Annotated in this window: 57 protein-coding genes (2 of these 57 cut by a window edge); 27 read left to right on the top strand and 30 right to left on the bottom strand. The window is 70.4% G+C overall.

Annotation, left to right across the window (positions count from 1 at the left end):
- Both AB0C27_RS23685 and AB0C27_RS23680 read left to right on the top strand, forming a co-directional pair.
- Window positions 1–325, top strand: the 3' portion of a protein-coding gene (locus AB0C27_RS23685; RefSeq protein ID WP_357847432.1) for a hypothetical protein. It extends 305 nt beyond the left edge of the window; the window shows 325 of its 630 coding nt (coding positions 306–630); its start codon lies beyond the left edge, outside the window; the stop codon is at window positions 323–325.
- Window positions 322–1,260, top strand: a complete 939-nt coding sequence (locus AB0C27_RS23680; protein WP_357847429.1) for a hypothetical protein — start codon at window positions 322–324, stop codon at window positions 1,258–1,260. The genes AB0C27_RS23685 and AB0C27_RS23680 overlap by 4 nt, the downstream gene beginning before the upstream one ends.
- Here AB0C27_RS23680 and AB0C27_RS23675 read toward each other — a convergent pair.
- The 8 genes from AB0C27_RS23675 to AB0C27_RS23640 form a co-directional block, all read right to left on the bottom strand.
- Window positions 1,257–1,688, bottom strand: coding sequence for a MarR family transcriptional regulator (locus AB0C27_RS23675; protein ID WP_357847426.1), 432 nt, complete (start codon window positions 1,686–1,688; stop codon window positions 1,257–1,259). The genes AB0C27_RS23680 and AB0C27_RS23675 overlap by 4 nt on opposite strands.
- Before the next feature lie 211 nt (window positions 1,689–1,899).
- On the bottom strand, window positions 1,900–2,154 hold the full coding sequence (locus AB0C27_RS23670; protein WP_357847423.1) for a hypothetical protein: 255 nt from the start codon (window positions 2,152–2,154) through the stop codon (window positions 1,900–1,902).
- A gap of 23 nt (window positions 2,155–2,177) precedes the next feature.
- Window positions 2,178–2,612 (bottom strand): hypothetical protein, encoded by a 435-nt coding sequence (locus AB0C27_RS23665; protein WP_357847420.1) that lies wholly within the window; start codon window positions 2,610–2,612, stop codon window positions 2,178–2,180.
- 56 nt (window positions 2,613–2,668) lie between these two features.
- A complete protein-coding gene (locus AB0C27_RS23660; RefSeq protein WP_357847417.1) occupies window positions 2,669–3,181 on the bottom strand; it encodes a methylated-DNA--[protein]-cysteine S-methyltransferase in 513 nt (170 codons plus the stop codon).
- The gene (locus AB0C27_RS23655; protein ID WP_357847414.1) at window positions 3,178–4,800 is read right to left on the bottom strand and encodes an AlkA N-terminal domain-containing protein; all 1,623 of its coding nucleotides are present in this window, start codon (window positions 4,798–4,800) and stop codon (window positions 3,178–3,180) included. The genes AB0C27_RS23660 and AB0C27_RS23655 overlap by 4 nt, the downstream gene beginning before the upstream one ends.
- A 242-nt stretch (window positions 4,801–5,042) precedes the next feature.
- Window positions 5,043–5,984 (bottom strand): NYN domain-containing protein, encoded by a 942-nt coding sequence (locus AB0C27_RS23650; RefSeq protein ID WP_125632505.1) that lies wholly within the window; start codon window positions 5,982–5,984, stop codon window positions 5,043–5,045.
- Window positions 5,985–6,091: 107 nt separating this feature from the next.
- Window positions 6,092–6,292, bottom strand: coding sequence for an acyl-CoA carboxylase subunit epsilon (locus tag AB0C27_RS23645; RefSeq protein ID WP_357847411.1), 201 nt, complete (start codon window positions 6,290–6,292; stop codon window positions 6,092–6,094).
- Entirely contained in the window at window positions 6,289–7,875 is a 1,587-nt protein-coding gene (locus AB0C27_RS23640; RefSeq protein WP_357847408.1) for an acyl-CoA carboxylase subunit beta, read from the bottom strand. The genes AB0C27_RS23645 and AB0C27_RS23640 overlap by 4 nt, the downstream gene beginning before the upstream one ends.
- A 36-nt stretch (window positions 7,876–7,911) precedes the next feature.
- Between AB0C27_RS23640 and AB0C27_RS23635 the strand changes: the two genes are divergently transcribed.
- The 3 genes from AB0C27_RS23635 (at window position 7,912) to AB0C27_RS23625 (ending at window position 12,954) form a co-directional block, all read left to right on the top strand.
- The gene (locus tag AB0C27_RS23635) at window positions 7,912–8,682 is read left to right on the top strand and encodes an ABC transporter ATP-binding protein (protein ID WP_346112329.1); all 771 of its coding nucleotides are present in this window, start codon (window positions 7,912–7,914) and stop codon (window positions 8,680–8,682) included.
- Between the two features lie 25 nt (window positions 8,683–8,707).
- Complete coding sequence (locus tag AB0C27_RS23630; protein WP_357847404.1) at window positions 8,708–10,264, top strand: hypothetical protein; 1,557 nt, start codon at window positions 8,708–8,710, stop codon at window positions 10,262–10,264.
- A 68-nt stretch (window positions 10,265–10,332) separates the two neighbouring features.
- Complete coding sequence (locus AB0C27_RS23625; RefSeq protein WP_357847401.1) at window positions 10,333–12,954, top strand: phosphoenolpyruvate carboxylase; 2,622 nt, start codon at window positions 10,333–10,335, stop codon at window positions 12,952–12,954.
- Window positions 12,955–13,000: 46 nt separating this feature from the next.
- Here the strand turns inward: AB0C27_RS23625 and AB0C27_RS23620 are convergent, their stop codons facing one another.
- Entirely contained in the window at window positions 13,001–14,083 is a 1,083-nt protein-coding gene (locus tag AB0C27_RS23620; protein ID WP_357847398.1) for an epoxide hydrolase family protein, read from the bottom strand.
- A gap of 162 nt (window positions 14,084–14,245) precedes the next feature.
- Here AB0C27_RS23620 and AB0C27_RS23615 point away from each other — a divergent pair, with 162 nt between their 5' ends.
- The 7 genes from AB0C27_RS23615 (at window position 14,246) to bfr (ending at window position 19,220) form a co-directional block, all read left to right on the top strand.
- Window positions 14,246–15,070 (top strand): biotin--[acetyl-CoA-carboxylase] ligase, encoded by an 825-nt coding sequence (locus AB0C27_RS23615; RefSeq protein WP_357847394.1) that lies wholly within the window; start codon window positions 14,246–14,248, stop codon window positions 15,068–15,070.
- Between the two features lie 103 nt (window positions 15,071–15,173).
- A complete protein-coding gene (locus AB0C27_RS23610) occupies window positions 15,174–15,686 on the top strand; it encodes a PH domain-containing protein (protein WP_357847390.1) in 513 nt (170 codons plus the stop codon).
- A 15-nt stretch (window positions 15,687–15,701) separates the two neighbouring features.
- Complete coding sequence (locus tag AB0C27_RS23605) at window positions 15,702–16,694, top strand: adenylate/guanylate cyclase domain-containing protein (RefSeq protein ID WP_357847387.1); 993 nt, start codon at window positions 15,702–15,704, stop codon at window positions 16,692–16,694.
- 15 nt (window positions 16,695–16,709) lie between these two features.
- Complete coding sequence (locus AB0C27_RS23600; protein WP_357847384.1) at window positions 16,710–17,795, top strand: S-(hydroxymethyl)mycothiol dehydrogenase; 1,086 nt, start codon at window positions 16,710–16,712, stop codon at window positions 17,793–17,795.
- Window positions 17,795–18,415, top strand: coding sequence for an MBL fold metallo-hydrolase (locus tag AB0C27_RS23595; protein ID WP_357847380.1), 621 nt, complete (start codon window positions 17,795–17,797; stop codon window positions 18,413–18,415). The genes AB0C27_RS23600 and AB0C27_RS23595 overlap by 1 nt, the downstream gene beginning before the upstream one ends.
- A 115-nt stretch (window positions 18,416–18,530) precedes the next feature.
- The gene (locus tag AB0C27_RS23590) at window positions 18,531–18,707 is read left to right on the top strand and encodes a (2Fe-2S)-binding protein (protein ID WP_132618226.1); all 177 of its coding nucleotides are present in this window, start codon (window positions 18,531–18,533) and stop codon (window positions 18,705–18,707) included.
- A gap of 27 nt (window positions 18,708–18,734) precedes the next feature.
- On the top strand, window positions 18,735–19,220 hold the full coding sequence (gene bfr / locus AB0C27_RS23585) for a bacterioferritin (protein ID WP_106236544.1): 486 nt from the start codon (window positions 18,735–18,737) through the stop codon (window positions 19,218–19,220).
- Between the two features lie 37 nt (window positions 19,221–19,257).
- Here bfr and AB0C27_RS23580 read toward each other — a convergent pair whose 3' ends face one another.
- Window positions 19,258–19,968, bottom strand: coding sequence for a GNAT family N-acetyltransferase (locus AB0C27_RS23580; protein WP_357847375.1), 711 nt, complete (start codon window positions 19,966–19,968; stop codon window positions 19,258–19,260).
- Window positions 19,969–20,196: 228 nt separating this feature from the next.
- On the opposite strand from AB0C27_RS23580, the gene AB0C27_RS23575 reads away from it, so the two are divergent.
- Window positions 20,197–20,865 (top strand): response regulator transcription factor, encoded by a 669-nt coding sequence (locus tag AB0C27_RS23575; protein WP_043620820.1) that lies wholly within the window; start codon window positions 20,197–20,199, stop codon window positions 20,863–20,865.
- A complete protein-coding gene (locus tag AB0C27_RS23570; protein ID WP_357847372.1) occupies window positions 20,866–22,143 on the top strand; it encodes an ATP-binding protein in 1,278 nt (425 codons plus the stop codon). It begins immediately after the preceding gene.
- 10 nt (window positions 22,144–22,153) lie between these two features.
- On the opposite strand, the gene AB0C27_RS23565 is transcribed toward AB0C27_RS23570, so the two are convergent.
- Window positions 22,154–22,636: a GtrA family protein gene (locus AB0C27_RS23565; protein WP_357847369.1), complete on the bottom strand. Its 483-nt coding sequence runs from the start codon at window positions 22,634–22,636 to the stop codon at window positions 22,154–22,156.
- A 425-nt stretch (window positions 22,637–23,061) separates the two neighbouring features.
- Here AB0C27_RS23565 and AB0C27_RS23560 point away from each other — a divergent pair, with 425 nt between their 5' ends.
- The 3 genes from AB0C27_RS23560 to AB0C27_RS23550 all read left to right on the top strand — a co-directional run bounded on the left by AB0C27_RS23560 (window position 23,062) and on the right by AB0C27_RS23550 (window position 25,823).
- Window positions 23,062–24,210 carry a 5-(carboxyamino)imidazole ribonucleotide synthase gene (locus AB0C27_RS23560; RefSeq protein ID WP_357847366.1) on the top strand — a complete coding sequence of 383 codons (1,149 nt, stop codon included), beginning with the start codon at window positions 23,062–23,064 and terminating at the stop codon, window positions 24,208–24,210.
- A gap of 85 nt (window positions 24,211–24,295) precedes the next feature.
- Window positions 24,296–24,772: a 5-(carboxyamino)imidazole ribonucleotide mutase gene (purE, locus tag AB0C27_RS23555; protein ID WP_357847878.1), complete on the top strand. Its 477-nt coding sequence runs from the start codon at window positions 24,296–24,298 to the stop codon at window positions 24,770–24,772.
- Window positions 24,773–24,935: 163 nt separating this feature from the next.
- Window positions 24,936–25,823, top strand: coding sequence for a GNAT family N-acetyltransferase (locus tag AB0C27_RS23550; RefSeq protein ID WP_357847362.1), 888 nt, complete (start codon window positions 24,936–24,938; stop codon window positions 25,821–25,823).
- A gap of 20 nt (window positions 25,824–25,843) precedes the next feature.
- Here the strand turns inward: AB0C27_RS23550 and AB0C27_RS23545 are convergent, their stop codons facing one another.
- Window positions 25,844–27,157, bottom strand: a complete 1,314-nt coding sequence (locus tag AB0C27_RS23545) for a UDP-glucose/GDP-mannose dehydrogenase family protein (RefSeq protein ID WP_357847359.1) — start codon at window positions 27,155–27,157, stop codon at window positions 25,844–25,846.
- A gap of 132 nt (window positions 27,158–27,289) precedes the next feature.
- On the opposite strand from AB0C27_RS23545, the gene AB0C27_RS23540 reads away from it, so the two are divergent.
- The gene (locus AB0C27_RS23540; protein ID WP_357847356.1) at window positions 27,290–28,453 is read left to right on the top strand and encodes an acyl-CoA dehydrogenase family protein; all 1,164 of its coding nucleotides are present in this window, start codon (window positions 27,290–27,292) and stop codon (window positions 28,451–28,453) included.
- Between the two features lie 434 nt (window positions 28,454–28,887).
- On the opposite strand, the gene AB0C27_RS23535 is transcribed toward AB0C27_RS23540, so the two are convergent.
- The 3 genes from AB0C27_RS23535 to AB0C27_RS23525 form a co-directional block, all read right to left on the bottom strand.
- Window positions 28,888–29,094 (bottom strand): hypothetical protein, encoded by a 207-nt coding sequence (locus AB0C27_RS23535; RefSeq protein WP_357847353.1) that lies wholly within the window; start codon window positions 29,092–29,094, stop codon window positions 28,888–28,890.
- A gap of 14 nt (window positions 29,095–29,108) precedes the next feature.
- A complete protein-coding gene (locus tag AB0C27_RS23530; protein ID WP_357847351.1) occupies window positions 29,109–29,546 on the bottom strand; it encodes a hypothetical protein in 438 nt (145 codons plus the stop codon).
- Window positions 29,547–29,661: 115 nt separating this feature from the next.
- Window positions 29,662–31,833 carry a tetratricopeptide repeat protein gene (locus AB0C27_RS23525; RefSeq protein WP_357847348.1) on the bottom strand — a complete coding sequence of 724 codons (2,172 nt, stop codon included), beginning with the start codon at window positions 31,831–31,833 and terminating at the stop codon, window positions 29,662–29,664.
- 149 nt (window positions 31,834–31,982) lie between these two features.
- Between AB0C27_RS23525 and AB0C27_RS23520 the strand changes: the two genes are divergently transcribed.
- Window positions 31,983–32,564 carry a DUF4240 domain-containing protein gene (locus AB0C27_RS23520; RefSeq protein WP_357847345.1) on the top strand — a complete coding sequence of 194 codons (582 nt, stop codon included), beginning with the start codon at window positions 31,983–31,985 and terminating at the stop codon, window positions 32,562–32,564.
- A 28-nt stretch (window positions 32,565–32,592) separates the two neighbouring features.
- On the opposite strand, the gene AB0C27_RS23515 is transcribed toward AB0C27_RS23520, so the two are convergent.
- A complete protein-coding gene (locus tag AB0C27_RS23515; protein WP_357847342.1) occupies window positions 32,593–33,069 on the bottom strand; it encodes a hypothetical protein in 477 nt (158 codons plus the stop codon).
- Here AB0C27_RS23515 and AB0C27_RS23510 point away from each other — a divergent pair.
- Complete coding sequence (locus AB0C27_RS23510) at window positions 33,068–33,202, top strand: hypothetical protein (protein WP_357847339.1); 135 nt, start codon at window positions 33,068–33,070, stop codon at window positions 33,200–33,202. The two genes, AB0C27_RS23515 and AB0C27_RS23510, sit on opposite strands and share 2 nt — an antisense overlap.
- 7 nt (window positions 33,203–33,209) lie before the next feature.
- Here AB0C27_RS23510 and AB0C27_RS23505 read toward each other — a convergent pair whose 3' ends face one another.
- The 5 genes from AB0C27_RS23505 to AB0C27_RS23485 form a co-directional block, all read right to left on the bottom strand.
- A complete protein-coding gene (locus AB0C27_RS23505) occupies window positions 33,210–33,557 on the bottom strand; it encodes a hypothetical protein (protein WP_357847336.1) in 348 nt (115 codons plus the stop codon).
- 57 nt (window positions 33,558–33,614) lie between these two features.
- Window positions 33,615–34,409: a DUF4240 domain-containing protein gene (locus tag AB0C27_RS23500; RefSeq protein ID WP_357847333.1), complete on the bottom strand. Its 795-nt coding sequence runs from the start codon at window positions 34,407–34,409 to the stop codon at window positions 33,615–33,617.
- A gap of 82 nt (window positions 34,410–34,491) precedes the next feature.
- Window positions 34,492–35,148: a hypothetical protein gene (locus tag AB0C27_RS23495; RefSeq protein ID WP_357847330.1), complete on the bottom strand. Its 657-nt coding sequence runs from the start codon at window positions 35,146–35,148 to the stop codon at window positions 34,492–34,494.
- A 126-nt stretch (window positions 35,149–35,274) separates the two neighbouring features.
- A complete protein-coding gene (locus tag AB0C27_RS23490; protein ID WP_357847325.1) occupies window positions 35,275–35,997 on the bottom strand; it encodes a MerR family transcriptional regulator in 723 nt (240 codons plus the stop codon).
- A gap of 90 nt (window positions 35,998–36,087) precedes the next feature.
- Window positions 36,088–37,512, bottom strand: coding sequence for a serine hydrolase domain-containing protein (locus AB0C27_RS23485; protein ID WP_357847322.1), 1,425 nt, complete (start codon window positions 37,510–37,512; stop codon window positions 36,088–36,090).
- A gap of 124 nt (window positions 37,513–37,636) precedes the next feature.
- On the opposite strand from AB0C27_RS23485, the gene AB0C27_RS23480 reads away from it, so the two are divergent.
- Together AB0C27_RS23480 and AB0C27_RS23475 are read left to right on the top strand one after the other, a co-directional pair.
- Window positions 37,637–38,005, top strand: a complete 369-nt coding sequence (locus tag AB0C27_RS23480; RefSeq protein WP_357847319.1) for a hypothetical protein — start codon at window positions 37,637–37,639, stop codon at window positions 38,003–38,005.
- 142 nt (window positions 38,006–38,147) lie between these two features.
- On the top strand, window positions 38,148–38,306 hold the full coding sequence (locus tag AB0C27_RS23475) for a hypothetical protein (RefSeq protein WP_357847316.1): 159 nt from the start codon (window positions 38,148–38,150) through the stop codon (window positions 38,304–38,306).
- An 18-nt stretch (window positions 38,307–38,324) separates the two neighbouring features.
- Here the strand turns inward: AB0C27_RS23475 and AB0C27_RS23470 are convergent, their stop codons facing one another.
- Complete coding sequence (locus AB0C27_RS23470) at window positions 38,325–39,131, bottom strand: NAD(P)H-binding protein (RefSeq protein ID WP_357847313.1); 807 nt, start codon at window positions 39,129–39,131, stop codon at window positions 38,325–38,327.
- A gap of 78 nt (window positions 39,132–39,209) precedes the next feature.
- Here AB0C27_RS23470 and AB0C27_RS23465 point away from each other — a divergent pair, with 78 nt between their 5' ends.
- Window positions 39,210–39,629, top strand: coding sequence for a VOC family protein (locus tag AB0C27_RS23465; RefSeq protein WP_357847310.1), 420 nt, complete (start codon window positions 39,210–39,212; stop codon window positions 39,627–39,629).
- Window positions 39,630–39,721: 92 nt separating this feature from the next.
- On the top strand, window positions 39,722–43,030 hold the full coding sequence (locus AB0C27_RS23460) for a hypothetical protein (RefSeq protein ID WP_357847307.1): 3,309 nt from the start codon (window positions 39,722–39,724) through the stop codon (window positions 43,028–43,030).
- A gap of 105 nt (window positions 43,031–43,135) precedes the next feature.
- Here the strand turns inward: AB0C27_RS23460 and AB0C27_RS23455 are convergent, their stop codons facing one another.
- On the bottom strand, window positions 43,136–43,324 hold the full coding sequence (locus tag AB0C27_RS23455; RefSeq protein WP_357847304.1) for a hypothetical protein: 189 nt from the start codon (window positions 43,322–43,324) through the stop codon (window positions 43,136–43,138).
- Between the two features lie 190 nt (window positions 43,325–43,514).
- On the opposite strand from AB0C27_RS23455, the gene AB0C27_RS23450 reads away from it, so the two are divergent.
- Window positions 43,515–44,336, top strand: coding sequence for a hypothetical protein (locus AB0C27_RS23450; protein ID WP_357847301.1), 822 nt, complete (start codon window positions 43,515–43,517; stop codon window positions 44,334–44,336).
- A gap of 208 nt (window positions 44,337–44,544) precedes the next feature.
- Here the strand turns inward: AB0C27_RS23450 and AB0C27_RS23445 are convergent, their stop codons facing one another.
- From AB0C27_RS23445 to AB0C27_RS23425, 5 genes are all read right to left on the bottom strand, one after another.
- Window positions 44,545–45,273 (bottom strand): DUF4097 family beta strand repeat-containing protein, encoded by a 729-nt coding sequence (locus AB0C27_RS23445; protein ID WP_357847298.1) that lies wholly within the window; start codon window positions 45,271–45,273, stop codon window positions 44,545–44,547.
- Between the two features lie 136 nt (window positions 45,274–45,409).
- Window positions 45,410–46,249, bottom strand: a complete 840-nt coding sequence (locus AB0C27_RS23440) for an LLM class flavin-dependent oxidoreductase (RefSeq protein WP_357847295.1) — start codon at window positions 46,247–46,249, stop codon at window positions 45,410–45,412.
- Complete coding sequence (locus AB0C27_RS23435; RefSeq protein WP_357847292.1) at window positions 46,246–47,076, bottom strand: GNAT family N-acetyltransferase; 831 nt, start codon at window positions 47,074–47,076, stop codon at window positions 46,246–46,248. The genes AB0C27_RS23440 and AB0C27_RS23435 overlap by 4 nt, the downstream gene beginning before the upstream one ends.
- Window positions 47,077–47,276: 200 nt before the next feature.
- Complete coding sequence (locus tag AB0C27_RS23430) at window positions 47,277–47,624, bottom strand: STAS domain-containing protein (protein WP_357847289.1); 348 nt, start codon at window positions 47,622–47,624, stop codon at window positions 47,277–47,279.
- 34 nt (window positions 47,625–47,658) lie between these two features.
- Window positions 47,659–49,098, bottom strand: coding sequence for an LCP family protein (locus AB0C27_RS23425; protein ID WP_357847286.1), 1,440 nt, complete (start codon window positions 49,096–49,098; stop codon window positions 47,659–47,661).
- Window positions 49,099–49,180: 82 nt separating this feature from the next.
- On the opposite strand from AB0C27_RS23425, the gene AB0C27_RS23420 reads away from it, so the two are divergent.
- Window positions 49,181–50,239 carry a glycosyltransferase family 2 protein gene (locus AB0C27_RS23420; protein ID WP_357847283.1) on the top strand — a complete coding sequence of 353 codons (1,059 nt, stop codon included), beginning with the start codon at window positions 49,181–49,183 and terminating at the stop codon, window positions 50,237–50,239.
- A 13-nt stretch (window positions 50,240–50,252) separates the two neighbouring features.
- On the opposite strand, the gene AB0C27_RS23415 is transcribed toward AB0C27_RS23420, so the two are convergent.
- Both AB0C27_RS23415 and AB0C27_RS23410 read right to left on the bottom strand, forming a co-directional pair.
- On the bottom strand, window positions 50,253–51,992 hold the full coding sequence (locus AB0C27_RS23415) for a CDP-glycerol glycerophosphotransferase family protein (RefSeq protein ID WP_357847280.1): 1,740 nt from the start codon (window positions 51,990–51,992) through the stop codon (window positions 50,253–50,255).
- Window positions 51,993–52,208: 216 nt separating this feature from the next.
- The gene (locus AB0C27_RS23410; RefSeq protein WP_357847277.1) at window positions 52,209–52,967 is read right to left on the bottom strand and encodes an IspD/TarI family cytidylyltransferase; all 759 of its coding nucleotides are present in this window, start codon (window positions 52,965–52,967) and stop codon (window positions 52,209–52,211) included.
- Window positions 52,968–53,039: 72 nt separating this feature from the next.
- Here AB0C27_RS23410 and AB0C27_RS23405 point away from each other — a divergent pair, with 72 nt between their 5' ends.
- Window positions 53,040–54,429, top strand: the 5' portion of a protein-coding gene (locus tag AB0C27_RS23405; protein WP_357847274.1) for a CDP-alcohol phosphatidyltransferase family protein. 68 nt of this gene lie beyond the right edge of the window; the window shows 1,390 of its 1,458 coding nt (coding positions 1–1,390); the start codon lies at window positions 53,040–53,042; its stop codon lies beyond the right edge, outside the window.

The raw sequence follows: 54,429 nt of genomic DNA, 5'->3' as shown, positions 1-54,429 counted from the left end.
ACAGGATCTGGATCTCGAACTCACCGGGGCCCGCGAAGCGTACGACTGGGTGTCTCAGTACACCGAACAGGACAAGAGCATGAAAGGCACGTCCCGCCTCTACAACCTGCGTGTCGCCGCGAAGCTGGACAAGGGCGCGCAGGTCAACGCCTGTGTGGACGATCGGGGCGCGCGCGTGGTCCACACGCGTACCGGCAAGGCGGTCGTGCCCCAGCCCGACTGGATCCGCCGGCCCCACCTCCATGCCATCCTCGTCCACCGGAGCGACGACGGTGTCTGGCGGATCAGGACATTTCGCTACAGCTATAAGGGGTGCCCCGTATGAAGGTCCTGATCGCGATGGTCGCCGCGGGCACGATGATGCTCGGCGCGCCCCCGGAACAGCCGAGCGGTGAGACCTTCATCGACAACGGCAAGACGAAGGGGATCGTGCTCAACCACTCCGACGTCATCGTCTCCGGCAACGGGGCCCGCGGCGGCAAGTCCGACGGTTACGTGCTCAAACGCCCCTGCTGGTACGAGCCCCGCACGAACGCGGCCGACATGCTCAAGACGCAGGAGAGCCTGCGGGCGTACTGGTTCCGCCACACCAAGAACCCGACCGAGGAGAAGTTCAAGGAGTTCCTCAAGCAGTTCCAGGACAAGATCGGCAAGGAGGGGCGCTGGTGGGGGCCGGCGTACGACGCCTCCGACCCCAAGGGTGAGGCCTGCTTCTCCGCCCTCGACCCCTTCGTCTTCGTACCGCCCGGCCAGACGCCGCCGTCCGGCATCACCATCCAGGAGCTGGCCGAGATCGCCAGAGCCGCGCTGACCGTGCCCGAGCCCACCGTCAAGCTCAACCCCGACGCCAAGAGCTACGTGAACCTGCCGACCTGGGTGTGGCTCGACGGCATCGGCGAGACCCGCCGCTCGGTGACCGCGACCATCCCCGGCGTCATGAGCGTGACCGTGACGGCCGCGCTGGAGGACGTCAAGATCGACCCCGGCACCACGAAGGACCGCGCCGAGGTGCACGAGGAGGGCTGCGGGGCGGCGGGCAAGCCGTACGTCAAGGGCGGCACGTTCGCGTGCGGGGTGCGTTACCTGCGCTCCTCCATCGACCAGCCGCGCGAGCAGTACACGCTGACCGTCACGACGGTGTGGCCGGTGACGGTCGAGGGCAACGTGGTGCCGTTCCAATTCGCGCCGGTGCAGTTGGACACGACGCGGGACGTACCGGTCGGCGAGATCCAGAGCAACGTCACCCCACCGGCGAGTTAGGTCAGGACGGAGGCGAGCGGGGCCAGCTCCGGCTGCTCCGCCGCCTCGGCCAGCACCTCCTTCAGCACGGCGTCGTGCGTCGGCCCGGCCAGCGCCAGCAGTTCCCGCCCGGCCGGCGTGACCTCCGAGTAGATCCCGCGCCGATCGTCCCGGCACAGATAGCGGCGCAGCAGCCCCCGGTTCTCCAGCCGGGTCACCAGCCGCGTGGTGGCGCTCTGGCTCAGCACGACGGCCCTGGCGAGCTGCTGCATGCGCATGTGCCACCCGTCCTGCCTGGCCAGCACGTCGAGCACGGTGTACTCGCTGACGCTCAGCCCGTGCTCCTTCTGCAGCGCCTTCTCCAGCCGCTCCTCGATCTTCCCGTGCAGCGCGGCGAGGGTGCGCCAGCCCTGGGCGCGCGCTTCGGCGGCATCATCGGCAATGGCCATGTCGCGGGCTCCGTCCCCTATGGTTCTGCGCTCGCCTAGTGGGCGTCCGCAAATAATGCCCACGCCCACTAACGTCGCCTGCCGAAAAGTCTATGCCTCCCACCCCGCCCACCTCCGCACCCATCGGCCTTCGGCGTGGGCACGACGACACGTTCACCCACGACGAGGCCGGCACGACAGAACATCGCACCGGCCGTCTACGCCAGAGGGGTCAGCTGAGCACTTCGTCGATGCTGGTGGCGGTGACTGCCCTGTCGAGCCAGATGTCCAGGATGGCCGTGTCGGTGCAGGCGAGGATGTGTTCGCGGGCTTCGTCGGTGACGGGGATGCCGCGCTTGTCCAGCACCTTGAGGATCACGTTCGCCTCTCCCTCCGCTCGTGCCACCGCCTCTGCCCGCGCCTGACAGCGCTCCACCCACTCGCGGACGAGCGGGAGGTGCATGAGGTCGTCGACGGTTACGGCCATGTTCGTCCTTGTACAGGTTCAGGTCAGCTGAGCAGTTCGTCGATGTTGCTGACGACGGCGGATTTCTTGAGGCGGCTCTCCAGCATGGAGATGCTGGTACGGGCGAGGATGCGTTCGCGGGCTTCCCCTGAGGCAGGAATGCCTCGCGCGTCCAGAACGATGAGAATGGCCCTCGTCAGGCCCTCCATCCTGCCGACCCTTCTGCCGAACCCCTGGCCGACCTCCCTACCCAGTGCCAGGCACTCCGCCTTGCCGATCGTCGTGCCCGCCGCTTCGCCGTCTGCCGTCGGCTCGCCGCTGGTCGAGACGGGCGCGAGGTCGTCGGCGCATATGGCTGCCACCAGTTGCTGCCAGAGGTCCTCCGCATCCGGCTGAGGAAGATGCGTGAATACCAGATCAGCGTAGTTCGGCCGTTCTCTCGGCTGCTCAGCCGTGGCCTCGATGGGTGTGCGATGCACCTTGCTCTCCTTCGGGAATCGCCGTCCCGAACATATTACCGAGAGCTGCCATTAGATTACTTTGGGTTGGCAATTCCTCCTGATTCGTGGGTAAGGAGCCACTCTTTTACCGGTACGCCGTAGTAATAGCCGCCGTACCCGCCGCTGCTGGGCAGGACGCGGTGGCAGGGGACGAAGGGGGCGATCAGGTTCTGGGAGCAGGCCGAGCCCGCCGCTCTGGCGGCCGTCTTCGGCAGGCCGGCTCGTTCGGCCAGTTCGCCGTACGAGACCGTCGTGCCCGGCTTGACCTCGCGCAACGCCGCGTGCAGGCGGCGGCGGGTCGGGGTGCCGGGCTGGGAGACCGGGACGGCGTCCAGGGCGGTCAGGTCTCCCGCCAGGTACGCGCGTACGGCCTCCGAGGCTGGTCCGAGGTCGTCCACGACCTCCAAGCCCTCCGCCTGGAGCTCAGGGGTGAGGCGGCCGAACATCTGCTCGGGGTCGGCGGTGAAGCCGGCCGCGACCAGCACACCCTCGCGGGACAGCAGGGCCAGCGGCCCCGCCGGCGTCGGTACGAGCTGGGCAGCGATCATGAGGAGCTCCAGAGATGCAGGGCGGCGTACGCGCGCCACGGGCGCCACCGTTCGATGTGGTCGTGCGGGATGCCCAGGGCGGCCATGCGCTTGACGAGCACCAGGTCTCCCGTGGGCCACGCGTCGGGGTCGCGCAGCGCGCGGAGCGCGATGTAGCCGGCCGTCCACGGGCCGATGCCGCGCACCTCCAGCAGCCCCGCCACCGCCTCCGCCGGGTCCTGGCCGCCGTCCAGGTCGATCCGGCCCTCGGTGAGGTGGGCGGACAGCTCCTTGAGCGTGGCGATCCTGCGGTTGGTCAGGCCGAGCCCGGTCAGGTCGGTCTCCATGAGGTGGGTGGGAGCGGGGAAGAGCCCGCCGGGTGCGGCGGCGCGGGCGACGATGCGGCCGAGCAGCGTACGGGCGCCGGCCACCGAGATCTGCTGGCCGACGACCGCGCGTACGGCCAGCTCGAACCCGTCGAACGTACCCGGCACCCGCAGCCCAGGCCGCGCCGCGACCAGCGGGGCGAGCGAGGTCTGGCCGAGCACCTCCGAGATCGCCTCGGGATCGGCGTCCAGGTCGAGCAGCCGGCGGCAGCGGGCCACGACGCGGGCGAGCAGCCGGGTGTCCTCGACCGCCACGTCCAGGGCGATGTGGTCCGGCCGGGGACTGAGGGTGATCGTCCCGCCTGGTACGGCTCTCGTGTACGACTTCGGCTCCGCCACCTCAAGTCCGGGAATCGCCCGGGAGGCCAGGAACGCGAAGATCCCGTCCACGTCGTACGGCTCCCGCCGGTTCAGCCGCAGCCGGAGCGTGACGGGGCCGGCCGGCAGTGCCGCAGGACCGGGGGATTCTGCTGTGGCGGCCTCAGGAAGGCTCTCCGAGGCTCGGATGGGCAGGTCGGCCACCAATGGGTGGGCGCGTGGTGTGGCGGCCGTGGGGATGTTTCCGGCCGTCCGCGAGCCGGTCGTGCTGTCGGCTGTGCGCGAGCCGGTCGTGCTGCCGGTCGTCCGGGAGGCGGTTGTGCTGCCGGTTGTCCGGAGTCCGGCTGTGCTTCTGGCCGTCCGGGGGCCCGACGTGGCGCGCAGTTCGCTGGGCGTGAAGCCGTACGTTTCCCGCATCGTCGCGTTGAACTGCCGTACGCTGCCGAACCCCGCCGCGAACGCCACCTCCGTCACCGGCAGTGCCGTCTCCGTCAGGAGCTGCTTGGCCAGCAGCAGCCGCTTCGTGCGCGCCACCGCCAGCGGCCCGACGCCCAGCTCGGCCACGAACAGCCGGTGCAGGTGGCGTTCGGTGATGTGCAGCCGCCTGGCCAGCCCGGCGATGCCCTGCTCGTCGGCGTCGCCGTCGTCGATGAGGCGCAGCGCCCGTCCGATGAGGTCGCCGCGCAGGTCCCAGCCGGGGTCACCGGGCGACAGCTCGGGGCGGCAGCGCTTGCACGGGCGGAACCCGGCCGCCTCGGCGGAGGCCGCGTGCCGGTAGAAGCGCACGTTACGGGACGCGGGCGTACGGGCGGGGCAGATCGGGCGGCAGTAGATACGGGTGGTCGTCACCGCGGTGTAGAAACGACCGTCGAACCGGGAGTCCCTGGCGGAGACGGCCCGGTAACAGGAGTCGAAGTCGAGCTCTGTGGGCGACATGTTTCCGACAGTATGCGCTTCCCGGAGGTACCGACTGGCGGAAATCGGACGTCACCGCCCAGACCTTGGAACCCCGGACGACGCCCGGCTCAGCCCCGCCGACGACAGCCGGTCCAGGGCCGCACGACGGCCGGCTCAGGGTCGCACGACGGCCGGCTCAGGAGGCGCCACGACGGCCGGGCTCAGGGCCGCCCGACCCTGGCCGGGCGCCGTGGGTCACGGCGCCGGCCGCACGTCGCGGGTCACTTCGACGAGACCCCCACCCCCAGGTCGAACTCCCGGTAGACCCGAGCCCAGAACCCGTCACGCAGCCACACCCGAGCCTCGGGATAGGGCCGCAGCGAGTGCCCCAGCTCCTTCTCGGCCTCGATCAGCAGCTCGGTGTCGATGACGGTCGGCAGGATCGGGCCGGGCAGCAGGTCGCGGATGTTGTCGCGGCCACGGGTGAGGATCCACTTCTGGGCCACGTGCTCGCCGACGTCCTCGACGCGCGGCCGGCTGGGCCCGAGCTTGGCGACCTGGCCGGGTTTGGCGTGCGGCTTGACGGGCGCGCGGCCGGCGAAGACCTGCGCGGGCGAGGGCGCGGCGGCGGGTGGGGTGACGGGGACGGGTTGCGGCGCACGGCTGAAAAAGGGCCTTAGGAAATCAGCGGAGATCACTTCGACGGTGTCGGACTCCCACACGAGGCGTTCGGCCTGGTTGGTGCCGTAAGGAGGTTCGACGCCCCAAAGATGGATGCGCACGCCGTACGCCTGCGCCGCCTCGACCGCCGGAACCATGTCCTCATCGCCCGCCAGCAGGATCGTGTCGGTGACCGCGTGGTGCCTGGCCAGCGCCTCCAGATCGCTCCTGATCTGCGCGTCCACGCCTTTCTGCTGGCCACGGGCGTTCAGGTTGCCGAGGCGCACCTTGACCCAGGGAAGCTGGGCGATCACCCGCTGGTCGACGGTCGGCACTCGGTCACGGGCGGCGTCATACCAATAGATCCGCAGAAGTTCGCCAGATATACGTTCCTCTGCATGTTTCTGTAGACTCTGGATGAGCTCATCGGCGGCCACCCGATATTCCTTGCGTTCCTTCGCACCGAGCAGCACTTCACCCGCCGCCGCGTAGAGATAACCGACATCCACTAGGACGGCGTACTTGGCTGCCACAGGATGCGGCATGAGGTCTGGGATGGCCATGTCGTCCTCCAGGCCGCGGTGTTAGTTGATCGGCTGACTATATACGCCTACTTTCTCTAGATAGTCCCAACTCCCGGGGAACTTGACACCCGATTCGCAGGATCTATCTAGGGTAGAGCGCTCATCCGCCATGCCGACTTCCCTGGCACGACAGGCTTACGCATACCTCTAGCCGGGTTTCGCCACGTATGTCTTCGGGGGGTGGCGGGAGGCTCGGGCGCGGCGGGTCTCGTCGCGAGGACGGCGATCAGTGCGGCGATCTCCTCGGGCGTGGCGTCGCCGCGGACAATGCGCAGATGTGGCGTCACAGCGGGATGTTCCCATGCTTCTTGGGGGGCAGCGTGGCCCGCTTGTTCCGTAGCGCGCGCAGCGCCCTGACCACCTGGGGCCGGGTCTCGGACGGCCGGATCACCGCGTCCACGTAGCCGCGCTCCGCCGCGATGTACGGATTCGCCAGCGTGTCCTCGTACTCGGTGACGAGTCTTGCCCGCTCGGCGTCGGGGTCGTCGGAGGCGGCCAGTTCGCGCCGGTAGAGGATGTTGACCGCGCCCTGCGCGCCCATGACCGCGATCTGCGCGGTGGGCCAGGCCAGGTTGACGTCCGCGCCGAGGTGCTTGGAGCCCATGACGTCGTACGCGCCGCCGTACGCCTTACGAGTGATCACGGTGATCAACGGGACGGTGGCCTCGGCGTACGCGTAAAGGATCTTGGCCCCGCGACGGATGATTCCGTTCCATTCCTGATCGGTGCCCGGCAGGAAACCCGGAACATCGACAAAAGTCAGGATTGGAATATTAAACGCATCACATGTTCGAATAAATCTGGCAGCCTTCTCGGATGCGTTGATATCCAGACATCCGGCGAAATGCATGGGCTGGTTGGCCACGACCCCCACCGGCTGGCCGTCCACCCGGCCGTACCCGACCACGATGTTCGGCGCGAACAGGGCGTGGACCTCCAGGAACTCCCCGTCGTCCAGCACGTGCTCGATCACCTGGTGCATGTCGTACGGCTGGTTGGCCGAGTCGGGGATCACCTCGTCGAGCTCGGGATCCGGCTCCAGATCCGCCGCCGCCTCGAACACCGGCGCCTCGTCCAGGTTGTTCGACGGCAGGTACGACAGCAGCGCCTTGACGTAGTCGAGCGCGTCCTGCTCGTCGGTGGCCTGGTAGTGGGCCACGCCCGACTTGGTGTTGTGCGCGTGCGCGCCGCCGAGCTCCTCGAACGTGACCTCCTCGCCGGTCACCGTCTTGATCACGTCGGGCCCCGTGATGAACATGTGGGACGTCTGGTCCACCATCACCACGAAGTCGGTCAGCGCGGGGGAGTAGACGTGGCCGCCGGCCGCGGCGCCCATGATGAGTGAGATCTGCGGGATCACGCCCGAGGCGTGCACGTTGCGCTTGAAGATCTCCGCGTACAGGCCGAGCGCGACCACGCCCTCCTGGATGCGGGCGCCGCCGCCCTCGTTGATGCCGATGATCGGGCAGCCGGTCTTGATCGCCAGGTCGAGCACCTTGACGATCTTCTCGCCGTACACCTCGCCGAGCGAGCCGCCGAAGACCGTGACGTCCTGGGAGAAGACGCATACCTGACGGCCGTCGATCGTGCCGTGCCCGGTGATGACGCCGTCGCCGTAGGGGCGCCGCCGTTCGAGCCCGAACATCGTGGAACGGTGCCTGGCGAACTCGTCGAACTCCACGAACGAGCCCTCGTCCAGCAGCGCCAGCACCCGCTCCCTGGCCGTCATCTTGCCCCGGGCGTGCTGCTTGTCCACCGCGGCCGCCGAGCCCGCGTGCACGGCCTCGTCGAGTCTGCGTTCGAGGTCGGCGATCTTCCCTGCGGTGGTGTGGATATCCGGTTCTTCTGGCATCGCCTCGGCAGCGCTCATGCGCGCAAGGCTAGCCCCTCTGCCTAGAGTGGATCCATGACGGATGCCGTTCGCACCCATGGGCTGTTCAAGCGATACGGGCAGCAGATCGCCGTCGCGGAGGTGGACCTCGTCGTCCCCGCGGGCAGCTTCGCCGGGCTGGTCGGCCCCAACGGCGCGGGGAAGACGACCACGCTCAGCATGATCACCGGGCTGCTCCGGCCCGACGGGGGCTCGGCCGAGGTCGACGGCTTCCACGTGTGGCGCGACCCGGTCGAGGTCAAGGCCCGCATCGGCGTGCTGCCCGAGGGGCTGCGGCTGTTCGAACGGCTGTCGGGCCGCGAGCTGCTGCTCTACAACGGCAGGCTGCGCGGCATCCCCAAGGCCGAGGTCGAGCGGCGCGCGGGCGAACTGCTCGCCGTGATGGACCTGGCCGGCGCCGCCGACAAGCTCGTCATCGACTACTCCACCGGCATGCGCAAGAAGATCGGCCTGGCCGCCGCGCTGCTGCACAACCCGTCCGTGCTCTTCCTCGACGAGCCGTTCGAGGGCGTCGACCCCGTCAGCGCCAACACGCTGACGGAGGTGCTGCGGCGCTTCACCGCCTCCGGCTCCACCGTCATCTTCTCCAGCCACGTCATGGACCTGGTCGAGCGGCTGTGCGACTGGGTGTCGGTGATGAGCGCGGGCCAGATCGTGGCGCAGGGCCCGTTAGCGGACGTACGCGGCGGGCGCAGCCTCAACCAGGCGTTCCTTGAGCTGGTCGGCGGCTCGCCCCAAGACGGCGAGACGGGCCTGACCTGGCTCGGCGCCAAGCCGCAGGCATGAGCGGCCCGCGACGGGAGGCGGCACGATGACCACGGTGACGCTCTTCGCCCGGCTCAAGCTGCGCCTGCTGGCCGGCAACCTGCGCGGAGACCTGCAGCGCAAGCTCGGCTTCATCTTCACCCTCGTGGCCGCGACCTTCCTGGCCGCGCTCGGCTTCTTCCTCATGAGCCTGCTGCGCTTCGCGCCGCCCGACATCTCCTCCTCGCTGACCATCGTCGCCTTCACGGCCTTCCTCGTCGGCTGGATGATCGTGCCGCTGCTCGTGTTCGGCCTGGACGACACGCTCGACCCGGCGAAGCTGGCGCTGTTCCCGCTGCGTACGGGCCGGATGGCGGTCGGCATGTTCACCGCGTCCGTCACCGGCGTGTGGCCGGCGGGCATGCTGATCGTCACGTTCGGCGCCCTGGTGGGGCTGGCGTCGAGCGCCGGTGGCTGGCTGCTGGGGGTGCCGGCCGTGCTGGTGCAGTTCGCGCTCTGCGTGGTGGCGTCCCGGCTGATCACCACGTCGCTGTCGAGCGCGCTGCGCACCCGGCGCGGCCGTGACGTGCTGGCCGTGGCCGCGCTGCTCTTCGTGGTGCTCTCGCAACTGCCCAACCTGGTGATGAACGCCGGGTTCGGCGACCCGGCGGCCATGCTGCACCGGATGGCGGACGTGCTGCGGTGGACCCCGTCCGGGATGATGGCCCACGCCATCGCGGACGGCGGCCTCGTGGGCCTGGCCGAGATCGTGTTCGTGGCGCTGCTCGTGGCCGTGCTGGCCTGGCTGTGGATCAAGGCGCTGAACCGGGCGCTGGTCACGCCCGACGCCTCCACCCAGGCCGCCTCCGTACGCAGGGAGCTGGGCCTGATCGACCGGATCCTGCCGGACGGGCCGCTGGCGGCGGTGGTGACGAAGGAGCTGAAGTACATCAGGCGCGAGCCCCGCTCCCGCGTGGGCTGGTTCAGCGCCGCGGTGGTCACGGTCGTGCTGGCCTTCTCGATGCGGAACCTCGGGGCCGGGGCCGGGCTGCCCGTCCTCCTGACGTCCGCGGGCGCGCTGATGATCGCGTTGCAGGCGGGCAACATCTTCGGCATCGACGGCCGCTCCCTGTGGATGAACGCCGTCGTCTTCGGCAGCGAGCGTGGCCTGATCACCGACCTGGCCGGGCGGCACCTGGCCAACGCGCTGCTCGCCGTGCCGCTGCTGACCGTGATGGGCGTGGCCGCCGGGCTGCTCACCGGCAATCCCGGCTCGATCGTGCCGGCGGTGATGGCCGGGTGGGGCGCGCTCGGGATCGGGCTCGGGGTCGGCTCCGTGACGAGCGTGGTGCTCCCGTACACGCTGCCCGAGCGGATGAACGCCTTCAGCGGCGCCGCGCCGGGCCAGGGTGGCGTGGCCGCCGCCTCCGCGCTGGGGGCCACGGCCGGTATCGCGCTGCTGACGCTGCCGTTCGTGGTGCCGCTGCTGTTCGGGCTCTACTGGGTGTGCGTGGTGGCGCCGTTCTACGGCCTGCTGGCCGAGACAATGGGCCGCCGCCTGGCCGCCAAGATCGGCTTCCCCCGTACGCCCGAGCTGCTCGCGGCCATCTCGAAGCCCACCTGACCAGTGGTCTAGTCCAATACCTGAGACCGGTCTACGGCGCCGAGAAGCGACTGGATACCCTTCGAAACATGATTGACCAGGGGCTCGAGCGTCGCAGTGCCGCCGTAACCGAGATGCCGGACGAGCTACGCCACGATGTGCGGCTGCTCGGCAAACTGCTCGGCCAGGTGCTGGCCGAGCAGGGCGGCGACGACCTGCTGGCCGACGTCGAACGACTGCGCAAGGCCGTCATCGCCGCGCGCAGGGGTGAGATCTCGGCCGACGTGATCACCGAAATGGTCGCCGGATGGGAGATCGAGCGGGCCGTGGCCGTGGCCCGCGCGTTCACGTGCTACTTCCACCTGGCCAACCTCGCCGAGGAGCACTACCGCATCCGCACGCTGCGCGAACGGGACGCCGAGGGCAGGGTGCAGCGCGAGTCGCTCGCGCACGCCGTGCAGGAGCTGGGCCACGAGCGCGTCGAAGAGCTGCTGCAGGGCCTGGAGCTGCATCCGGTGCTCACGGCGCATCCCACGGAGGCGCGCAGGCGCGCCGTCGTCACCGCCATCCAGCGGATCAGCGGCCAGCTGACCGAGTACAACACCCCCGGACGCGGGGCCTCCGAGCGCGCCGAGAACAGGCGGCGCATGCTGGAGGAGATCGACCTGCTGTGGCGTACGGCCCAGCTCCGCTCGACCAAGCTGGACCCGCTCGACGAGGTCCGCACGGCGATGGCCGCCTTCGACGAGACGCTGTTCCGCATGGTGCCGCAGGTCTACCGCGCGCTGGACGCCGCGCTCGACGAGGGCACCGGCACCCGGCCGCCGCTGGCCAGGCCCTTCATCCGCTACGGGAGCTGGATCGGCGGTGACCGCGACGGTAACCCCAACGTCACCTCCAGGGTCACCCGCGAGACGATCCAGATCCAGTCCGAGCACGTGCTGACCGCCCTGGAGACGGCCTGCACCCGCATCGCCCGCACGCTCACCGCCTCCGCCCAGTTCGCGCCCAGCTCGCCCGAGCTGGCCGGGGCGCTGGCGGCGGCCGTGGACGCCCATCCCGACGTGGTCTCCGAGCTGGCCACCCGCTCGCCGCGCGAGCCGCACCGGCAGTGGCTGCTGTTCGTGGCCGCGCGCATCGCCGCGACCCGCCGCCGCGATCTCGACCTGGCCTACCGCTCGCCCGCCGAACTGCTGGCCGAGCTGCGGCTGGCCCAGGAGTCGCTGGCCGCGTCCGCGCCGCGGCAGGCGTACGGGGAGCTGCAGCACCTCATGTGGCAGGTGGAGACGTTCGGCTTCCACCTGGCCGAGCTGGAGGTGCGCCAGCACTCCCAGGTGCACGCGGCCGCCCTGGAGGAGCTGCGGGCCGGCGGCGAGCTGTCGGAGCGCACCGAGGAGGTCCTGGCCACGATCCGGGTGATCGGCTGGATCCAGGAGCGCTTCGGCGTCACGGCCTGCTCCCGCTACGTGGTCTCCTTCACCCGCTCCGCCGACGACATCGCGGCCGTCTACGAGCTGGCCCGGCGCGCCCTCGGCGAGCGGGCCCCGACGCTCGACGTGGTGCCGCTCTTCGAGTCGGGCCAGGACCTGGCCAATTCGCCGGCCGTGCTGACCGGCATGCTCGACATCCCCGAGATCCAGCGGCGCCTGGCCGACACCGGCCGGCGCATGGAGATCATGCTCGGCTACTCCGACTCGGCCAAGGAGCTCGGCCCGGCGGCGGCCACCCTGCGGCTGTACGAGGCGCAGGAGGAGCTGACCGCCTGGGCCGCCGAGCACGACGTCAAGCTGCGCATGTTCCACGGCAGGGGCGGCGCCCTGGGGCGGGGCGGCGGCCCGGCCAACCGCGCGGTACTCGCCCAGGCCCCCGGCTCGGTCGCCGGCCGGTTCAAGGTCACCGAGCAGGGCGAGGTCATCTTCGCCCGCTACGGTCACATCGCCATCGCCCGCAGGCACCTGGAGCAGGTGGCCAACGCCGTGTTGCTGGCCTCCTCGCCCACGGTCGGCGCCCGTACCGCGACGGCGGCTGAGCGTTTCCGCGGCCTGGCCGAGCGGGTGGCCGGGGCCTCGGAGGAGGCGTACCGGGCGCTGACCGAGGCGCCTGGCTTCCCCGAGTGGTTCGGCCTGGTCAGCCCGCTGGAGGAGATCGGCACCCTGCGGCTCGGCTCCCGCCCGGCCCGCCGCGGCCTGGGCGCGCCCCGCTCCCTCGACGACCTGCGGGCCATCCCCTGGGTCTTCGCCTGGGCCCAGACCCGGGTCAACCTGCCCGGCTGGTACGGCCTGGGCACCGGCCTGGCCTCGGTCGGCTCGCTGGAGGAGCTGCGGGCGGCGTACGCGGAATGGCCGCTGTTCAACGTGATGCTGGACAACGCGGAGATGTCGCTGGCCAAGACCGACCGCTCGATCGCCAAGCGCTATCTGGCCCTGGGCGGCAGGGAGGACTTCGCCCGCCAGGTGCTGGAGGAGTACGACCGCACCCGCGACCTGGTGCTCAAGGTCACGGGCCACACCCGGCTGCTGGAGAACCGCAAGGTGCTCTCGCGGGCCGTCCAGCTCCGCGACCCGTACGTGGACGCGCTCTCGCACCTCCAGCTCCGGGCCCTGCGCGCGCTGCGGACCGAGGACCTGTCGGAGCGGGAGCGCGACCGCATGTCCACGCTCCTGCTCCTGTCGGTCAACGGGGTGGCGGCGGGGCTGCAGAACACCGGCTGACCCCGCAAGGGCGGCGGCCCGTGGCGCTCTCCGCCACGGGCCGCGCTCAGCGCACACTGCCGAAGAAGGCGATGACGTCGGAGGTCAGCGCCTCGGTGGCGGTGTGGGCGGTGTAGTGGCCGTGGGCCGGGGCGGGCAGGGTCTTCCAGGAGACGATGTTCGCGTGGTCGCGCTCGGCGAAGCGGCGGATCGACCTGAAGTCGCCCTCGGCCATGGCCAGCGCGGTCGGCGTGGTCGTGGGCTCCTTCGGCTGCTCGGCCCTGGCGTTCTCCCAGTACAGCCGCAGCGCCGAGCCGGCCGTGCCGGTGAACCAGTGGATGGCCGCGTTGAGGAGCACGAAGTCGTCGTCGAGGTCCTCGTCGAAGAGCTGGGCCAGCCAGCCCACGAGCCCGGCGGGGGAGTCGGCGATGGCGTGCGCGAGCGTCTGCGGCTGCTGTGACTGCAGCACGTTGAAGGCGCCCTTCTCCTTCCAGAACCAGTCGAGCACGGCCAGCCCGGCCTGGTCCTCCTCGCTCAGCTCCGCGAACTCGGCCGGGTCGCCCGACGGGAACGAGAACAGCTGGGTGACGTGCACGCCGACGACGCGCTCGGCGTCGATCCTGGCGACCTCGGGGGAGATCATCGAGCCGGCGTCGTTGCCGACCGCGCCGTAACGCTCGTAGCCGAGCCGCGCCATCAGCTCGGCCCACGCCCTGGCGATGCGCTGGTTGTTCCAGCCCAGCTCCCGCGTCGGCCCGGAGAACCCGTAGCCGGGCAGCGACGGGATGACCAGGTGGAAGTGGCGCGACAGCGGCTCGACGGCGTCGAGGTATTCGGCGATCGAGCCGGGCCAGCCGTGGGTGAGGATCAGCGGGAGCGCGTCGGGGTTATCGGAGCGTACGTGGATGAAGTGGATGTTCTGCCCGTCGATCTCGGTGGTGAACTGCGGGAAGGCGTTGATCCTGGCCTCCTGCGCCCGCCAGTCGAACCCGTCGCGCCAGTGGCCGATCAGGCGCTTGACCCGCTCGACGGCGACGCCCTGCTCGGCGCCGGGGATCTCGTCGGTGAAGCGGGTGAGCGCGAGGCGGGCCTGGAGGTCGTCGAGCTCGGACTGCGGGATCTCGACGCGGAAGGAGGTGATGGCGCTCATGGGGAGCCTCCGGATAGTCGTGGATCGGAACGCTTTGTTCTGATCTCAGAATAGCAGAACGGAATGCTTTATTCCACACTTTTCTCGGACGGAGATCTGTCCGGCCCGTCCTGCCTGGTAGGCGTCGTCCTGAGAGGTCAGGCCATCCGCGAAGATGGGAGGATGCCCGACTCGCGATACTCCGACCTCGACCGTCCGCCACTCTCGCAGACGTCCCTCAACCGGGCCCTGGTCCGCCCCGGCTCGCTGTGGACCGGTGTCACCGTCGTCGAGAGCACCGGCTCCACCAACGCCGACCTGGCCAGGGCCGCCAGGAGCGGCGCCCCCGCCGGGACGGTGCTGGTGGCCGAGGTCCAGGAGTCGGGCCGGGGCCGCCTGGGCCGCGCCTGGTCGGCGCCGCCCCGCTCGGGGCTGACCTTCTCCGTGCTGCTCAGGCCGCAGACGCCGATCGCCGCGCAGGGCTGGCTGTCCCTCCTGTACGGCGTCTCCGCCGCCTCGGCGATCCGCCGCCTGGCCGAGGTGGACGTGGGCCTCAAGTGGCCCAACGACCTGCTGATCGGCGAGCGCAAGCTGGCGGGCATCCTGGCCGAGCGGGCCGACGACGCCGTCGTCATCGGCATGGGGCTCAACGTGACGCTGAGGAAGGACGAGCTCCCGGTCGAGACCGCCACGTCGCTGGCCATCGAGCAGGCTTCCTGCCTCGACCGCGACCCGCTGCTGCGGGCCGTGCTGAGAGAGCTGGAGAGCCACTACCGCGACTGGACGGAGGCCGGCGGCGACGCGGACGCGTCCGGGCTGCGCCCCGCCTACCTGGCCTCCAGCGCCACGGTCGGGCGGCTGGTCCGGGTGGAGCTGCCGGGAGACCGGTCGCTGACGGGGCTCGCCGCCGGGATCGACGCCTCCGGGCATCTCCAGGTCGAGGCGGGCGGCGAGCGCCACACGCTGAGCGCCGGCGACGTGGTGCACGTCCGCCCGGCCGACCTGTAGCCCGTCCCCGCCGGTCGCAGCCGGTCGCCGCCGATCGCCGGAGGGTCGTCCGGTTGTGTCGTCGGCATAGCAGGCGGGCCGGGTTGATGGCACGATTTGGGCCATGACCATTCCCGACCACCATCTGACGCAGGGTGAGCGGCGCGTCCGATCCTTCCACCCCCACTGGAAGCGACTGATCGTCCCCTTCATCGCGCTGCTTCTCATCGCCCTCGCCTCCGGTGCGGCGCTCTACTTCATCCCCGGCGACTTCGAGTACGCCTTCTACGCCAGGATCGCCGTCGTCGTCGTCGGGCTCATCCTGCTCACGATCTGGTCGTTCGTCCCCTATCTGCGGTGGAAGAACACCGGCTACGTGCTCACCACCCACCGCTTCACGATCAGCACGGGCGTGCTCAACAAGTCGACCGACGAGATCCCGATCACCAAGGTCAACACGGTGAGCTCCGACCAGACCTTCGCCGAGCGCCTGCTGGGCTGCGGCACGCTGACCGTCGAGTCGGCCGGTGACCGGGGCGAGATCGTGCTGCGCGACATCCCGCGCATCCAGGACGTCAGGACCGACCTGTTCCGGCTTGTGGAGGACGCCTCGGACGGCGAGCTCGATGGGCGCTGACCCGTCCGGCCGCAGGTGAGCGAGGCGCGCCCCGGCCGCCCGAGCGCCGAGGAGATCGAACGCCTGCTGCTCGGCCAGGCGCCCCGCTACACGCGGGCGGAGGTGGCCGCGGCGAGCGGGGTGCCGCAGCCGCTGGCCGAGCGCATCTGGCGGGCGCTCGGCTTCGCGCAGCGGGCGGACGACGCGGTCGCGTTCACCGAGGGCGACGCCGACGCGCTGCGCCGGGTGCGCAGCATGCTCGACGGCGGCCTGCTCGACGAGCAGACGCTGATCCGGATGGCCCGCGCCCTCGGCCAGACCACGGCCAGGCTGGCGCAGTGGCAGGCCGAGATCATGATGGGCACGATGATGCCGGAGCCGTCGGTGGATGCCGAGCCGTCGGCGGATGCGGATCTGGATCGGGTGCTCGACACCGCCCAGCGGCTGATGCCCGACTTCGAGCGCGTGCTCGTCCACGTGTGGCGGGCCCAGCTGGCCGCCGCCGGCACCCGGCTGCTGGCCATCGCCGACGTCACCGACGAGCTGGCGCCGGCCAGGGTGCCGATGGCGGTGGGCTTCGCCGACCTGGTCTCGTTCACCAGACGCAGCCGCGAGCTGGACGAGAAGGCGCTGGCCGAGCTGGTCGAGGGCTTCGAGTCGCGGGCCTCCGACGTGGTGGCCACGCACGGAGCCAGGCTGGTCAAGACGCTGGGCGACGAGGTGCTGTTCACGGCGCCGACCCCGGCGCAGGCGGCGGCCGTCGCGCTCGACCTGACCGGCACGGACGAACTGCGCATCGGCCTGGCCTACGGCCCCGTCGTGCCGCTGATGGGCGACGTCTTCGGCACGACCGTCAACCTGGCGGCCAGGCTCACCGCCATCGCCAGGCCCGGCACCATCCTGGTGGACGCGGCCCTGGCCGAGGCCCTGACCGGCGAGGACGGCTGCGAACTACGCAAGATCCGGCACCGTCCGGCCAGAGGACTCGGCGTGGTCCAGCCGTATGTCTTGCGGAGATCATCCCTCTGACACAAGATGGCTGGCATGCCGTACGAAGTGCAGGGCGTGGTCGCCCGGGGCAAGGGCCAGGAAGTATCGCTCGAGACGGTGATCGTGCCCGATCCCGGTCCGGGCGAGGCGGTCGTCGATGTGCAGGCCTGCGGGGTCTGCCACACCGACCTCCACTACCGCGAGGGCGGGATCAGCGACGACTATCCGTTCCTGCTGGGCCATGAGGCGGCGGGCGTGGTCGAGGCGGTCGGCCCAGGCGTCACCGAGGTCGAGCCCGGCGACTTCGTGATCCTCAACTGGCGCGCGGTGTGCGGCCAGTGCCGGGCCTGCCTGCGCGGCCGCCCGTGGTACTGCTTCGCCACTCACAACGCCAAGCAGAAGATGACGCTCAAGGACGGCACCGAGCTGTCGCCCGCGCTCGGCATCGGCGCGTTCCTGGACAAGACGCTCGTCGCGGCCGGCCAGTGCACGAAGGTCTCGGCCGAGGCTCCGGCCCAGGTGGCGGGGTTGCTCGGCTGCGGCGTGATGGCGGGGCTCGGCGCGGCGATCAACACCGGCGGGGTGACGCGCGGCGACAGCGTGGCGGTCATCGGCTGCGGCGGCGTCGGCGACGCGGCGATCCTCGGCTCCTCGCTGGCCGGGGCGAGCCGGATCATCGCGGTCGACGTCGACGATCGCAAGCTGGAGTGGGCCAAGGAGTTCGGCGCCACCCACACGGTCAACTCGCGCGAGAGCGACCCGGTCGAGGCCATCCGCGACCTGACCGGCGGCAACGGCGCCGACGTGGTGGTCGAGGCGGTGGGCCGGCCGGAGACGTACGAGCAGGCGTTCTACGCCCGTGACCTGGCCGGGACGGTCGTGCTGGTCGGCGTGCCGACCCCGGAGATGCGCATCGACCTGCCGCTGCTCGACGTGTTCGGCCGCGGCGGCGCGCTCAAGTCCTCCTGGTACGGCGACTGCCTGCCCAGCCGCGACTTCCCCATGCTCATCGACCTGTTCCTGCAGAACCGCCTGCCGCTCGACAAGTTCGTCTCCGAGACGATCGCGCTCGACGGGGTCGAGGAGGCGTTCGCGAAGATGCACCGCGGCGAGGTGCTGCGCTCGGTGGTGGTCTTCTGATGATCGACCGGGTCATCACGAAGGGCACGTTCTCGCTGGACGGCGGCACGTGGGAGGTCGACAACAACGTCTGGCTGGTCGGCGACGCGCGTGAGGTGGTGGTCATCGACGCCGCCCACGACGCCGCGCCGATCGCCGAACGGGTGGGCGGCCGCGCGGTCAGGGCCATCGTCTGCACCCACGCCCACAACGACCACATCAACGCCGCCGCCGACCTGGCCCGGCTGACCGGGGCGCCGATCCGGCTGCACCCGGACGACCAGGTGCTGTGGGAGCAGGTGTACGGCCCCGAGGTGTCGTACGAGCCGCTGGCCGACGGCGAGAAGCTGGTGGCCGGCGGCACCGTGCTGGAGATCCTGCACACGCCGGGCCACTCGCCCGGGGCGGTCTGCGTGTCCGCGCCCGAGCTCGGGGTCCTGTTCAGCGGCGACACGCTGTTCAAGGGCGGGCCGGGGGCGACCGGGCGCTCCTACAGCTCGTTCGACACCATCGTCGACTCGATCAGGCAGCGGCTGCTGACCCTGCCGCCCGAGACGGTCGTCCACACCGGTCACGGCGACTCGACGTCCATCGGGGCCGAGGCTCCTCATCTGGAGGAATGGATCGCCAGGGGGCACTGACAGCCGGGGAAGGCGACTGTGACACAGTCAACATAGGCAAGCCTAACCATAGTGAGGTACCTTAGGCGTGCCTAACCTAACGGCACCTTCCCCTGCTCGAAAGGCTTGTCCCCGGATGTACGTGTGCGTTTGTCGTGCTGTGACCGAGAATGAGGTGCACGACTGCATCGCCGCCGGGGCGACGAGCGCGAAGCAGATTCGCGACACTACAGGTGCCGGTGGTGACTGTGCCCGTTGTGTACGGAAGATCTGTGCGATCCTGAAACGGTCGGAAGAACTGACGACCGCATAGCCGGATAGCGATGAGGAGCCCGTTTCCATGCAGGGCGACAAGCAGATCATCGAATTGCTCAACGAACAGCTGACCGCGGAGCTCACCGCGATCAACCAATATTTCCTGCACGCCAAGATGCAGGAGAACTGGGGCTACACCAAGCTGGCCGAGCACACCCGCGACGAGTCCATCGAGGAGATGCGCCACGCGGAACGCCTCACCGACCGCATCCTCTTCCTGGAGGGCCTGCCCAATTACCAGCGGCTGGGCACGCTGCACATCGGCCAGACCGTCGAGGAGCAGCTGCGGGCCGACCTCGAAGTGGAGATGTCGGTGGTCGAGCGGCTGCGGCCGGCGATCCAGCTGATGCGCGAGAAGGGTGACATCACCTCCGCGAACATCTTCGAGGACATCCTGCGGGACGAGGAGGAGCACATCGACTACCTGGAGACGGAGCTGGGGCTGATCCGCAGCCTCGGCGAGCAGCTCTACCTGGCCCGCTACGCCGAGCCCCGCTCCAGCGGCGACTGACGCCCGCACCGACCCGGCCCGGCCTTATCTCACGGCCTCATTTCACGGCGGCGGCCAGGTCGCGGACGCTGAGCTGCTCGCCGTGCCGGCGGAAGCCGAGCGCCGCGGCGACCCGGCGCGAGGCGACCGGCCGGGCCCGCCACTGCGGCAGCAGCCCGTTCGCCAGCGCGTCCGCCACCGCCGCCGAGGCCACCGCGCGGGCCAGCCCGCGCCCCCGGTGCGTGTCCGCCGTCAGGACACAGACGTGCGCCGCCATCTCCAGCCACAGCCTGTACGCCGACGCCGCGACCACCCGCGACCCGTCGCGGACCACGTACACCGGCGACCCGGCATCCTCCAGCCCCGACTCCGCCGCGTCCGCCTCGGGGACCGACGCCAGCAGCGCCTTCACGTCGCCGTGCCCGGACGGCAGACGCTCCACCTCCGCGCCGGCCGGCCGGAAGTCCGTATCGTCCAGGTAGGCGAGCTCCGCGGGGCCCGGCACCTCGCCCACCGCCAGCCGGGAGAGCCCGTCCCCCTCGCCGAGCAGGGCGAGCAGCCGCGCGCATACGCCGTCCACCAGCTCCGGGCGCGGCACCACTGCCAGGATCGCCCCGCCGAGCTCGACCAGCCCGCTCCAACCCGGCGGGCACAACGCCGACTCGCCCGAGACCACCACGCCGACGTCACCGGGGCGGGGGAAGCCGGCGGGCGCGCCGGCGAGGCGGGACCACATTTCACGCGCGCGATCGGCGGCAGGCAACGACATTTCCCCATGATCGCACCATGCCGTGACGACGACCCGCCGAGAGGGTGGATTGCGGCAATTCATCGGTGGGCATGATCACCCGATGAATTCACCCCCCGAAGCAGCGGTGCTTTAATCACGACCTACCGTATTTTGGCTACGTTTGCCCAGGTCAATGGATAGGTCAACGACGAGTCAAACCGCGCGCTGCGCCCGGGAAACGATCGCCTAAGGTCCTACGATCGCTTTATGACCTGCGTACTTCTCGCCGAGGATGACACCTCGATATCCGAGCCACTCGCGCGTGCGCTGCGCCGCGAGGGCTATCAGGTTGAGGTGAGTCCCGACGGCCCACAGGCCCTGGAAAGGGCACTGTCGGGCGGGATCGACCTCATCGTTCTCGACCTTGGCCTACCAGAGATGGACGGGCTGGAGGTCGCGCGCCGGATCCGCGCCGAAGGGCACGGCACCCCGGTGCTCATACTCACAGCCCGCGTCGACGAGGTGGACACCGTCGTCGGCCTCGACGCCGGCGCCGACGACTACGTGACCAAACCGTTCCGGCTGGCCGAACTGCTCGCCCGGGTACGGGCGCTGCTGCGCCGCGGCACGTCCGAGACCCCGGTCGTGCAGGGAGTGCGCATCGACGCGGACTCCCGGCGCGCCTGGATGGGGGAGAAGGAGCTGCACCTGACCACCAAGGAGTTCGACCTGCTCCGCGTCCTGGTCCGCGACGCGGGCAAGGTCGTCACCCGCGAGCAGATCATGCGCGAGGTGTGGGACACCAACTGGTGGGGTTCCACCAAGACCCTCGACATGCACATCTCCTGGCTACGCCGCAAGCTCGGCGACGACGCGGCCAAGCCGCGCTACATCACGACCGTCCGGGGGGTCGGCTTCCGGTTCGAGCGCGAGTAGATGCGCCGCCGACTGCTCTCCTCCACCCTGGTCGTCGCGGTCATCGCGGTCCTGCTGCTGGGGGTCCCCCTGGGCGTCGTCGTCAGCCGCCTGATCGTCGATGAGGCGGCTCAGGAGCTCGGGGCGGAAGCCAAGCGTCTCGTGGGAGAGGTGGAGTACGCCCGCGTCCAGGAGACGCCGCTCGATCCCCAGCAACTGGAGCAGAAGTACCCGGGCAGATTCATCCAGATCTGGGAACGCGGAACCCCCCTGAGGGTGACCGTCGTCGGCGACCCCCCGCCGTCCGGTCACCTGATGACCGAGGACGCCCAGACCAACACCGGGGTCTACGTACGGATCAGCCGCGACCAGGATCAGGTCGAGCAGGACGTACGGGCCAGGCTGCTGCTCATCGTGGCCCTGGCCGTCGCCGCCCTGGCGGTGGCCGTGAGCCTGGCCGTGGTGCAGTCGCGCCGGCTGACCCTGCCCCTCCAGGACCTGGCGAAGATCGCCGACCGGCTGGGCTCGGGGGACGCGCGGCCGAGCAAACACCGCTACGGCATCCCCGAACTGGACCGGGTGGCCCAGGTGCTCGACCGCAGCGCCACCCGCATCTCCGACCTGCTCACCCGCGAGAGGGAGTTCGCCACCGACGCCTCCCACCAGCTCCGTACCCCCTTGACCGGGCTCACCATGCGCCTGGAGGAGATCGTCGCCGCCTCCGACGAGCCCGAGGTCGTCCGCGAGGAGGGCGAGGCGGCGATCGTCCAGGCCGAGCGGCTGACCGCCGTGATCGACGAGCTGCTGGCCGCCGCCCGCCGCCAGCGCCACGCCCAGGCCGAACCTGTCGCCATCGACGAGGTGCTCGACCAGCAGATCACCGAGTGGGCGCCGGTCTTCCGCGACGCGGGCCGCGGGTTGCACCTCGACGGCGCCCGCGACCTGAAGGCGATGGCCACCACGGGCGGCTTCGGCCAGGTCATCGCCTCGCTGCTGGAGAACTCCCTGCGGCACGGCGGCGGTGACGTCACCGTGACCAGCAGCTGCGGCGACAACTACGTGGTGATCGAGGTGGCGGACCAGGGGCCCGGCATCTCCGACGAGATCGCCCCGAAGATCTTCGAGCGCAACGTGAGCGGTGGGGGAGGCACGGGGCTCGGGCTGACGCTGGCCCGCGCGCTGGCCGCCGCCGACGGCGGCCGGCTGGAGCTCGTACGCCGCCGTCCGGCGACGTTCGCCATCTTCCTGCGGCCGGCGGAGGACGACAACAGGAACCGGGTGGTCAGCGGCCCGGCGTGAGGGGGTGGGGTCAGCGCTCCTGCTTGACGCCGCCCTCGGGCAGCTCGACCGGGATCGGCTCGGTGGCCTCCAGGAACACCCACTTCTTGTACGACCAGTAGCGGAAGAGGGTGCCGAGCCCCACGCCGACGATGTTGGCGATGTTGAAGCTGAGGGTGTCGTGCAGGCCGAGCGTGTAGGTGGTGAAGCCGATCGTCAGCATGCCGAACAGCAGCGCGATGCCGTTCAGCAGGAAGAACAGGAAGTATTCGCGGCCCAGCCCGCTCTGCTCGCGGTGCCGGAAGGTCCAGTATCGGTTGCCCAGGTAGGCGAAGGTGGTGGAGATCGTCGTCGCCACGACCTTCGAGGTCAGGGGGCCGAGGTCGAGCACGCTGTTGCACAGGTTGAGCAGGCTCAGGTCGATGACGAACGCCACCGCCCCGATGCTGCCGAACTTGGCCAGCTCGTGCACGAGGGCCGAGAACCGCTGGTAGAGCCGTCTGACGAAATCCACGTCTCTGCTCGGTCCCTTCCCTCATCGTGCCTGTTCGCCCCAGCGTACCGGCCGGGATGTCGGGCGAGTGTCAGACCGCCGAACATACCGCGCAAAGAACATCTAGCGAAATATCGCCTTATGCGGGGCATAACGGCGGGAGGGGGAATACGCTGCGGTGCAGTTCGAGGGCACGCGAACGCTGGACGGCCGTACCTGTGATGCGGCCTGACGGCTGTGCCTGCGCGACGGCTGGGCGGCCGTGCCTGCGAGACGAGCCGGAACGGCTGCGCTTTGTCAGCGACCCGGAACGGTCGTGCACTGTGAGGCGACCCGGAACGGCGGCGTCTGTGAGGCGACCCGGAACGGCCGCCCAGCCCCGGCCCGTCGCGGATTGCTCCGGGCGGGTCGGGGAAAGCCCATCCGTCCAGGTAAGCTCACCTGGCGTGAGTTCATACAGCCCCATCGGGCCGGTCGTCGGCATCATCGGCGCGGGCCAGCTGGCCAGGATGTCGCAGCTGCCTGCCATCGCGCTCGGCGTCGAGCTGCGGGTGCTGGCCAACAATCCTGAGGAGAGCGCGGCCAGGGTCGTCGTCGACACGCGCATCGGAGACTATCGCGATCTTGGTGATCTGCGCGAGTTCGCCAGGGGCTGCGATGTGATCACGTTCGACCACGAGCACGTGCCCACCGAGCACATCAGGTCCCTGGCCGCCAACGGCTACGTCGTGCACCCGGGCGCCGACGCGCTCGTGCACGCCCAGGACAAGACGGTCATGCGCGAGCGGCTGACCGCGATCGGCGCGCCCTGCCCCGCCTGGGCGCGCGTGCGCTCCGTCGACGACGTCACGGCCTTCGCCGGCGAGCACGGCTGGCCCGTGGTGCTCAAGGCGGTGCGCGGCGGCTACGACGGGCGCGGCGTGTGGGTGTGCCGGTCCCCCGCCGACGTCGTGGAGGCGTTCGCGTCCGGGATCGAGCTCATGGCCGAGGCTTTCGTGCCCTTTGAACGGGAGCTGGCGGTGCTGGTGGCCCGCTCGCCCCACGGGCAGGGCGTGAGCTACCCGGTCGTCGAGACCGTGCAGCAGGACGGCATCTGCGTCGAGGTCATCGCTCCCGCACCCGGCCTCGATCAGGAGCAGTCGGCCCAGGCCCAGCGCATCGCCCTGACCATCGCCGACCAGCTCGGGGTGACCGGGCTGCTGGCGGTCGAGATGTTCCAGACCTCCGGCGGGCTGGTGGTCAACGAGCTGGCCATGCGCCCCCACAACAGCGGCCACTGGACCATCGAGGGCTCGACGACGTCGCAGTTCGAGCAGCACCTGCGGGCCGTGCTCGACCTGCCGCTCGGCACGCCCAAGATGACCGCCCAGTACGTCGTCATGGCCAACCTGCTCGGCGGCGACGACCCTGACGTGTTCAAGCGCTACGAGCACGTGCTGGCCCACGATCCAGGCATCAAGCTGCACTTCTACGGCAAGGAGGTGCGTCCTGGCCGCAAGATCGGCCACGTGACCGCCCTCGGCTCCAACCTGGACGAAGTACGCGCCCGGGCCCGCCACGCCGCCGTGCACCTGATGACGGGGGAGTACGTGTGAGCAGGCACGTCACCGGGTCGGCAGCAGGACACGGCGCCGCGAGGGTCGCGGGGCCGGCGAAGGAGGCATCGTGATCGGCATCGTCATGGGCAGCGACTCCGACTGGCCGGTGATGAAGGCGGCGGCCGAGGCGGTGGCCGAGTTCGGGGTGCCGTTCGAGGCCGACGTGGTGTCCGCCCACCGCATGCCCGTCGAGATGATCGACTACGGCCGGCAGGCCGCGTCCCGGGGCGTCAAGGTCATCATTGCGGGCGCGGGCGGGGCCGCCCACCTGCCCGGCATGCTGGCCTCGGTCACGCCGCTGCCGGTCATCGGGGTGCCGGTGCCGCTGAAATACCTGGACGGTATGGACTCTTTGCTGTCGATCGTCCAGATGCCGGCCGGGGTGCCGGTCGCCACCGTGGCGGTCGGCGGGGCTCGTAACGCCGGGCTGCTCGCCGTACGCATCCTGGCGGCCTCCGACGAGGGGCTGCGGGCGCGAATGGAGGAGTTCCAGGGGCGGTTGAAGGAGCAGGCGTACGCGAAGGGCGAGAAGCTGCGCGCGGAGGCCGCCGGCCTCTGAGCCCGCCGGGCGCTGAGCCCGGCACCACCGGGACGGGTCGCCCGGCGCTGAGCCCGGCACTACCGGGACGTGGCACTCGGCGCTGAGCCCGCCACTACCGGGACGTGGCACTCGGCGCTGAACCCCCTTTATTCATGGGCTCCGAGGCGGTTAGGGTGCCGGGATGGACGACCTGATCAAGGGCCATGCGGCTCGCGTACGCGCCGTGGACCCGCTCGTCGCCGGCCAGGACGAGCTCCACGGCAAGGGCGAATGGTTCGAAGTGCGCGACGCCGTCGGGCTCGCCTCGACGGACCGGCTCGACCCCGACAGCATGCAGGCCACCTGGTCCCCTCTGGTCGTCCACCGCCTCCAGGCCCGCGTTGCGGGCCCCGACCCCGAGGCCGCGCTCGGAGCCGTGCTCGACCGCTGGCTCGCCCGCCGCCGCCCCGCGGGCCCCGGGCAGGCGCTGAGCGTGTCATGGCCGAGCCGCGACACCGCTCCCGTCAAGGCGCTGGCCCTGCGCGGCTTCATGCCCGTCGCCGCCGCGGCGGCCCGCCGCATCCTGCCGCACACGCCTGCCGCTCCCGTCCCCGGCGTCACCGTACGCCGGGCGAACCAGGACGACCTGGACGTCGTGACCGGCATGTACCGGCGGCTGGTCGACTACGACGCCCAGTTCGGCTGGGTCACGGCGCGCGCGTCCACCACGGAGCGGCTGCGGGAGTCGGTGGCCAAGGAGGTGCTGCCGCTGGAGTGGTGCTGGCTCGCCGAGGTATGCGGCCAGGCGGCGGGCTGTGTCATCGTCCAGCCGCCCACCAGGACCCGCTGGATCTCGTCGTCCGTGAACGCCGCGCCCGTGGCGTACCTGGGCACCATGTACGTCGAACCGGCGGCCCGCGGCCAGGGCGTGGGCGTGGCGCTCACCGACGCGGCCCATGATCACGCGGCGGCCGAGGGCGTGACGTCCATGGTGCTGCACCACGCGCTGCCGAACCCGCTCTCGACGCCGTTCTGGGCCCGTCGCGGCTATCGTCCCCTCTTCACCCAGTGGATCCGGCACCTGGCGTAGCCACGGAAGCCGGATGGGGGTCAGGGACGGCCGAGGGCGCGATAGTGCCAGCCCGCCGACCGCCACAAATCGGAGTTGAGCGCGTTGCGCCCGTCCACGATGCGCCGGGTCGCGACCACGGCCCCCAGCTCCACCGGATCGAGCTGCACGAACTCCTGCCACTCCGTCAGCAGCAGCACCACATGCGCCCCGCGCACCGCCTCCACGGCAGATTCGCCGTAGTTGAGCTCGGGATGCGCCTTGCGAGCGTTGTCGAGGGCGATCGGGTCGTACACGGTGACCTGTCCGCCCTGATGCCCGATCGTCACGGCGACGTCGAGGGCGGGAGAGTCGCGGATGTCGTCGGAGTTCGGCTTGAACGCCGCGCCCAGCACGCCCACCGTGCACCCGTGGAAGGAGCCGCCGGCCAGCTCTCTGGCCAGGTCGACCATGCGGGCCCGGCGCCGCATGTTGATGGCGTCCACCTCGCGCAGGAACGTCAGCGCCTGGTCCGCGCCCAGCTCGCCGGCGCGGGCCATGAAGGCCCTGATGTCCTTGGGCAGGCAGCCGCCGCCGAAGCCGAGGCCGGCGTTGAGGTAGCGGCCACCGATGCGGTCGTCGTACGAGAGCGCCTCGGACAGCAGCTCGACGTCGGCGTGCGCGGCCTCGCAGACCTCGGCCATGGCGTTGATGAAGGAGATCTTGGTGGCCAGGAACGCGTTGGCGGCCGTCTTGACCAGCTCGGCCGTGGCGAAGTCGGTCACCACGACCGGCACCTCGCCCAGCGGCTCGTAGATCTCGCGCAACATCTTCTCGGCCCGCTCGCTGCGTACGCCGAGGACGATGCGGTCGGGGTGGAGCGTGTCCTGGACGGCGAAGCCCTCGCGCAGGAACTCGGGGTTCCAGGCCAGCTCGGCGTGCCCGCCCGCCGGGGCGAGCCGGGTCAGCTTGTCGGCCATCCGCTCGGCCGTGCCCACGGGAACGGTGGACTTGCCGACCACCAGGCACTCGCGATCGAGGAACGGGGCGAGGGACTCGATGGCGTTGTCCATGTATGTGACGTCTGCGGCATACTCGCCGCGTTTCTGCGGTGTGCCCACGCAGACGAAGTGCACGTCGCCGAAGGCGGCGACCTCCTCGTAGGAGGTGGTGAAGCGGAGCCGGCCCGATTCGAGGCCACGGCGAAGGACGGTTTCGAGGCCCGGTTCGTGAATGGGAAGCTCGCCCGCGTTCAGCCGGCGGATCTTGTCGGCGTCGATATCGAGGCCCAGGACGTCGAATCCGAGATCAGCCATGCACGCCGCATGCGTGATGCCCAGGTATCCGGTCCCGATCACCGTGAGGCGATATGGCACGAGGAGGCTCCTTTCGATCGCGCAGGCATGCTACCGGCTACCGGCCCTCGCTATCTGCTACGTGCCACCTGCAATTCCCCGCAAACCGTACCCGCTGGTAACAAGATGCTCGGACGTCCTAGTATTTGCAGCATGAGCTTCCCTCTCTATGCGCCCGCCGAAGAGCACGACATGCTCAGGGAGACCGTACGGGCCCTGGCCGATGAGAAGATCGCGCCGCACGCCGCCGAGATCGACGAGACCGAGGAGTTCTCCTGGGACGTCTACAAGGCGCTCGTGGCGGCGGACATGCACGCCGTACACGTCCCTGAGCAGTACGGGGGCGCCGGGGCGGACGCGCTGGCCACGGTCATCGTCATCGAGGAGGTGGCCCGCGCCTGCGCGTCGTCCTCCCTCATCCCCGCCGTGAACAAACTCGGCACGGTCCCCCTCCTGCTCTCGGCGTCGGAGGAGCTCAAGTCCCGCTACCTCGCGCCGGTGGCGCGCGGGGAGGCGATGTTCTCGTACGCGCTGTCGGAGCCGGAGGCCGGCTCGGACGCCGCCGCCATGAAGACGAGAGCGGTGGCCGACGGCGACCACTACGTCCTCAACGGCGTGAAGATGTGGATCACGAACGCGGGCGTCTCCGAGTACTACACCCTGATGGCGGTGACGGACCCGGAGGCCGGCGCGCGCGGCATCTCCGCGTTCGTGGTGGAGAAGTCCGACGAAGGCGTCTCCTTCGGCCCCAAGGAGAAGAAGCTCGGCATCAAGGGCTCACCCACCCGCCAGGTCATCCTCGACGACGTCCGCATCCCGGCCTCCCGCATGATCGGCGCCCCCGGCAGCGGCTTCAAGACCGCCCTCGCCACCCTCGACCACACCCGCATCACCATCGCCGCCCAGGCCCTCGGCATCGCCCAGGGAGCCCTCGACTTCGCGATCGGCTACGTCAAGGAACGCAAGCAGTTCGGCCGCCCGGTGGCCGACTTCCAGGGCCTCCAGTTCATGATCGCCGACATGTCCATGAAGCTCGAAGCGGCCCGCCAGCTCACGTACCACGCCGCCGCCAAGTCGGAACGCGCGATGCACGGGGAGCCCCAGAAGGACCTGACCTTCCTGTCGAGCGCGGCGAAGTGCACCGCCTCGGACGCGGCCATGGAGATCACCACGGACGCGGTGCAACTGCTCGGCGGGTACGGCTACACGAAGGACTTCCCGGTGGAACGCATGATGCGCGACGCCAAGATCACCCAGATCTACGAGGGCACCAACCAGATCCAGCGCGTGGTCATGGCCCGCCAGCTCCTCAAATAGGCCCAGGGGGAAAGCACGGTCATCGCAAAAGCGGCGCTTCGCGCACAGAAGCTCAGACTGCACCTTTGGGGGGCACGGCCCCCCAAGCCCCAACCCAAAAGCAAGGTCTTCCCTGGGGGCGCTGCGCGCACGGGGCTCAGGCTGTGTCCATCGGGGCGCGGCCCCCAAACCCCAGCTCAAACCCCGCCGCGTCAGCCGATGACCTGAACAGGTCCTTCGACCCCATCCAGCCCCGTGTCACGCACCCATATCCGCTCGTAGGCGTAGGAGGAGGGCGGGATCCAGAGGGGCATTCGGCTGGTCATCGACGCGGGCCGCACCGGCTGTCCCATAGGACCTCTTGAAGGAGATCGGCCGGGCGACGGCGATCACCCGGTTGTGACTGGTGAGCCGCTGTGACCGGGGCCGGTGAGGCCGTGTCTGGATTTTGTCGGTCAGACGAAACCCTCGGCGACAAGCCGTGCGCCGTGTTCGTCGATGACGTGTCGCTGGCCTGATCCTCCGGCGATGCGGCTCCAGCTTTCCACGGTCAGTTCGGCCCCGCTCAGCCGATAACTGAAACCGCCGTACATGCCGGGAACGGCGAACCAGCAGGCCGGGTTCTGTTGCTCGGTGAGCGGCTCCAGCTTGGGAAGGCGCAACTGATGATCGGTGATCAGATCGTTGGCCTGTCGTGAATCAGCAGGTGAAAGTGGCGTTGGATCGATCTCAGGGTCTCTGCCGGCAGTGGGTGGTAAACAACCGGCGTCAGCGGCACCAGGAGATGATGGTGTCCCAGGCGATCGGCGATGTCGACCGCCCGCTCTCCTTGAGCGGTGCGCAGCGTGCGCCAGGCGCCGTACGCGACCAGCCGGTGAGCGATGTCGGCGTCGGCGCCGTGCCAGGCGACCTGGTGAAGCGGGGCGTACCAGCTACTGCCGCCGACTCTGCCGCTGTTGATCCAGCCAGGGTGCGCTTCGAGGAGATCCAGGACCGTGGACCAGTCACCGTCACGCGCCGCGTCCGCCAGCTTGTCGCGTCCCTCGATCACCTTGTCGCTGTAAGTCGACCGCAGCGTGACGCCGTCCCATGTGGAAACCTCGTCCTGCCCCATGTGACACCATTCTGCTCGGTCGCCGGTAGTCCATCGAGTCCGCAGGTCGTCGGCCGTGCCGGTGATGATCAGGTTGGTGGGAGCGTCGAGGTCGCTGATGTGACCGGCTGGTCGGTCAAGGGTGGTGGAGGCTGCGGCGGACACGTTCCAGGTCGGCTTTGGCCGTCTTGGTCAGGGTCTGCTCAGGGCCCATGACGGCCTCGAACCGGGCGGCTACTCCTTCGTATCCGGTGAGGGCGTTGTCGGCCCGTCCCGCGGCCTCGTACGCGGCGGCCAGGCCGTGCAGTGTGATCAGCGTGTCGGGATGGTCGGCGCCGATCACCCGTTCCTGGGCGGTCGTGACCACTTCGTACAAGCGGGCGGCCTCGACGGCGCGGCCTGCTGCCGCGTGTGCCCAGGCGACCCGTCCACGTATGACGAGAGCGTCAGGACTGTCGACGCCGAAGAGCCGTTCGTGATCGGCCGCCAGTCGCTCGAACAGGTCGGCCGCCCGGTCCGGCTGTCCGGCGTCGACACACACATATGCCTGGGAGAAGCGGGCCTGCAAGAGGGTCGGGTGGCCGGGGTCGAGCAGGCGGGTCTGGTCGGTGACGACCTGGTCCAGGAGCGCCAGCGCCTCGGCGGGCCGGCCGGCCGTGGTGTGGCTGAACGCGTGCCAGGAGCGGGCCAGCAGCGTATCCGGGTGATCATCGCCCAGGACTTGGGCACGTTCGGACGCGACGTGCTGGAAGAGTTCGCGTGCCTGCGAGGCCTGATCCGCCGGGTAGGACCGCGCCAGCGTGAAGAGGGCGGTGAGCGTGTCCGGATGGTCGGCAGGCAGGAACTTCTCGCGCCCTGCGACGAGACTCTGCGCGATCGGAAAGGCTCGGATGTCGTCATTGAGATAGATGAGGTGATTGGCCGCCACCTCCCAGACGCGGAGCACGATCTCGGCAGCCGGCTGGACATGCGCGGAGTCATCGTCGCCGAACTGCTCCATGGCCTCCCACAGGGCCGTCGCGTGGCCGGCCACCGCCATGATCGTGGGCGATTTCCGCCAGGTGTCCTTGTCGGGGATCTCCTCGACGGCCGCGCGCATCCGCTGGGCGGCCGTCTCGATCAACTGCGCCAGAGTGCGGTCACGCATGGCCTGTTCGCGTACGGCACGGCGGACCAGGCGGTGGACGAACGCGGTGGTGTCGTCGCGGCTGAAGGTCACCAGCGATCGACCGGCCAGCCGGCTCAATGCCGTTTGTGCCTCCGCGCCGAGCAGGTCCAGGCCGACGCCTGAGGTCGACAGCGCCGACAGTTCGCCGAGCAGGTGCGCGGACGCCGGGTCGATCTCCCCGATCGACTGCATGATCGCCTGCGCGACTCCTCGGGGGTAGGGCTCGCCACGAGGCCGCGTCAGGAGCACCTCGACCGGGGTGGTGCGCAGCCGTACGAGATAGGACGCACAGGACAGGCGGGGAGGGCCGACCAGCGCGGCGGCGGCGATGGAGAGGGCGAGCGGCAGGCGATCCAGTTCCTGGGCGAGCGGCCGGAACTCGTCGCCCTCGTCGCCGCCCACCCGCATGCTGAGGTAGCTGACCGCCTCCTCCTCCGAGAACTGCTCCACCGTGATCAGCGTGGCGAGCCGCTCGAAAGATTGATCATTGGTGGTGATCAGTACGCGTGCTCGGCCGTGGGACGGGAGCAGCGACGCGAGCAGGTCGGGGTCCGTCGCGTTGTCGATCACGACGAGGTACGGTTCGCGGCGTTCCTGGAGCCAGGCTCTGACCTTGCGCGTCACGGTCGCCGCATCGTCGCCCTCGCCGCGGATCCGGAGTTCGGCGGCCATCCGATCCACGGATCCGTGCAGTTGCCCGGCGGTCTCCGCGTGCAGCCACGCCACGGGAACACCCTGGTCGATGCAGACGCGGGCGTAGGTGGCGGCCAGGTGCGTCTTGCCGACCCCGCGTCCGCCGGCCAGCGCGCACACCGCCGCCGCATGATGCCCGGAGAACACCTTGTCGATGCGCTTACTCAGGTCCGGACGCGGCTGGAAAGCCTTCGGCTCGCGGGGAACCTCGCCGATCACCGCGGGCGCGGAGCGTCGGTCGGCCTCCGGGGCGGGTTCCGGGCCGGTGTTCGGCTTCGCCTGCCCGGCCCAGATGGCGAGCGGGGTTCCTGGAAGGAGGACGACCAGCCCCACGACGATGCTCGTGGTGTCCAGCGCGAGCCCACGCGCCACACAGATCCACCAGGCCAGAACCCCCGCCGTGGACGGGACCACCGCCGCGATCGTGACCTTGAGCCAATGCGGCATCTCCGCCCTTCCTGCGCGCGAACGGTTTCGGTGATGAGCCGGAACGCCGTACCCGACGAGTTTGACATGCGGTGATCGGCTTGTCGCGGTCGGTTTCCCGTGCTGGGTGATCTTCACACGGTGATCCGGAGGTGCGAGCATGACGCGGCATGACCATCGATGAGTTCTGGGATTTGATCGAGCGTTCCGGGCGTGAGAGCAGCACGAGAAAAGTGCGGGTCGCGTGGCTGGTGGACGAGCTCGCTCGGCGGCCCGTCGATGAGATCGTCGATTATCACGGCCTGTGGACGAGCACGATGAACCGCGGTTGCACCGTGGATCTCTACGCGGCGTACTGGTTCGTCTTCCAACTGGGTTCGCTGGACGGCTTCGAGTACTTCGTGCGCTGGCTCGTCAGCTTGGGACGGGAGACGTTCGAGATGGTGACCGACTGCCCTGATCGGCTGGTCGAGGCGCCTCAGGTTCTGCGGATGGTGGAGCTGGAGGAGTCGTACGACGGCACGGGGGAGTCACCTCGCCCCGGATTCGAATCGCTGGGGTACGTGGCGTATTACGCCTATGAGAAGGCGACCGGAGAAGCCGCCGATGGGCTCGTCGGGGCTGTTGAGAGCAGGTTTCCGCTGGTTCCGGCTATCGGTGGCGGTCCCGAGGGGGAGGATTGGGATTTCGACGATAAGCGGGAAGTGGCTCGCAGGTTGCCGCGGATAGCGCGCTACCTGGATCAAGGCTGACGCCGCCGCGCCTTGCCCGGTCGTACTTCTAGCGGGTCGGGGTGAAGGAGGAGGCGATCAGCCAGAGGGCGCCGGCTGCGATCAACAGGGTGACGATGACGTACCTCGTGCGGGCCTGCGGGCGGCGCAGCAGGTTTCTGGCCAGGCGGGCGGTGCCGGTCCAGGAGAAAGGTGGTGGCGGGTACCAGGCGGCCGATGCGACCAGTGCGGCCGTGAGAAGCAGGCGCCAGGACGCTGAATCGGTGAGAAGCAGTTCGAAGACGTCTGTGCCGAGGCTGACGCATGACGCGATTTCGACGAGGACGAACAGGAGCAGGGCCGCCGCGGACGTCGAGCCGGCTGTGCGTCTCCAGCGTGGGGGAGCCGTGGCCGTGGTGATCGCGGCGAGGGCGACGAGGACGAGGGGCAGGCCGATCTTGTCGGCGTCGCCGAACCACGACGCGAGGCCGTCCCAGACGGACGTCTCGGTGATGTAGGCAGTGCCGCCGATGAACATGGTGTACATGGGCGGAAGGCGGTCGAACAGCGCCGGCCACGCCGCCGCGATGGCGGCGACGGCCCAGAAGATCAGCCCGTACCTCCTGTGGGGCCGGGGCGATCGGGCGGTCAGGAGCAGGGCTCCGGCGGACAGCGGGTAGCAGGTGATCAGGAGCCAAGGCGGCGTGAGGGCATGGGGCCGGCCACGATGATCGGCAGCAGGAGTACGACCCAGAAGAGGAGTTCCCCTGGCAGGTCGTCCGGCGCGTACGAACTCCATCTGTAGGGGCCCGCCAGCGAGTACGGGCCCTCGAACGCGTACAGATCTTCCAGCGGGTACGAGTTCTCCCCTGCGTGATATGGCGGCGGAGCGCAGAACCAGCCGGCTGTTTGCCGACCGATTCCGAAGGCGGTCAGGATCACCGGCCCGGATGCCGCCAGAACCGCGCCGGAGCGCAGGAGTGCCGCCGTTTTCGGGGATGGCGTGGGTAACGCGGGTTGCTGATCCTGGGTCATGCTGCCGCCTTCTCCTTGGGAAGATCAATTGGAGAAGTGTAGTGATGGTGGGCGTGTTTACTGGAGCGTGGGGGGAGGGGTCATTCGGAGTTCGGTGGCTATGGCGGTGGTGAGGTGGGTGGTTTCTTCGGACACGAGGTTGCGCAGGGTGTCCGGAGTGCGGTCGGTGAGGTGTGATCGGTCCATCGTGAATTGTGCTCTGGCGATGTTCCTGCCGCGTTCGATCCGGTGGTGGTTCTTGTCGGCGTTGACGGTGATGCCGACCTTGATCTTGCGGAGTGAGGTCTGCCGCCACCACGCGAGCCATTCCGCGGAGTGGTTGAGTTTCCGGTCGAGTTCGTGGGCGGCGGTGAGGTAGGCCGCCGGGATGGATTTCCCGGCCGATCCCCGGAAAGTCTCCCACCAGCCTTCGTCGGGAGGTGAAGGCGCTCTCAGGGGGTCGAGTTCGTCGTACCAGTCGAGGCCGGCGGACTCCCACAGGGTCGTGGCCGCCAGGTCGATGAGGAGTTCGGCTTCGCCGGCGTCCCATTCCGATTCTTCGACCGTGGAGGGATCGGTGATGACGGTGTCGTAGCGGGCCTGGCCGGCGGCGACGATCGCGTAGAGGAGGTTTTCGTGGGCGTCTCCCGACAGGGGCAGGGGCGGGTGCCCGGCGTCGGTGATGTCGGGGATGGCGGAGCCGGCCAGCGGTAGTTCGGTGAGTGCGCTTACTTTGGCGGCGAGGTGGGCGCAGAAGGACTCCACGTCTTCCGGTGAGAGTGAGGACAGTTGCTCGCCGAGGACGTCGACGCTGTCGTCGTCGATCACCCCGTCGAGTTCGTCGATCAGATCCCAGAAGGTCTCTTCGGTCATCGGCGAAGCCTTCCCTGCGGGTGCGGAGGAGAACGTGAGACGCCGGTCTCGGCGTCTCACGTTCTTGTCGGCGAGGGCCCTGCTATTTACAGCTTTTCAGCTGTCCGGGAGGGCAGTGGCCGTGCATGATGAAATACGCGGTGATCCTGCCGTGCTCCCACCAGCGTGCCTTGAGATAGCCCACTTTACGCGTGAGGATCTTGTACGTGCAGCCGCCCAGGATGCCGAAGTGGAAATTGCACGCCCTCAGCTGTTCCTGCGGTCGCACCACGCCCCGGGAGGCGAGGCTGATCCCATACTTGTAGGTCTTGCGGCCGTAGAAGATCTCGTATCCGATGTAGAGATTGCGATCGTTCCTGGCCTTGTTGGAATTGATGTCGGGACGTTGGACGGCGGTTCTGGCCTTGGTCAGGTTGACGCTGCAGCCGTGCCGCTTGCAGTAGTTGATCGCCTGTTGCGTGGTCGTGACGGTCACCACCGTGCCGACGCTGAAGATCAGCGCGGTCATCAGCTCCGCCCCGCCGATCGCCAGCAGGGGGACGGCGAAGACGAGGGCGCCCTGGCGCCGGTCCTCGGCGGAGGCGATCCCGAGGTAAGGGGTCGCGTGCGCGACGGCGGTGGTGCTGACGTTCGCGCCGGCCGCCGCCGTGGGCGGGGGTGTGGTCGTGGTGAGGAGGCCGGCGAGGGTGAGTCCCAAGCAGATCCGCAGGCCGGCCCGGCGTAACCGTGGTCGTCGCATGGTGGTCCTCTCGTACCGGGGATGAGGTCAACTCGCGGTACGAGGGGGGAGGGTTCGGGTGTTCAGGTCGGAGAGCGGGTGAGGTGCTGTCATAGCGAAGCGGTCTGGGACGTGGTGGTCGGTTGCCTACTCCTTGCCCATGAGCTGGGCCAGGCGGGTCCAGGCCGGGGACGAGGCTTCGGGCTGGGATTGCTGGGCCAGGCGGGCGACGGCCGGGTTCTGTACGGGGCGGGTCTCGGAGCGGCTGTGGTGGCGGGCGAACCAGTCGCGGGTACGGTCCGCGAGCCCCGGGAGCCGGGGGTCGTCCGGCGACCAGTCGTAGGCGGCGTCGTGTTCGAGGTAGAGGGCACGGAACTCGGGATCGGCGATGAGCTCGTGCTTCTCGGCGATCCACACGGCGGCGTCCTCGGGTGAGGCCGTCCGCATGAGGATCCAGCCGTCGCGTTCCAGCTGGATCTGGCGCTCGCTGACGCCGATGTCACGCAGGGCGTCGAGGTGGTCGGCGACCTCGGTGGAGACGTAGAGCCGGTCGCCGCCCTGGAGTTGGGCGAGCTGGTCGCGAAGGTGCTCCAGTTGCGCGATGCGGTCCTGGAGGTTCAGGTCGATCTCGGTGACGGCCGCGGTGAGGATGTCCGGGTCCGCGTCGAGGAGGTCCTTGATCCGGGCCAGTGGCACGCCCGCACGGGCCAGGGTTCTGATCTTGACGAGGTCGATGGCGTGCTTGGCGGTGTAGCGGCGGTAGCCGGAGGAGTCGCGGCCGGGCTCGGGGAGCAGGCCGCGCTCGTGATAGTGGCGGATGGCCTTGGTGGTCACCCCGGCGTAGTTCGCCAACTGGCCGATCGTGAACATGCCGGGAATCCTTCCATCAAGCGGTCTATGAGTGGGTTGAGCGGCCAAGGAGGCGGTCAGGCGGGTCGGGCCGGCCTGGCGGTTCGGGGGTCAGGTGCGGCGGGTGAGGCGACCGCCGGCGTTGCGGTAGCGCGCCCGGCCGTCGCGGATGTCGTGGAAGGAGACCAGCAGCAGCCTCAGGTAGCCGTCGAAGACTTCCATCGGATATCCGGCGGGCGCGAACAGACCCGGCCGGATCGGGACGTAACGCTGCGGCGGTGCGGAGGTCGTGCCGCCGGCGAACTCGGTGAAGATCCGCTCCTGCGACTCGTCCGCCGGTTCGTACGTCGTCCGCTCCTCCAGCTGGCCGTCCACGATGCTGACGTCGATGCGGAGCTGGTCGGAGCGGTACGTGCCCGCGTACGGAGTCAGATCGACGTCCTCGCGCACGCCGGTGATCAGCGTGGGCAGCGGGACGCCGAGGTGGTCGGTCAGCAGCCGGCACAGGAACTGGTCCTGGACCATGAGCGCTCCCGGGGTGTTGCCGAAGGCGGTGAAGACGAGGTCGTGCTCGGGCACGACGCACAGAAGGGACACGCCGCCGGGCGACGCGCCGGACATGGCGAGCACCGTCGTGTCGCCGAAGGGGTACAGGACCCAGCCCAGCCCCATCGGCGGCACGTTCGGGCTGTCCATGTCGTACGAGACCTGCCGCATCAGCGCGACCGACTCGGCCGACAGGACGCGCGTGCCCGATGGGGCGATGCCGCCCGCGAGGTGGGTGCGGCCGAAGGCGAGCAGGTCGGCGACGGTGCCGATCGGAGTGCCGCCGGCCGGTCCCCAGGTCTCGGGCAGGGTGAACATGTTCGTCGGCCGAAGCAGCCCGGTCTCGGGGTCGGGGAAGTGACCGACGGCCGTGCTGCGCAGGATGGCCTGCTCGGCCGACGTACTGGAGTCCTTCATGCCGACGGGCGCGTAGACGTCCCGTGCGAGCAGGTCGGCGAACGGCAGGCCGGTCACCACCTCCAGCAGGCGGCCCGCGACGATCATGCCGCCGTTGGAGTAGCTGAGCCGCTCGCCCGGCTCGAACAGGGTGCCGCACCCGCTCGCCAGCCCGTTCATGTACGTTTTCAGCGCGTCGCGGCCCTTGGCGTCGGGGAAGTACAGGTCCGCGTCGATGCCGTTGGTGTGCGAGAGCAGGTGCCGGACCAGGATCTTGTCCGCCGCGCCCGGCACGGCCAGGGCGAACTCGGGAAGGTAGGCGACCACCGGCGAGTCCAGGTCGATTTGCCCGCGTTCGACCTGCTGCATGACGAGTGTGGTGGTCAGGACCTTGGTGACCGAGCCGAAGAGGAAGCCGGTGTCCTCCAGCATGGGCGCGCCGGTGGCGAGGTTGGCGGTGCCGTGGGCGACGATGATCTGCTCGCCGGCGTGGTGGACGCCCGCGACGAAGCCGGGCACCTCGCCGGACTCGCAGGCGGCGGCGATCTGCTCGCGGAAGTGGGTCTCGACGGCGTGGAGCGCGTTGGTGTTCATGTGGAGCATCGTTCAGGCTTGCCCCTGGGGCAAGGTCAAGGGCTCGTTCGGGAACGGATGCCGCCGCCGTCCCCATGCGCCGCCGTCCCCATGCCGGCGCCGGGCACCCGGTACGGTGGGCTGCGTGTCCTGGACGCTCGAAACGCCCGATGGCAGGTCGCTGCGCGTCAACGCCTGGAACTGGCGGCCGACCCTGGAGTTGCTGGAGCGGGGCCGCGTGCTGGACGAGGAGACGCTGATGGCGCTCGGCTACAACGGCCGGGTGGAGCTGAGCGGCGCGGAAGCCCGTCAGATCGCCGTCTTCCTCGACGGTTACCTGCCGGGCGTGCCCGGTGAGGGGCGGGTGCTGCTCGACGGGACGGTCACCACGGAACCCGACACCTTCGAGTTCCACCGCGAGGAGCTCGACCGCAACTACTCGGCGACGACCGAATGGCTGACCGGTTTCCGCGATTTCTGCCGGGACGCGCCGCAGGGCTTCACCTGCTCCTGACCGGCCCTCGGGCGATTTCGCCAAATATGGCGATATACCCGAAATTAAGGCTCTTGTTGGCTTTTATTGGCCTCGGTATCATTAATTCATTGCGCCCAGGTGAAATCAGGATCGCCTGGGACTTTTCATTCGGAGGTATCCCGTGGCCGCGAAGAGCTGGGCAGCGAAGGTCCTCGTCGCCGCGGCGGTCGTGGCGGCCGGCGTCGTGGCCGGCGGGGCACTGGCGAGCCCCGCCTCCGCCGACACCGCGACGTCCGGCGGAGCCCCGGTCTCCACCAACGGTTTCACCTGGTCGGACTGACGCTCGCCGGGTTCGTCGTTATGCGGTGAAGCGGCCGGCGTGTTCGGTGGCCCACTGGGTGAACGTGCGCGCCGGCCGACCGGTCACCCGTTCGACGGTGTCGACGACGGTCTTGGACTCCATGCTCGCGGCGGCGTGCCAGCCGATCACATACTCGGCGTCCGCCCGCGACACGCCGGTGGCCACCAGCCGGTTCACCGCCCGCTCGGGCGTGATGGGGACGAAGGCGAGGTCGCGGCCGATCGCCCGGCCCAGGATCGCGACCCGTTCGCTCGTGCTCAGCGCCTCGGGGCCGGTGAGGTTGTAGGCGCGGCCCGCGTGGCCGTCGTCGAGCAGCGCGACGGCCGCCACCGCGCCGATGTCGGCCTCGTGGACGAGCGCGCCGGGGTGGTCGTACGGCTCGCGGACGACCCCTTCGGCGCGGATCGAGGGGGCCCAGGTCAGGGCGTTGGACATGAACTCCTGCGGTTCGAGGCGGGTCCACTCCACCCCCGACTCGGCCACGGCCTGCTCGGCGGAACCCACGTAACCGCCCCACACCACGGTGATCCGGCGCACGCCGGCGTCGACCGCCCGCCGTACCAGCTCGGGCGCGGCCTCGGCGAGTCCCGCCGTCACCGTGACGTGCAACCGGCTGACGCCGTCGAGGGCGGGGCCCAGCTCCTGCGGCGCGGTGTGCGTGCCTTCGACCACCTCCACCTCGTCGGGGAAGCGCGCCTTGGCCGGGTCGCGGGTCAGGGCTCGTACGTGCTCTCCCCGGCGGACCAGCTCCGCCACCACGTGCCTGCCCGTGTTCCCCGTCGCGCCGGTCACCAATGTCGTCATCGTCCTGTTCCTTTCGTCTCCTGCGACGCTAGGAACTCAACCGAACTTGAGGTCAAGCCCGGGAGGACAATCAGGGGCATGGCCGAAGAATCCGCTGTCAGTGCGCTGCACCATGTCGAGATCTGGGTGCCCGACCTGCGGCGGGCCGTCACCGCCTGGCGGTGGCTGCTGGAGGAGCTCGGTTATGAGCCGTACCAGGAGTGGGAGGACGGCCGGAGCTGGCGGCTCGGGGCGACGTACCTGGTGTTCGAGCAGTCGCCCGCGCTCAGCGCCGGGCGGCACGACCGCCTCCGCCCTGGGCTGAACCACCTGGCCTTCCACGCCGGCGACCGCGCGCGGGTGGACGAGCTGGCGGAGCGGGCGACCGCGTACGGCTGGACGTTGATGTTCCCCGACCGCCACCCGTACGCCGGTGGCGAGGCGCACTATGCCGCCTACCTGGAGAACGCGGACGGCTTCGAGGTGGAGCTGGTCGCCGGAGCGGTCACGACGACGTGAGGTGAGCGTGGGCGGCCACGACGAGGAGCGCCGGGCCAGGGGCGGAAAAAGCACGCGCTTGCTTGACGGCCGAGCGCCATAATGAGGCGATTATGCAGCCTGAATTCCTCTCCCCGGACGAACTGCTCAACGAGGTGGAACCCCTGTCCCACGGACAGCGGTCCCGCCGCCTGGCCGAACGTGGCAGGGAGCTGGCTGGCCGGCCGGACGAGCTCCAGGCCCTGCTCACGGCCCTGTCGGAACGGAGCCCGTACGAGCGGCTGCTCGCGGCGCGGCTGGCCGTCATGGCCGGGCACCTTCCGCACCTCGTCCGCGCCACCGCTGACCCGGATCCTGACATATCCCAGTACGCGATCGGCCACGCCATCAGGCTGGGCATCCCCGATGACGCCGTCATGGAGATCGTCCGCGACGCCCCCGCCGCCCATCGCGCGGTCGTGTACCGGGCCGTCCGGCGTGAGCGCAGGAGCGATCTGGTCGAGCGCCTGGTCGACGAGGCACGCGGGCGCTGGGGCGACCGCGAGGCCGCGGGGCTGCTGGCCGCCTGTTCCGCCGAGGCGGTCGCGGCCCGGCTCGGCGACCTGGCGTACGCGGTGCCCAACTGGGGCGCCCTGGCCAGGCGGCATCCCCACACGGTGCTCGACCACGCCGAGTCGACGCTGGCCGAGCTGCCGCGCCCCCTGCGCGAGACCTGGTGGACGGCGACGGCCTCGGGCATCGAGGTGGCCGCCACGCACGCCCCCGAGCGGGTGATCGCGCTGCTGGAGCGCTACCCGACCAACCGGAGCTGGCACTGCGCGGGCCGGCTGCTGGACGCCGACCCGGTGCGTACGCTGGCCCTCTACCTGGCCCCCGGCCACCGCCACCAGCTCACCCGGCTGCTGCAGCGCAAGTCCGTCCGCCGGCGGCTGGCCCTGCTTCCCGACGCCCGGCTGGCCGAGCTGGGGCGGGCGCTGCGCGACGAGGAGCCGTCGCTGATCAACCTGCTGCGCTCGGTGGCGCCCGCGCGCAGGGACGCGCTGTTCACCGAGGTGATGGCGGGGGTCGACCAGTCCCAGGCGATCTACTCCCCGTACCTGCTGGACGTCCTGCCGCTGCGCCGCCGGGTCGCGGAGGCGCGCCGCATGCTGGGGCTGCGTTCCGTCGCCGACGATCCGCGGCAGACCCGGCAGATCACCGCCTTCCTCCCGTACGACGAGGCCGAGTCCGTGCTGCGGGCCGCCACCCGCCGCTCCGACGCGCTCGACCGCGCCGACGGCTACCGGAACCTGATCGCCTGCGCGGGGCGCGCCCGCGATCCCGAGGTCGTCACCCGGATGCTGGACGCGCTCCGGCGGCTGCGCAACGAGCAGGACCCGGTACGCCAGGCCGCCGTCGAGGCGCTGACCGGTGTTCCGCCGCGGTTGTGGACGGCCGGGCACGTGCCCGTGCTGGACCGGTTCGTCGAGGACGCGGTCAACGCCCGCGACTGCTCCTACCAGACGCGGAGCAACCTCTCCCGCCTGGCGGCCGCGATCTTCGAGGAGGGCGCGCGGCAGGATGAGGCCGCCATGCTGGAGTACGGGCTGCGGGTACTCGAACGGCTGGCCGGCTCCGTGGGCATCGTCTCCGTGCACCGGCTGTCGCGGGTGCTGCGGCGGGGCCAGGAGGGCGAGCTGGTACGCCGGCTCGCCCCCTACCTGGAGGCGGAGGCCCGCCACGACCGGCACCAGCTGGCCTTCCTGCTCGCCTCGGCGCTCGGCCGGCGCGGCCACGACCTGCCCGAGCTGCAGCGGGCGCTGGAACGCGCGCTGACGGCCACCAGTGAGTCCGACGCGATCCGGGCCGTCGACCTCTGGCTGGAGCCGCCGCGCACCAGGGGCGAGCGGGTCGAGGGGCTGCTGGCGGCCGATCCGTCCGTGGTGGCGCTGGGCTCCGTGTTCGACGAGCTGACGGCGCGGCGTACGGACCTGCTGAGGCATGTCCTGAGTCGGCGGGCCCGCCAGGGGCGCTTCGCCCAGAGCGGGGTGCGGCGGGTCCGGTACGTTGCGCGGCAGTACGTCCGGCGGTGGACGGCGCGGCAGCGCGAGGCGTACACGGAGCTGCTGGAACGCGTCGTGTGGAACACGTCGCTGCCGCTGCACGAGCGGGCCCAGGCGGTGCGGATGATGGGCGCGATCCCGGCGATGGAGGCCGGGCGGCTGCGCAACCTGGAGGCGGAGCCGCTGTTGCGGCAGGCGAGGCTGGCGGCGCTGCCCTGGACGGCTCGCCCGCAGGAGGTGCTGGCCGAGCTGCTGGAGTACGCGGGCTCGGACGACGCCCACGTGGCCGTCTCGGCGGCGGCGCGGGCGGCCCGGTTCGTCCGCCCGGCCGAGCTGCCGGCGGCGTTGGAGCCGGTCCTGGCCGAGGGCAAGGTCACCGCGCGCAAGGAGGCGGTCCGGCTGCTGGCCCGGCACCACGCGCCCGGCGCGATGGCGCGGCTGCGCAGCCTGTGGGAGGCCGAGGGGCAGCACAAGGACGTGCGGGTGGCGATCGTCTCGGCGGCTCTCGGCCTGCTCGACGAACCGGGCGCCTGGGACCTCCTCAGGGAGGCGGTCGCCATGGCACGGAGCGTGGCGGGTGGCGCGGTGGCGGATCTGGTGGCTCCTGTGCTGGATGCGCGGCCGTTGGACGTGCCGGGGCGGTGGCGGGCGGCGTTCGGGGAGCTGGTCATCGCCGCCACGCTGGCGGAGGAGCGGACGGTACGGCTGCCCGCCGTCGCGGCGCTGCCCCGCTGGGTCGCGTACGCGCCCGAGGCCATGGAGCGGCTGGCCGGGATCGCCCGCGATCTCGACGACACGGCGAGCTGGCAGGCCGCCGTAGGCGGGCTGGTCACGGGCGCGTGCTCGGGCTACGAGCCGGAGGTGCTGCGGCGGACCGTACGCGCGCTCGCCGCCGCGCCCGCCGAACCCGACGCGGGAGCCGACCGCGACCGCCCGGCCGCCCAGCGGCTGGGGGACCTTGTCGCGGAGCTGCGCTGGTGGCACCGGGCCCAGAGGGAGCCGATCGTGACCGGGCTGCCCGATGACCTCCCGCCCGACCTCGCCGCCGAACTCCTGGCCGGCACCGTCGACTGGGACGACCCGCGACCGGCGCTGGAACGGCTGGTGGCGACGGTCCCTGGCGTGCTGTCCGCGGTCGAGAACGGCCACTACCTGGCCGAGTCGACCGGCGACGTGCCCTTGGAGCAGGTGCTGCCGCAGGCGGAGTGGCTGGCTGGGCAGGGGGAGAAGGGCGCACTGCTGGCCATGGCGCTGGCCGCGTCCTGCGGTCCCCGATCGGGCTGGGCGGCGCCCTGGCGAGAGCTGGTGCGGCGAGTACGCGCGTCCGACCACCCGGAGGCCGCTCACCAGGCCCTGCGCGTCACGACGGCCGACGAGTGAGCACCGCGCCTGAGCCCCATACAGCGCCCATGCCTGAGCGCCGTATAACGGCTCATGTCACGGCTCAGGCCCGCTGACGGCTCGGGTCGGCGTGTGAGGGCCCGGTCAGAGGTCGGTGTGGGCGTAGTCGCACTCGTCGAACTGCGGCGTCCGCACCACCGTCGAGTCCGTCTCCGTGCCGCCGCCCACCTGCTCGGCCTGGGCGGCCGGTGCGGAGGTCAGGACGAAGGTGGCCAGGATGACGGCGGCGGACGCGGCCACGCGGCGGACGGGGCCGCTCTGGTGAGCCTTCATGGGTCCTCCATGAGGAACGCTCGACTGGCCCCCATCGTGGGTCCTGATGCGGCGGATGTCCAGGCCGAGCCCTGTTTTGCACAGTCTGGTGCGGTTTGGGCGGCGTGAGGCGGGCCTGCGAGGTGTTGGCGAGGGCTGTTAGGGTCGGTCCTCATCACTGACCGAGTCAAGAATTCGTCATGGGAGGGTCATGAGGACCTCTAAAAAGATCGCGATCATCACCTCCGTGCTCGCCGGAGCGGCGGCGACCGCAGGGACGGCGGCGCCGGCCGCCGTCGCCGAGAGCGGGCCGGCCTGGGCCGCCTACCACGGGCTCAGCGCCAGTCAGAGCGTGAGCCGGGTGACCCGGCTCAAGAACCAGGACTATCGGCCGATCACGGTGAACGTTTCGGACGGGGAGCGGTACGCCGCCGTCTGGATCAAGGGCGGCGCGTCCAACGACTGGGGCATCTGGCAGGGCATGTCGGCCAGCGGGTTCCAGAAGCGGTTCGACGCCGCCGTGAAGGAGGGCGCGCAGCCGACCTCCGTCTCCGCCACCGGCCCGGCCGACTCGCCCGTGTTCACCGCCGTCTTCGAGCGCAAGAGCGGCGCGTTCGTGGCCAAGTCCGGGCTCACGCCCGCCCAGTTCGGCGCCGCCAACAAGCAGGCCGCCGCCAAGGGGCTCGCGCTGAGCTCGGTGGACGCGTACGGCACCCCCGGTGACATCCGCTACGTCGGCGTCTGGAGCGCGAGCTCCGGCGCCTGGTACTACACGTACGGCAAGAGCAGGCAGCAGCACCAGGCCGAGTACTACGCCAAGAGGCAGAAGGGCTTCCGGCCGGTCAAGGTCTCCGTGGCGCCCGACGGTACCTACAGCGCGGTGTGGCGCAAGGACGGGGTGAAGTCCTGGGCCCACTACGTGGACATGAACGCCGCCGGCTACCAGAAGCGCGTCGACGACTTGAAGGCCAAGGGTCTTCACCCCGTGCAGGTCAACGCCGAGAACGGCAAGTACGCCGCCATCTGGCAATAGCACGCCGTATGGCGTACCTCCTGCAGTGTCACGCCATATGACGTATCTCCGGCGGTAACGGGCCGGAGGATGTGTACGGAGCTCCGGTGGTAGCGGGCCGGAGAGCGTACGGGTGCGATGCGCGCCGCTGTCGCCGCCGGGCGCCGCACCCCGCACGAGAGCCGTCCCCGCGCCTCGTCCCCCGGATCGCGGCCTGAGAGCCGCCGGGTCAGTTCCGCAGGATCCGGACGTCGGCCGACGTGCTGCGCGCCACGATCGTGCTGTCGCTCTTGCCGTCGTGCTCGACCTCGGAACGTTCGCTGCCCTCCTTGCTGGCCGCCGTGACCGCGTAGGCCCCCGAGGGCACTCTCGCCGTCACCCTCCCGTCCGTGGACTGCAGGTCGAGCGTGGTGGGCCGGGCGGTGAACGCCACGTCGATGGCTCCGTCGAAGGTACGTACCCGTACATGTGCCGACTTGAGGCCCTCGGCCGTGATCGGGCCCTCGCTGCGCAGCCGCAGCCGGCCGGAGGCGCCCGTCACCTGGATGCGGTCCCCGCTGACCGCGTCCACGTCCTGGGTGAGGTCGTTGAGGATGACGCCGTCCCCGGCATCGACCGACAGCTTCACGCCGGGCGGGACCTTGACGTGGTAGCGGGCGCCGCAGTCGCCGAAGACCAGGTTGCAGTCCGCGCTGAGGCGCAGGTCGCCGTCGCGCAGGGACCAGGCGGGGCCGTCCGTGGCCGCCTTGCCGCGCAGCCAGCGCTCCACCTGTACGGTGCCGCTCGTGCCAGGGAGCACGCGCACCCCGCCGAGGGAAGCGTTGATCTTCAGGTCGGTTCCGGTGAACGGGAACGACCGGGTGGCGTGGACCTCGTCCGCTTCGAGTTCCACGCCACAAGCGCCGGTCGTCGCGACGAGTAACGCCGCGCATGCCGCAAATGCCGCGATCTGCCTCATGGTCACGATCGTGGCCGAGCGCCACTCCCGCCCCCATCGGCCATCCGGCCGAACCGCCCCCGGCTCCCTCATCCGTTCGGCCGGTCCGAGAACCGTTCGGCCGGTCCGAGATCCGTTCGGCTGGGGCCTCAGTCGCTTACAGGGCCGCCAGCAGGGTTCGCACCTGGCCGAGTGGGTCGGCGCCGACCGGGCGGAGCACCACCGTGTCCGCCCCCGCCGCCCACAGGCTCTTGACCCACTCCGCGGCCTCCTCGGCCGCCCCGGACGCCATCGCCACGTCCTCGGGCGCCACCCCCAGGAACTCCGCCTGCCCGTTCAGCAGCGACTGCGCGGCCTCGTCCAGTTCGGCGGTCCCGCGCAGGTAGGCGAAGACGACCAGTTCGTGCTCCTCGGTCGCGCCGATCCGTTCGACGACCCCGGGCAACTGGTCGGGGCCGACGCCCTCGGGCAGGATCGTGCCCTGGGCAACCCGGCCGGACAGCGCCAGCGAGCGCGGCCCCTTGACCCCGGCCAGCACGGGCGGCGGCACGGCGGGCTTGTGCACCAGCGTGACGCCGTCCAGATGGACCGACTTCCCGTCGAGGGTCACGCTCTCGCCGCGCAGCAACGCGCGTACGGACGTGATCGTCTCCTCCAGGAGGGCCAGCGGCGACGGGACGGCGGCGCCCACCTGCTCCATCCAGGCGCCCACGCCGTGTCCGATGCCGGCGGCCAGCCGGCCGGGGTGGAGGCGGGCCAGGTTGGCCAGCTCCATCGCCAGCAGCATGGGGTTGCGCAGCGGCGCGGGGGTGATGCCGATGCCCACCCGCAGCCGGGAGGTGACGGCGAGCGCCGTCGCGGCGGACGAGACGCCGCCGGTCCAGCCCAGGTCCTCGACCACCCAGAGATCGTCCACGGACGTCTCGTCGAGCGTCTTGGCGAACGGGACGAGCTGCTCGGGCGGCAGGTCGCGGTCGAACATGACTCCGAGTCTCACGGTGCCCTCCAGTAATAGCGGTAGAGACGGCCGGTCTCCGAGTATCCGGCACGCAGGAAGGCGTTGGCGGTCGGGACGTTCGCGACATCGGTGGCCGCGACGATGCGCCGCAGGCCGGCCTCGGCGAGGGTACGGGTGCCGTGGGCGAGCAGGTCGTTCACGTAGCCGTGGCCGCGGTGCTCGGGCAGCACGCCGATGTAGGCGATCGAGTGGTCGTCGGGGGCCACCAGGCCGACGGGGGCGTCACCCAGGTGGCCGATGACGAACCAGCCGGGCTTGGCCTTGCGGTTCATCAGGTCGTCGTACATCCATCGGGCCTCCTTCTCCGCGCCCGACGTGGCCACCTCGACCCGGGTGTCGTGGTCGAGCGAGCCCTCGGAGACGCGTACGAGGATGTCGATCACCTCGTCGGGGTCCATGCGGCGCGCGGGCCGGTAGGTCAGCCGCCCCGGATCGCCGGGGACGTCGCTGCCCGCCACCCACTCCAGCAGCAGCCGCTCCACCTCCATGGTGAATCCGGCCTCCATGAGTGCTTCGTGCTCGACGGCGCGATCGACGACAGGGGTGAGCCCGGGCTTGAGCGGGATGTCATGAATGATCTTGGTCAGCCCCATCGCGTCCAGACTGCGGCGCAGCAGGCCGGCGGCGGCGAGAGGGTCGGGTCCCGGGTCGAACTGCCAGACGATCGCCGGCTCCGAGCCGGGGAAGGGCGCCCAGTAGGCCAGGCGCGCCCGCCCTTCCGCGAAGCACCACTCAGGCCGGGTCCTGCCCTCGTCATGGGCGGCCCTGAGCTGGGAGCGCGCGGGCTCGGGGAACTCGTCGAACAACGTGGAAGCCTCCGCACGTGAGAGGGCTCTCCCGCGACGCCTGATACGTCGGGAGGAGATGCGCCCGCGATGACATGACCATCATGTTCTCGCACACGTCCACGCGATCAAGCGGAGATCACGTTCTCACGAGCCTCCACCGCAAAGCCGGGCGGAGCCGGTCCCGGACCGGATTCGGGGAGGGCATTCGGGGAGGGCGTTCAGGCGGCGGTGCCCAGCGCCGTACGGGCCTCGTCGAGGGATCCGCTGGTCGCGAAATGCCGGTCGAGGTTCGTGATCGTCAGCAGATGCCGGATCATCCCCGGCCCGACCACCAGCACCATCCGCCCCCGCAGGCGCTGGACCTGGTTGAGCGTCGCCACGAGCACCCCCAGGCCCACCGAGTCGCAGAACGGCACCTCGGTGAGGTCCACGATCAGGTTGAGGGGAGCAGGAGCGCCGAGCGCCTGTTCCAGCTCGGCCCGGAGCCGGGGCGCGCCCGCGACGTCCAGGTCGCCCACGACACGGACCACCGTGAAGGGGCCCTCCCGCCAACACCTGACCACCATTGGCCTCACCTGCCCTGAGCCCAGAAAGATATGCCTATTTCTTACATATGTTGTCCATTGCCGTTTTGGTGGTTGGTGTAACGCCGGGCTTCGCGGATGGCGTGGCATTCGCCTTCGGTTGCTTGATCTTGAGCTGGTCGCTGCCCAGGATGACCTCGATGCCCTCGGTGCCGGTCTTGCGGATCTCCGCCCCGGGAATGGCGGCCGCCACGACCTTCGCCGCCGCCTCCTGACCCTCGCCGTGGCGGACGATGGTCTTCTTGTAGTCCTTCTTGGTGGTGTTGCCAGGATCGCCGGGCACCTTGAACCCGTACGCGACCAGCGCCGTCTTGGCGCGCGCCGCCAGGCCGGTGATGAGCGTGCCGTTCTTGACCTTGAGCGAGATCTCCCCGGGCGGGATCGCGGACGGCTTGGCCGACGGCGTCGGGGCGGCGCTCGGCGTGGGCTTGGCCGGGTCGCGGTCGGCGTCGATCGCGGCGAACATCTCGCGGGCCGCCTGCTTGTCCCACAGCACCGCCGACTCGCCGGTGGGCGTCTTGAAGTCGACGTCGGACAGCGGCACCTCGGCGAACGTCACGTCGTCGAGCGCGACGTCGCGCATCTGCGTGGCAAGACCGATCAGCCCGTCGTCGGGGTCGACCTTGACCGTGCTGAGCGTCGAGTTGACGAACGAGGCCAGCTTGGCCGGATTGGCCAGCGTGTCGGCGCTGAGCGCCCGGTTGAGCAGCGCCGAGATGACCTGCTGCTGCCGGTCGATGCGGTCGAGGTCGGAGCGGGCGGTGGCGCGGGTGCGGGCGTAGCCGAGCGCCTGCACGCCGTCGAGCTGGTGGGTGCCGGCCGGCAGGTTGAGCGCGATCTTGGTGTCGTTGATCGGCACGGGCGTGCAGACGGTGACCCCGCCGAGTGAGTCGACCACGTCGATGAAGCCCAGGATGTTGACCTCGATGTAGCGGTTGATCTGCAGCCCGGTGACCGCCTCGACGGTCTGCTTGGCCAGCTTGGGTCCGCCGAACTGGTACGCCGAGTTGATCTTGTGGTCGCCCTTGCCCGGAACCGTGGTCCAGGTGTCGCGCGGCAGGCTGACCACGGTCACCTTCCTGTGGTCCTCCGACAGGTGGATGACCATCATGGTGTCGGTGCGCTGGCCGGCCTCGCGGCCGAGCTTGAGCCGGTTCTGCTGCTGGCGGGTGAGGTCGTCGCGCTTGTCGACGCCGACCATCAGGATGTTCTCGGCGCCCGAGGACGAGGGCGCGGTCACCCCGGCGTCCACCGTGCCGATCTGGCGCGGGGTCGCCCACACCACACCCGTGGTGACCAGCACGCCCGTGGACAGCAGACCGGCCAGCACGACGTTGCGGCGGCGGGCCCTGGCGCTCCTGCGCGGCCTCCGGGTGCGGACGGGTGTCAGCTTGACGCCTCCGTAGGCGTCGCCGCCCACGAGCACACCGCCGTCCTCCTCGCCCGGGTCGCGCATGCCGTCCCCCTTTTGTCACCCCGGTGGATCGGGGCCTTCGATTGCCCTCCTCCCCTGGTCGTACAGTAGCGTGAGCCCCGCCATGAAGCAGTTCCCCGACTCGCCGCACGCGCCCGCGGAGACGCGCGGCTGGCCCCCCATCTCCGTCATCATGCCGGTCCTCAACGAGGAGCGGCACCTCCGCGAGGCCGTCGATCAGGTCCTCGCCCAGCAATACCCAGGCGAGATCGAGGTCGTCCTCGCCGTGGGTCCGTCCCAGGACCGCACCCGGGAGGTCGCCGACGCCATCGCGGCGGCCGACAGACGGGTGACGGTGGTGCCCAACCCGACGGGCCGCACCCCCAACGCGCTCAACGCGGCCATCGCCGCCTCGCGTAACGACATCGTCGCCAGGGTCGACGGGCACGCCATGCTGCCCTCCGACTACCTGCGCGTCGCCGTCGAGACGCTGGCGGAGACCGGCGCCGACAACGTCGGCGGCGTCATGGCGGCCGAGGGGATCACCCCCTTCGAGCAGGCCGTCGCCTGCGCCATGACGTCCAAGATCGGCGTGGGCGCCGCCGCCTTCCACGTGGGCGGCACGGCGGGCCCCGCCGACACCGTCTACCTCGGCGTCTTCCGCCGCTCCGCCCTCGCCAGGGTCGGCGGCTACGACGAGCACTTCCAGCGGGCCCAGGACTGGGAGATGAACCACCGCATCCGCCAGACCGGCGGCCTGGTGTGGTTCCAGCCGCGCATGCGGGTCTCCTACCGGCCGAGGCCCGACACGAAGGCGCTGGCCAAGCAGTACTTCCACTACGGCCGCTGGCGCCGCGTGGTCTCGCGCACGCACGAGGGCACGATCAACCTGCGCTACCTGGCGCCGCCCGCAGCGGTGCTGGCGATGCTGCTCGGGTTGCTCGTCTCGCCGTTCTTCCCGCTCGCGCTGATCGTCCCCGGCGGCTACGCGCTGGCCATCGTGGCCGGCTCGGCGGTGACCGGCAGCGGGCTGTCAGGGGCGGCGAAGCTGCGGCTGCCGCTCGTGTACGCGACCATGCACTGCTCCTGGGGCTGGGGCTTCCTGACCAGCCCGAGAAGGCTGGCCCGCCCGCCGGGGCAGCCGGTCGGGAGGGAGCAGCCGGCGCCGCGCTTCGGCGAGTAGCCACTCAGCCGAGTCATGAGCCGGCGAAGACCCGCTCGACGGCGGCGTTGAAGCGGGTCAGCGCGTCCGGATACTCCGGGCCGAAGAGCCGGCTCCTGAGCTTGACCCTGGCCCCGGCCAGGGTGTCATCCCCGTCCAAGAACTCGGCGAGGTTCGACAGGTCCTCGCCGAGCAACACCCCCGCCTCGGCGCTGGGGTAACGCTCGTGGAAGGCGCTCTCGGGCAGCCCGGCCACGTTCGTCACCGCGTACGGCTTCTCGCTGGCCAGGAAGTCGGCCACCACGCTGGAGATGTCGCTGATCAGCAGGTCGCACTCGTTGAAGCAGTCGTAGAGGTGCGGCTCGGGCCCGTCCACGATCAGATGCCTGATCCGCTGCTCCTCCTCCCCGCTCCCGTGCGAGGGATGCCGGGCCTTCGACTTGGCCAGCTCGGCCGCCTCGATCATGGCCACGATCTTCCTGTGCGCCCGGGTGGCGCTCTTGTCGCGGTGGCCGGTCAGCGGGTGGGGCTTGTAGATCACGCGCAGCGGCGACCGGTGGTCGAGCAGCGCCCGCACGATGCGCGGGCCCATGGTGATCAGCGAGGTGTGGAACAGGTCGTCGTTCCAGCCCTCCCAGGTGGGGGCGTAGAGCACGGTTCGGTACGGCAGCCCGGGCCCCTCCGTCGAGATGCCCTCAAGCTGCGGCCTGCCGACCTCGTGGATGTTCTCGTCCCTGACGCCCACCTTGGCCTTGCGGTAGCGGTCGCGGCCCGCGGGCCCGGCCACCCACACCTCGTCGTACACCCGTGAGAACGGGTTGAACGAGGCCTCCTTGTCGCTGTCGCCGTGGTTGAGGAACGCGCTGCGCAGGGTGGGGATGCGCAGCATGTGCACATTTCTGCCGACGTTGGCGACGTACAGGCAGAGCCGGGCCCCGGCCAGCGCGCGGAAGCTCATCAGGTCGGCCGACGACGGGATGCACACCATCGGCAGGCTGGTGCCTTCGAGATGCGCGGCCATGCCGCGCTCGCGCAGCACGACGATGGCCCGCCGGTCGAGCCGCTCCAGCGTGGGCAGCCACATCCTGGCCTGGTAGGCGGCGGCGGTGGCGCCGGAGAAGTACAGGATGATCTCGGGGGCGTACCGCTCGACCTGCTCGCCGACCACCCGCAGCACGTTGGCGCGGTCGGTGAGGGGCAGGGCGCGGCGCACGTACGGGATGAGCGCGAGCGCCGCCACGAGACCGGCCACGAGCGCCACCCCGGCCCCCAGGGTGGCGAGCACGGCCCCGTGGACCGCGCCCAGCACCGGAAGAGCGTCCAGGTAGAGGAACGGCACGCTGCGCGCGTCACGCAGCCGCCTGGGCGGCATCTTGGGGATGCGCAGCGCGGAGACGTCGATGTTGCGGGTGGTCACCGGCATGCGGCTGAGCATCTGCCGCAACCGCATCGCCAGGCCCGTGTGCAGGGCCCGTACGGCGTGCAGGGCGAGCACGCCGGCCGCGAGCGCCACGAACCACGGCGAGTCGGCCCCCGCCGTCCGCGCCACCAGCAGCAGCGCCAGCGTCTCGCGCACCGCGAAGCGCAGCGTGATCCCGAGGTGCACCTTGCCGAGCAGGTCGGGCAGCGGGCGGGCGGCGCGCGGTGCGACGCACTCGACGGCGTACGAGGCCACGGCCACCGCGCCGAACAGCAGCGGAGCCGGCCACAGAGCCGTCACCAGGAGCGCGGGGTAGCAGCCGAGCAGGGCCGCGATCACGATGAGTCTCCTCATGTGATCGCACGGTAACAATGCTCAGGTCAAGCGCCGTCCACGCGCACGTCTATGACTTGCCCTGATAGGTCGGAGATGAGGATGTCCAGCGAGGTCTGCGAGCCGAGGAGGGGAGAGGCGCCGGTATTGACGCAGTTGACCCTGATGCCGACCCTGATGCCGTCAGCGGCCACTCGCGGGCCGGCGCCCTGGTCGGCGCGGCCACGTCGAGCGCGCTCAGTTGGCCGGCCCCGGCGACTCGCTCGGCGCTCGCCGCAGGCCGAAGAGCAGCTCCGCGATGTGCAGGTCGGCGGGATGGGTGACCTTGATGTTGTGCTCGCTGCCCGCCACCAGGTGGATCGGCACCTCGGGCAGGTAACGCAGCACCACGCCGCAGTCGTCGGTGGCGGGCAGGTCGCCGAAGCCGGGGTCGGCCATCGCCCGCTCATAGGCTTCGCGGATCACCGAGAGCCGGAAGCACTGCGGAGTCTGGCTGCGCCGCAGCCGCGCCCGGTCCAGCACCTCGCCGATCACCTCGCCGCCGTCCGGCCCTGGAACCGCCACGAAGACGGTGTCGGAGCTCGGGATCGCCACGTTGACGGCCTCGTGGGTCTCCAGCGCCTTGACACACTCCGTGATGATCCGGGGCTCCAGGAGCGGGCGTACGGCGTCGTGCAGCAGCACGTTGCACTCCGCCGCGCCGAGCGCGGCCAGCGCCCGCCACGTGCTCTCCGTCCGGCTCGCGCCGCCGTCCACGACCTTGCTGACCTTGCGGTATCCGCCCGCGGCGACGATCTCCCTGACCCGGCCGGCGTATCCGGGCGTCATCAGCACCACGACCTCGTCGATCTCCGGCGCGTCCTCGAAGACGGCCAGCGAATGCTCGATGATCGTCCGGCCCGCGACCTCGATGAGCTGCTTGGGCGTGCTGAGCCCGACCCGCTGCCCCACGCCGCCCGCGAGGAGCACTCCAACCGACCGCAGCGGTGAATCCATACCGGCAGCGTAGTGCCGCTGGTCCGTGATATCGCGGTGACCTGTCGCTACGCTGTGTCTACGCACCCCCAAGTGACCGCACTCCACCCCGGCCGGGAGGAGATCTGCGCTTTGCCCGACTCACTGATCCGCGGGGGCACGACCACGTCGGCCGTGCTGCTCGCCACCACGCCCGCGTGCAGGCTCTCCAGCGGTGACGGCACCCTGCTCGACCGCCTCCACGACCAGCTCGCCATGCTGCCCGTCCGCGACGTCCTGGTGGTGAGCGCCGGCGGCGGCCTCGGGGCCGACCTGCGCGGCGTCGCCAAGATCGCGCGCACCACCACCGGCACGGTGGCCGTGCTCCCCGCCGACCTGGTGGCCCACACCGAGGCGCTCGCGCTGCTGCTCGAACACCCCTCCCGCGACACCGCCGCGCTGATCGCCCACGACGTGGTCACCTCGCCGCTGCGGCCTCCCGTACGCGTCGAGGGCGGCAAGGTCGTCGCGGCGGGCAGCTCGTTCCACCTCGTGCCGGAGGCCAACGCCACGTTCAGAGGCGTGCTCCAGGCCGGCGAGGCCGACCTGACCTCGCTCGCCGACATCGCGGAAGAGCTGGCCGAGCTGTCCGAGGCGGGCAAGCTCGGCCCCGTCACCGCGGTCGAGGCCGTCGATCTGCTGCTGGTCGGCCTGGTCAGGTCGGGCGTCGGCGTGCGCGCCGCGGCGATCGGGCCGCTGCACGCCGAGCGGGTGAGCGGCCAGAACGCCGCCGACGCGGCCGTCGTCAGGCTGTCGGAGGTGGACGAGGAGCAGGTCAGGCTCGACACGTCCGTCAAAGACGACGACGGCTTCCTCGCCACGTTCCTGGTCTCGTCCTGGACCCGCCACCTGGTCAGACCGGCGGTGCGGCTCAAGCTCGCGCCCAACACCGTCACCGGCGTCTCGGCCGGGCTGGCCCTGCTCGCGGCCGTCTGGTTCTCCGCCGGCACGCAGGGCGGGCGGCTGGCCGGCGCGGTGCTGCTCTACCTGTCGTTCGCGCTCGACTGCCTCGACGGGCAGCTCGCCCGCTACACCCGCACGTTCTCCCCGCTCGGCGCGTGGGCCGACGGCATGTCCGACCGGCTCAAGGAATACGTCGTCTACGTCGGCCTGGCCTTCGGCTTCGCCGGTCCCGGCATCTGGCCGCTGGCCGTGGGCGCCATGATCCTCCAGGTCGTCAGGCACGCCATCGACGCCACGTACGCGGGAGCCCTCGCCGACGCGGCCAAGATCGGCGCCACGTGGGGCAGGCCCGCGCGCTCCCTGATGGAGTCGCACGACGTCCGCCGCGACCACGGCGGCGTGCTGAAGCTCGCCCAGAGACTCGAACGCGGCACGGTCGCGCGCTGGCTGAAGAAGATCGTCGTCCTGCCCATCGGGGAGCGCATGGCGCTGATCGCCGTCACCGCCGCCGGCTGGAACGCGCGCGTCACGTTCCTGTCCC

The organism is Nonomuraea sp. NPDC048882 (assembly GCF_040649755.1).
Taxonomy (GTDB): domain Bacteria; phylum Actinomycetota; class Actinomycetes; order Streptosporangiales; family Streptosporangiaceae; genus Nonomuraea; species Nonomuraea maheshkhaliensis.
The sequence above is the reverse complement of the archived record's forward strand: the minus strand, read 5'-3'. Positions and strand labels throughout refer to the sequence as shown.

Bases quoted from the DNA above. Each gene is read 5' to 3' on its own strand.
- AB0C27_RS23515 (WP_357847342.1), bottom strand. From the start codon at position 33,069: ATGTACACCATGTTCATCGGCGGCACTGCCTACATCACCGAGACGTCC.
- AB0C27_RS23420 (WP_357847283.1), top strand. From the start codon at position 49,181: ATGAAGCAGTTCCCCGACTCGCCGCACGCGCCCGCGGAGACGCGCGGC.
- AB0C27_RS23620 (WP_357847398.1), bottom strand. From the start codon at position 14,083: ATGAGCGCCATCACCTCCTTCCGCGTCGAGATCCCGCAGTCCGAGCTC.
- AB0C27_RS23660 (WP_357847417.1), bottom strand. From the start codon at position 3,181: ATGATCGCTGCCCAGCTCGTACCGACGCCGGCGGGGCCGCTGGCCCTG.
- AB0C27_RS23595 (WP_357847380.1), top strand. From the start codon at position 17,795: ATGATCGACCGGGTCATCACGAAGGGCACGTTCTCGCTGGACGGCGGC.
- AB0C27_RS23425 (WP_357847286.1), bottom strand. From the start codon at position 49,098: ATGCGCGACCCGGGCGAGGAGGACGGCGGTGTGCTCGTGGGCGGCGAC.
- AB0C27_RS23470 (WP_357847313.1), bottom strand. From the start codon at position 39,131: ATGACGACATTGGTGACCGGCGCGACGGGGAACACGGGCAGGCACGTG.
- AB0C27_RS23680 (WP_357847429.1), top strand. From the start codon at position 322: ATGAAGGTCCTGATCGCGATGGTCGCCGCGGGCACGATGATGCTCGGC.
- AB0C27_RS23495 (WP_357847330.1), bottom strand. From the start codon at position 35,148: ATGCGACGACCACGGTTACGCCGGGCCGGCCTGCGGATCTGCTTGGGA.
- AB0C27_RS23550 (WP_357847362.1), top strand. From the start codon at position 24,936: ATGGACGACCTGATCAAGGGCCATGCGGCTCGCGTACGCGCCGTGGAC.
- AB0C27_RS23510 (WP_357847339.1), top strand. From the start codon at position 33,068: ATGGGCGGAAGGCGGTCGAACAGCGCCGGCCACGCCGCCGCGATGGCG.
- AB0C27_RS23650 (WP_125632505.1), bottom strand. From the start codon at position 5,984: ATGGCCATCCCAGACCTCATGCCGCATCCTGTGGCAGCCAAGTACGCC.
- AB0C27_RS23505 (WP_357847336.1), bottom strand. From the start codon at position 33,557: ATGACCCAGGATCAGCAACCCGCGTTACCCACGCCATCCCCGAAAACG.
- AB0C27_RS23430 (WP_357847289.1), bottom strand. From the start codon at position 47,624: ATGGTGGTCAGGTGTTGGCGGGAGGGCCCCTTCACGGTGGTCCGTGTC.
- AB0C27_RS23670 (WP_357847423.1), bottom strand. From the start codon at position 2,154: ATGGCCGTAACCGTCGACGACCTCATGCACCTCCCGCTCGTCCGCGAG.
- AB0C27_RS23490 (WP_357847325.1), bottom strand. From the start codon at position 35,997: ATGTTCACGATCGGCCAGTTGGCGAACTACGCCGGGGTGACCACCAAG.
- AB0C27_RS23575 (WP_043620820.1), top strand. From the start codon at position 20,197: ATGACCTGCGTACTTCTCGCCGAGGATGACACCTCGATATCCGAGCCA.
- AB0C27_RS23465 (WP_357847310.1), top strand. From the start codon at position 39,210: ATGGCCGAAGAATCCGCTGTCAGTGCGCTGCACCATGTCGAGATCTGG.
- AB0C27_RS23450 (WP_357847301.1), top strand. From the start codon at position 43,515: ATGAGGACCTCTAAAAAGATCGCGATCATCACCTCCGTGCTCGCCGGA.
- bfr (WP_106236544.1), top strand. From the start codon at position 18,735: ATGCAGGGCGACAAGCAGATCATCGAATTGCTCAACGAACAGCTGACC.
- AB0C27_RS23455 (WP_357847304.1), bottom strand. From the start codon at position 43,324: ATGAAGGCTCACCAGAGCGGCCCCGTCCGCCGCGTGGCCGCGTCCGCC.
- AB0C27_RS23500 (WP_357847333.1), bottom strand. From the start codon at position 34,409: ATGACCGAAGAGACCTTCTGGGATCTGATCGACGAACTCGACGGGGTG.
- AB0C27_RS23410 (WP_357847277.1), bottom strand. From the start codon at position 52,967: ATGGATTCACCGCTGCGGTCGGTTGGAGTGCTCCTCGCGGGCGGCGTG.
- AB0C27_RS23655 (WP_357847414.1), bottom strand. From the start codon at position 4,800: ATGTCGCCCACAGAGCTCGACTTCGACTCCTGTTACCGGGCCGTCTCC.
- AB0C27_RS23525 (WP_357847348.1), bottom strand. From the start codon at position 31,833: ATGCCGCATTGGCTCAAGGTCACGATCGCGGCGGTGGTCCCGTCCACG.
- AB0C27_RS23675 (WP_357847426.1), bottom strand. From the start codon at position 1,688: ATGGCCATTGCCGATGATGCCGCCGAAGCGCGCGCCCAGGGCTGGCGC.
- AB0C27_RS23590 (WP_132618226.1), top strand. From the start codon at position 18,531: ATGTACGTGTGCGTTTGTCGTGCTGTGACCGAGAATGAGGTGCACGAC.
- AB0C27_RS23540 (WP_357847356.1), top strand. From the start codon at position 27,290: ATGAGCTTCCCTCTCTATGCGCCCGCCGAAGAGCACGACATGCTCAGG.
- AB0C27_RS23635 (WP_346112329.1), top strand. From the start codon at position 7,912: ATGACGGATGCCGTTCGCACCCATGGGCTGTTCAAGCGATACGGGCAG.
- AB0C27_RS23600 (WP_357847384.1), top strand. From the start codon at position 16,710: ATGCCGTACGAAGTGCAGGGCGTGGTCGCCCGGGGCAAGGGCCAGGAA.
- AB0C27_RS23580 (WP_357847375.1), bottom strand. From the start codon at position 19,968: ATGTCGTTGCCTGCCGCCGATCGCGCGCGTGAAATGTGGTCCCGCCTC.
- AB0C27_RS23610 (WP_357847390.1), top strand. From the start codon at position 15,174: ATGACCATTCCCGACCACCATCTGACGCAGGGTGAGCGGCGCGTCCGA.
- AB0C27_RS23485 (WP_357847322.1), bottom strand. From the start codon at position 37,512: ATGAACACCAACGCGCTCCACGCCGTCGAGACCCACTTCCGCGAGCAG.
- AB0C27_RS23520 (WP_357847345.1), top strand. From the start codon at position 31,983: ATGACCATCGATGAGTTCTGGGATTTGATCGAGCGTTCCGGGCGTGAG.
- AB0C27_RS23615 (WP_357847394.1), top strand. From the start codon at position 14,246: ATGCCCGACTCGCGATACTCCGACCTCGACCGTCCGCCACTCTCGCAG.
- AB0C27_RS23445 (WP_357847298.1), bottom strand. From the start codon at position 45,273: ATGAGGCAGATCGCGGCATTTGCGGCATGCGCGGCGTTACTCGTCGCG.
- AB0C27_RS23570 (WP_357847372.1), top strand. From the start codon at position 20,866: ATGCGCCGCCGACTGCTCTCCTCCACCCTGGTCGTCGCGGTCATCGCG.
- purE (WP_357847878.1), top strand. From the start codon at position 24,296: ATGGGCAGCGACTCCGACTGGCCGGTGATGAAGGCGGCGGCCGAGGCG.
- AB0C27_RS23460 (WP_357847307.1), top strand. From the start codon at position 39,722: ATGCAGCCTGAATTCCTCTCCCCGGACGAACTGCTCAACGAGGTGGAA.
- AB0C27_RS23415 (WP_357847280.1), bottom strand. From the start codon at position 51,992: ATGAGGAGACTCATCGTGATCGCGGCCCTGCTCGGCTGCTACCCCGCG.
- AB0C27_RS23640 (WP_357847408.1), bottom strand. From the start codon at position 7,875: ATGAGCGCTGCCGAGGCGATGCCAGAAGAACCGGATATCCACACCACC.
- AB0C27_RS23530 (WP_357847351.1), bottom strand. From the start codon at position 29,546: ATGGGGCAGGACGAGGTTTCCACATGGGACGGCGTCACGCTGCGGTCG.
- AB0C27_RS23625 (WP_357847401.1), top strand. From the start codon at position 10,333: ATGATTGACCAGGGGCTCGAGCGTCGCAGTGCCGCCGTAACCGAGATG.
- AB0C27_RS23630 (WP_357847404.1), top strand. From the start codon at position 8,708: ATGACCACGGTGACGCTCTTCGCCCGGCTCAAGCTGCGCCTGCTGGCC.